Source organism: Pseudomonadota bacterium (assembly GCA_038533575.1).
Lineage (GTDB): Bacteria > Pseudomonadota > Alphaproteobacteria > Rhodobacterales > Rhodobacteraceae > Shimia_B.
The window spans coordinates 1,331,613-1,386,544 of the sequence record JBCAYL010000001.1 but is presented as its reverse complement, the minus strand read 5'-3'; the positions used below and the strand labels follow the sequence as shown (position 1 = coordinate 1,386,544).

The 54,932-nt window shown below is 67.5% G+C and carries 61 protein-coding genes (2 of these 61 cut by a window edge); 42 read left to right on the top strand and 19 right to left on the bottom strand.

Features of this window, described 5'->3' with window-relative positions:
- Window positions 1–363, top strand: partial view of a L,D-transpeptidase gene (locus tag AAFM92_07085; GenBank protein MEL7300132.1) — the 3' portion only. 333 nt of this gene lie to the left of the window's left edge; 363 of the gene's 696 nt are visible here — the last part of the coding sequence; its start codon lies beyond the left edge, outside the window; it ends in the stop codon at window positions 361–363.
- A gap of 37 nt (window positions 364–400) precedes the next feature.
- On the opposite strand, the gene AAFM92_07080 is transcribed toward AAFM92_07085, so the two are convergent.
- The 5 genes from AAFM92_07080 to AAFM92_07060 all read right to left on the bottom strand — a co-directional run bounded on the left by AAFM92_07080 (window position 401) and on the right by AAFM92_07060 (window position 5,293).
- Complete coding sequence (locus AAFM92_07080; protein ID MEL7300131.1) at window positions 401–706, bottom strand: hypothetical protein; 306 nt, start codon at window positions 704–706, stop codon at window positions 401–403.
- 121 nt (window positions 707–827) lie between these two features.
- The gene (locus AAFM92_07075; protein MEL7300130.1) at window positions 828–1,808 is read right to left on the bottom strand and encodes an ABC transporter permease; all 981 of its coding nucleotides are present in this window, start codon (window positions 1,806–1,808) and stop codon (window positions 828–830) included.
- The gene (locus AAFM92_07070) at window positions 1,801–2,808 is read right to left on the bottom strand and encodes an ABC transporter permease (protein MEL7300129.1); all 1,008 of its coding nucleotides are present in this window, start codon (window positions 2,806–2,808) and stop codon (window positions 1,801–1,803) included. The genes AAFM92_07075 and AAFM92_07070 overlap by 8 nt, the downstream gene beginning before the upstream one ends.
- 36 nt (window positions 2,809–2,844) lie before the next feature.
- Window positions 2,845–3,453 (bottom strand): LysE family translocator, encoded by a 609-nt coding sequence (locus AAFM92_07065; protein ID MEL7300128.1) that lies wholly within the window; start codon window positions 3,451–3,453, stop codon window positions 2,845–2,847.
- 121 nt (window positions 3,454–3,574) lie between these two features.
- The gene (locus AAFM92_07060) at window positions 3,575–5,293 is read right to left on the bottom strand and encodes a peptide ABC transporter substrate-binding protein (GenBank protein MEL7300127.1); all 1,719 of its coding nucleotides are present in this window, start codon (window positions 5,291–5,293) and stop codon (window positions 3,575–3,577) included.
- 275 nt (window positions 5,294–5,568) lie between these two features.
- On the opposite strand from AAFM92_07060, the gene AAFM92_07055 reads away from it, so the two are divergent.
- From AAFM92_07055 to AAFM92_07040, 4 genes are all read left to right on the top strand, one after another.
- Window positions 5,569–7,416 (top strand): ABC transporter ATP-binding protein, encoded by a 1,848-nt coding sequence (locus AAFM92_07055; GenBank protein MEL7300126.1) that lies wholly within the window; start codon window positions 5,569–5,571, stop codon window positions 7,414–7,416.
- A gap of 93 nt (window positions 7,417–7,509) precedes the next feature.
- Entirely contained in the window at window positions 7,510–8,667 is a 1,158-nt protein-coding gene (argE, locus tag AAFM92_07050; GenBank protein MEL7300125.1) for an acetylornithine deacetylase, read from the top strand.
- On the top strand, window positions 8,664–9,302 hold the full coding sequence (locus AAFM92_07045; GenBank protein MEL7300124.1) for a hypothetical protein: 639 nt from the start codon (window positions 8,664–8,666) through the stop codon (window positions 9,300–9,302). Before argE ends, AAFM92_07045 begins: the two co-directional genes overlap by 4 nt.
- 8 nt (window positions 9,303–9,310) lie before the next feature.
- Complete coding sequence (locus AAFM92_07040; protein ID MEL7300123.1) at window positions 9,311–10,474, top strand: M20 aminoacylase family protein; 1,164 nt, start codon at window positions 9,311–9,313, stop codon at window positions 10,472–10,474.
- Here the strand turns inward: AAFM92_07040 and AAFM92_07035 are convergent.
- Together AAFM92_07035 and moaA are read right to left on the bottom strand one after the other, a co-directional pair.
- A complete protein-coding gene (locus AAFM92_07035; protein MEL7300122.1) occupies window positions 10,471–11,706 on the bottom strand; it encodes a 3-deoxy-D-manno-octulosonic acid transferase in 1,236 nt (411 codons plus the stop codon). The genes AAFM92_07040 and AAFM92_07035 overlap by 4 nt on opposite strands.
- Window positions 11,707–11,709: 3 nt before the next feature.
- On the bottom strand, window positions 11,710–12,720 hold the full coding sequence (gene moaA, locus AAFM92_07030; protein MEL7300121.1) for a GTP 3',8-cyclase MoaA: 1,011 nt from the start codon (window positions 12,718–12,720) through the stop codon (window positions 11,710–11,712).
- A 96-nt stretch (window positions 12,721–12,816) separates the two neighbouring features.
- Between moaA and AAFM92_07025 the strand changes: the two genes are divergently transcribed.
- Window positions 12,817–13,194 (top strand): hypothetical protein, encoded by a 378-nt coding sequence (locus AAFM92_07025; GenBank protein ID MEL7300120.1) that lies wholly within the window; start codon window positions 12,817–12,819, stop codon window positions 13,192–13,194.
- A gap of 3 nt (window positions 13,195–13,197) precedes the next feature.
- On the opposite strand, the gene glmS is transcribed toward AAFM92_07025, so the two are convergent.
- Together glmS and glmU are read right to left on the bottom strand one after the other, a co-directional pair.
- On the bottom strand, window positions 13,198–15,003 hold the full coding sequence (gene glmS, locus AAFM92_07020) for a glutamine--fructose-6-phosphate transaminase (isomerizing) (GenBank protein ID MEL7300119.1): 1,806 nt from the start codon (window positions 15,001–15,003) through the stop codon (window positions 13,198–13,200).
- Window positions 15,004–16,350, bottom strand: a complete 1,347-nt coding sequence (gene glmU / locus AAFM92_07015) for a bifunctional UDP-N-acetylglucosamine diphosphorylase/glucosamine-1-phosphate N-acetyltransferase GlmU (protein ID MEL7300118.1) — start codon at window positions 16,348–16,350, stop codon at window positions 15,004–15,006.
- A gap of 109 nt (window positions 16,351–16,459) precedes the next feature.
- Here glmU and AAFM92_07010 point away from each other — a divergent pair, with 109 nt between their 5' ends.
- The 29 genes from AAFM92_07010 (at window position 16,460) to AAFM92_06870 (ending at window position 39,494) form a co-directional block, all read left to right on the top strand.
- Entirely contained in the window at window positions 16,460–17,119 is a 660-nt protein-coding gene (locus AAFM92_07010; protein ID MEL7300117.1) for an HAD-IA family hydrolase, read from the top strand.
- A gap of 32 nt (window positions 17,120–17,151) precedes the next feature.
- On the top strand, window positions 17,152–18,342 hold the full coding sequence (locus AAFM92_07005) for a DegT/DnrJ/EryC1/StrS family aminotransferase (GenBank protein ID MEL7300116.1): 1,191 nt from the start codon (window positions 17,152–17,154) through the stop codon (window positions 18,340–18,342).
- A 64-nt stretch (window positions 18,343–18,406) separates the two neighbouring features.
- Window positions 18,407–19,570 carry an isovaleryl-CoA dehydrogenase gene (locus AAFM92_07000; protein MEL7300115.1) on the top strand — a complete coding sequence of 388 codons (1,164 nt, stop codon included), beginning with the start codon at window positions 18,407–18,409 and terminating at the stop codon, window positions 19,568–19,570.
- Window positions 19,567–20,058 carry a hypothetical protein gene (locus AAFM92_06995; protein MEL7300114.1) on the top strand — a complete coding sequence of 164 codons (492 nt, stop codon included), beginning with the start codon at window positions 19,567–19,569 and terminating at the stop codon, window positions 20,056–20,058. Before AAFM92_07000 ends, AAFM92_06995 begins: the two co-directional genes overlap by 4 nt.
- Complete coding sequence (locus AAFM92_06990; GenBank protein MEL7300113.1) at window positions 20,058–20,384, top strand: hypothetical protein; 327 nt, start codon at window positions 20,058–20,060, stop codon at window positions 20,382–20,384. The genes AAFM92_06995 and AAFM92_06990 overlap by 1 nt, the downstream gene beginning before the upstream one ends.
- Entirely contained in the window at window positions 20,381–21,109 is a 729-nt protein-coding gene (locus AAFM92_06985; protein MEL7300112.1) for an NAD(P)H-dependent oxidoreductase, read from the top strand. The genes AAFM92_06990 and AAFM92_06985 overlap by 4 nt, the downstream gene beginning before the upstream one ends.
- A complete protein-coding gene (locus AAFM92_06980; GenBank protein ID MEL7300111.1) occupies window positions 21,106–21,597 on the top strand; it encodes a lysozyme inhibitor LprI family protein in 492 nt (163 codons plus the stop codon). Before AAFM92_06985 ends, AAFM92_06980 begins: the two co-directional genes overlap by 4 nt.
- Window positions 21,594–23,159 (top strand): carboxyl transferase domain-containing protein, encoded by a 1,566-nt coding sequence (locus AAFM92_06975; protein MEL7300110.1) that lies wholly within the window; start codon window positions 21,594–21,596, stop codon window positions 23,157–23,159. Before AAFM92_06980 ends, AAFM92_06975 begins: the two co-directional genes overlap by 4 nt.
- Window positions 23,156–23,569 carry an ASCH domain-containing protein gene (locus AAFM92_06970; protein MEL7300109.1) on the top strand — a complete coding sequence of 138 codons (414 nt, stop codon included), beginning with the start codon at window positions 23,156–23,158 and terminating at the stop codon, window positions 23,567–23,569. Before AAFM92_06975 ends, AAFM92_06970 begins: the two co-directional genes overlap by 4 nt.
- Window positions 23,566–24,048 (top strand): hypothetical protein, encoded by a 483-nt coding sequence (locus AAFM92_06965; GenBank protein ID MEL7300108.1) that lies wholly within the window; start codon window positions 23,566–23,568, stop codon window positions 24,046–24,048. Before AAFM92_06970 ends, AAFM92_06965 begins: the two co-directional genes overlap by 4 nt.
- Window positions 24,045–25,967 carry a biotin carboxylase N-terminal domain-containing protein gene (locus AAFM92_06960; GenBank protein ID MEL7300107.1) on the top strand — a complete coding sequence of 641 codons (1,923 nt, stop codon included), beginning with the start codon at window positions 24,045–24,047 and terminating at the stop codon, window positions 25,965–25,967. The genes AAFM92_06965 and AAFM92_06960 overlap by 4 nt, the downstream gene beginning before the upstream one ends.
- Window positions 25,964–26,605 carry a glutathione S-transferase family protein gene (locus tag AAFM92_06955; GenBank protein ID MEL7300106.1) on the top strand — a complete coding sequence of 214 codons (642 nt, stop codon included), beginning with the start codon at window positions 25,964–25,966 and terminating at the stop codon, window positions 26,603–26,605. The genes AAFM92_06960 and AAFM92_06955 overlap by 4 nt, the downstream gene beginning before the upstream one ends.
- On the top strand, window positions 26,593–27,480 hold the full coding sequence (locus AAFM92_06950; protein MEL7300105.1) for a hydroxymethylglutaryl-CoA lyase: 888 nt from the start codon (window positions 26,593–26,595) through the stop codon (window positions 27,478–27,480). The genes AAFM92_06955 and AAFM92_06950 overlap by 13 nt, the downstream gene beginning before the upstream one ends.
- On the top strand, window positions 27,470–28,240 hold the full coding sequence (locus tag AAFM92_06945; protein ID MEL7300104.1) for an enoyl-CoA hydratase-related protein: 771 nt from the start codon (window positions 27,470–27,472) through the stop codon (window positions 28,238–28,240). Before AAFM92_06950 ends, AAFM92_06945 begins: the two co-directional genes overlap by 11 nt.
- A 59-nt stretch (window positions 28,241–28,299) precedes the next feature.
- Window positions 28,300–29,193, top strand: a complete 894-nt coding sequence (locus AAFM92_06940; protein MEL7300103.1) for a sulfotransferase family protein — start codon at window positions 28,300–28,302, stop codon at window positions 29,191–29,193.
- A 1-nt stretch (window position 29,194) separates the two neighbouring features.
- Complete coding sequence (locus tag AAFM92_06935) at window positions 29,195–29,374, top strand: hypothetical protein (GenBank protein MEL7300102.1); 180 nt, start codon at window positions 29,195–29,197, stop codon at window positions 29,372–29,374.
- Window positions 29,371–29,751, top strand: coding sequence for a hypothetical protein (locus tag AAFM92_06930; GenBank protein ID MEL7300101.1), 381 nt, complete (start codon window positions 29,371–29,373; stop codon window positions 29,749–29,751). The genes AAFM92_06935 and AAFM92_06930 overlap by 4 nt, the downstream gene beginning before the upstream one ends.
- Before the next feature lie 139 nt (window positions 29,752–29,890).
- Entirely contained in the window at window positions 29,891–30,538 is a 648-nt protein-coding gene (locus tag AAFM92_06925) for an NADH:ubiquinone oxidoreductase (GenBank protein ID MEL7300100.1), read from the top strand.
- A 78-nt stretch (window positions 30,539–30,616) separates the two neighbouring features.
- The gene (locus AAFM92_06920; GenBank protein ID MEL7300099.1) at window positions 30,617–30,838 is read left to right on the top strand and encodes a DUF5337 domain-containing protein; all 222 of its coding nucleotides are present in this window, start codon (window positions 30,617–30,619) and stop codon (window positions 30,836–30,838) included.
- Between the two features lie 99 nt (window positions 30,839–30,937).
- Window positions 30,938–31,342 carry a DUF5333 family protein gene (locus AAFM92_06915; GenBank protein ID MEL7300098.1) on the top strand — a complete coding sequence of 135 codons (405 nt, stop codon included), beginning with the start codon at window positions 30,938–30,940 and terminating at the stop codon, window positions 31,340–31,342.
- A 1-nt stretch (window position 31,343) separates the two neighbouring features.
- Window positions 31,344–31,748, top strand: coding sequence for a DUF5333 domain-containing protein (locus AAFM92_06910; protein MEL7300097.1), 405 nt, complete (start codon window positions 31,344–31,346; stop codon window positions 31,746–31,748).
- Entirely contained in the window at window positions 31,738–32,133 is a 396-nt protein-coding gene (locus tag AAFM92_06905; GenBank protein ID MEL7300096.1) for a hypothetical protein, read from the top strand. Before AAFM92_06910 ends, AAFM92_06905 begins: the two co-directional genes overlap by 11 nt.
- Window positions 32,134–32,217: 84 nt before the next feature.
- Entirely contained in the window at window positions 32,218–32,589 is a 372-nt protein-coding gene (locus AAFM92_06900) for a carboxymuconolactone decarboxylase family protein (GenBank protein MEL7300095.1), read from the top strand.
- Window positions 32,590–32,621: 32 nt separating this feature from the next.
- Window positions 32,622–34,460: a hypothetical protein gene (locus tag AAFM92_06895; GenBank protein ID MEL7300094.1), complete on the top strand. Its 1,839-nt coding sequence runs from the start codon at window positions 32,622–32,624 to the stop codon at window positions 34,458–34,460.
- Window positions 34,461–34,472: 12 nt separating this feature from the next.
- Window positions 34,473–35,960 (top strand): NADH-quinone oxidoreductase subunit M, encoded by a 1,488-nt coding sequence (locus AAFM92_06890; protein MEL7300093.1) that lies wholly within the window; start codon window positions 34,473–34,475, stop codon window positions 35,958–35,960.
- Window positions 35,960–36,664 (top strand): biotin--[acetyl-CoA-carboxylase] ligase, encoded by a 705-nt coding sequence (locus AAFM92_06885; GenBank protein MEL7300092.1) that lies wholly within the window; start codon window positions 35,960–35,962, stop codon window positions 36,662–36,664. The genes AAFM92_06890 and AAFM92_06885 overlap by 1 nt, the downstream gene beginning before the upstream one ends.
- A 9-nt stretch (window positions 36,665–36,673) precedes the next feature.
- Window positions 36,674–37,447, top strand: coding sequence for a type III pantothenate kinase (locus AAFM92_06880; GenBank protein ID MEL7300091.1), 774 nt, complete (start codon window positions 36,674–36,676; stop codon window positions 37,445–37,447).
- Window positions 37,448–37,494: 47 nt separating this feature from the next.
- On the top strand, window positions 37,495–39,105 hold the full coding sequence (locus AAFM92_06875) for a ribonuclease J (protein MEL7300090.1): 1,611 nt from the start codon (window positions 37,495–37,497) through the stop codon (window positions 39,103–39,105).
- Window positions 39,102–39,494, top strand: a complete 393-nt coding sequence (locus AAFM92_06870) for a hypothetical protein (GenBank protein ID MEL7300089.1) — start codon at window positions 39,102–39,104, stop codon at window positions 39,492–39,494. Before AAFM92_06875 ends, AAFM92_06870 begins: the two co-directional genes overlap by 4 nt.
- On the opposite strand, the gene AAFM92_06865 is transcribed toward AAFM92_06870, so the two are convergent.
- The 3 genes from AAFM92_06865 to AAFM92_06855 form a co-directional block, all read right to left on the bottom strand.
- Window positions 39,491–40,927: a DEAD/DEAH box helicase gene (locus AAFM92_06865; protein MEL7300088.1), complete on the bottom strand. Its 1,437-nt coding sequence runs from the start codon at window positions 40,925–40,927 to the stop codon at window positions 39,491–39,493. The genes AAFM92_06870 and AAFM92_06865 overlap by 4 nt on opposite strands.
- A 129-nt stretch (window positions 40,928–41,056) precedes the next feature.
- On the bottom strand, window positions 41,057–41,521 hold the full coding sequence (locus AAFM92_06860; protein ID MEL7300087.1) for a hypothetical protein: 465 nt from the start codon (window positions 41,519–41,521) through the stop codon (window positions 41,057–41,059).
- A gap of 76 nt (window positions 41,522–41,597) precedes the next feature.
- Window positions 41,598–43,196 carry a peptide chain release factor 3 gene (locus tag AAFM92_06855; GenBank protein ID MEL7300086.1) on the bottom strand — a complete coding sequence of 533 codons (1,599 nt, stop codon included), beginning with the start codon at window positions 43,194–43,196 and terminating at the stop codon, window positions 41,598–41,600.
- A 126-nt stretch (window positions 43,197–43,322) separates the two neighbouring features.
- Here AAFM92_06855 and AAFM92_06850 point away from each other — a divergent pair, with 126 nt between their 5' ends.
- Window positions 43,323–44,156: a universal stress protein gene (locus tag AAFM92_06850; GenBank protein ID MEL7300085.1), complete on the top strand. Its 834-nt coding sequence runs from the start codon at window positions 43,323–43,325 to the stop codon at window positions 44,154–44,156.
- Between the two features lie 2 nt (window positions 44,157–44,158).
- Here the strand turns inward: AAFM92_06850 and AAFM92_06845 are convergent, their stop codons facing one another.
- Window positions 44,159–45,172: a Hint domain-containing protein gene (locus tag AAFM92_06845; GenBank protein ID MEL7300084.1), complete on the bottom strand. Its 1,014-nt coding sequence runs from the start codon at window positions 45,170–45,172 to the stop codon at window positions 44,159–44,161.
- Between the two features lie 158 nt (window positions 45,173–45,330).
- On the opposite strand from AAFM92_06845, the gene AAFM92_06840 reads away from it, so the two are divergent.
- Both AAFM92_06840 and AAFM92_06835 read left to right on the top strand, forming a co-directional pair.
- Window positions 45,331–46,107, top strand: a complete 777-nt coding sequence (locus AAFM92_06840) for an SDR family oxidoreductase (protein ID MEL7300083.1) — start codon at window positions 45,331–45,333, stop codon at window positions 46,105–46,107.
- 10 nt (window positions 46,108–46,117) lie between these two features.
- Entirely contained in the window at window positions 46,118–47,212 is a 1,095-nt protein-coding gene (locus AAFM92_06835) for an ABC transporter ATP-binding protein (protein ID MEL7300082.1), read from the top strand.
- Here AAFM92_06835 and AAFM92_06830 read toward each other — a convergent pair.
- Window positions 47,164–47,853: a YafY family protein gene (locus AAFM92_06830; protein ID MEL7300081.1), complete on the bottom strand. Its 690-nt coding sequence runs from the start codon at window positions 47,851–47,853 to the stop codon at window positions 47,164–47,166. The two genes, AAFM92_06835 and AAFM92_06830, sit on opposite strands and share 49 nt — an antisense overlap.
- A gap of 167 nt (window positions 47,854–48,020) precedes the next feature.
- On the opposite strand from AAFM92_06830, the gene tatA reads away from it, so the two are divergent.
- The 4 genes from tatA to AAFM92_06810 are packed head-to-tail and all read left to right on the top strand — an operon-like array spanning window position 48,021 to window position 50,489.
- A complete protein-coding gene (gene tatA / locus AAFM92_06825) occupies window positions 48,021–48,254 on the top strand; it encodes a twin-arginine translocase TatA/TatE family subunit (protein MEL7300080.1) in 234 nt (77 codons plus the stop codon).
- 20 nt (window positions 48,255–48,274) lie between these two features.
- Window positions 48,275–48,769 (top strand): Sec-independent protein translocase protein TatB, encoded by a 495-nt coding sequence (tatB, locus tag AAFM92_06820; protein ID MEL7300079.1) that lies wholly within the window; start codon window positions 48,275–48,277, stop codon window positions 48,767–48,769.
- Window positions 48,766–49,650, top strand: coding sequence for a twin-arginine translocase subunit TatC (gene tatC, locus AAFM92_06815; protein ID MEL7300078.1), 885 nt, complete (start codon window positions 48,766–48,768; stop codon window positions 49,648–49,650). The genes tatB and tatC overlap by 4 nt, the downstream gene beginning before the upstream one ends.
- Window positions 49,647–50,489 (top strand): ATP-binding protein, encoded by an 843-nt coding sequence (locus AAFM92_06810; GenBank protein ID MEL7300077.1) that lies wholly within the window; start codon window positions 49,647–49,649, stop codon window positions 50,487–50,489. The genes tatC and AAFM92_06810 overlap by 4 nt, the downstream gene beginning before the upstream one ends.
- Window positions 50,490–50,492: 3 nt before the next feature.
- Here the strand turns inward: AAFM92_06810 and AAFM92_06805 are convergent, their stop codons facing one another.
- The 5 genes in view from AAFM92_06805 to AAFM92_06785 are tightly spaced (at most 54 nt apart) and all read right to left on the bottom strand, a layout consistent with a single transcriptional unit that may run on beyond the window.
- Window positions 50,493–51,614 (bottom strand): peptidoglycan DD-metalloendopeptidase family protein, encoded by a 1,122-nt coding sequence (locus AAFM92_06805; protein ID MEL7300076.1) that lies wholly within the window; start codon window positions 51,612–51,614, stop codon window positions 50,493–50,495.
- A 54-nt stretch (window positions 51,615–51,668) separates the two neighbouring features.
- On the bottom strand, window positions 51,669–52,313 hold the full coding sequence (locus AAFM92_06800) for a protein-L-isoaspartate(D-aspartate) O-methyltransferase (GenBank protein MEL7300075.1): 645 nt from the start codon (window positions 52,311–52,313) through the stop codon (window positions 51,669–51,671).
- A 1-nt stretch (window position 52,314) separates the two neighbouring features.
- Complete coding sequence (surE, locus tag AAFM92_06795) at window positions 52,315–53,094, bottom strand: 5'/3'-nucleotidase SurE (GenBank protein MEL7300074.1); 780 nt, start codon at window positions 53,092–53,094, stop codon at window positions 52,315–52,317.
- Window positions 53,095–53,135: 41 nt separating this feature from the next.
- Entirely contained in the window at window positions 53,136–53,720 is a 585-nt protein-coding gene (locus AAFM92_06790) for a DUF1638 domain-containing protein (GenBank protein MEL7300073.1), read from the bottom strand.
- 32 nt (window positions 53,721–53,752) lie between these two features.
- A protein-coding gene (locus tag AAFM92_06785) for a hypothetical protein (protein ID MEL7300072.1) crosses the window boundary here: on the bottom strand, window positions 53,753–54,932 show its 3' portion. It continues 335 nt past the right edge of the window; the window shows 1,180 of its 1,515 coding nt (coding positions 336–1,515); its start codon lies beyond the right edge, outside the window; the stop codon is at window positions 53,753–53,755.

Below are 54,932 nucleotides of genomic sequence, written 5' to 3'. Positions count from 1 at the left end.
CGCTACGGCGTCGCCATCGCGCGGGGCAATCTCTACGAGCCCGGCGTCTTCCGCATCGGTGCAAAGCGCAAATGGCCCACCTGGCGTCCCACCGACGCGATGATCGAGCGCGAGCCCGAGGTCTACAAGCAGCACGAGGACGGGATGGATGGCGGTCCCTCCAACCCGCTCGGCGCGCGCGCTCTCTATCTCTTCGAGGGGAGCCGAGACACCTACCTGCGCATCCACGGCACTCCTCTGCCACGCTCCATCGGGGGCCGTGCCTCCTCCGGCTGCGTGCGCATGGTCATGGCGCATATCATCGGGCTTTACGAAGAGGTCCAGACGGGCTCCACGGCCCATCTCTACCCCGCGGAAGCCTGATCCGGCGCGTCGCGCGCGCCGGCATTCTGGCTCAGGATCAGGTGCCGGCGGCAGCAGCCGCCGCGGCCTGCCGTGCCTCCCGCTCCTCGCGGGACAGGGCGCAGATCGGGCGGCCGCCCGGGGTGCGCAGCGGCAGGAACGTCGTCTCCACCACATTGGAATGCTCGTACCAGTAGCAGCCGTCATCGAGGAGCCGCGCTGTGCCCACGAAGCGGGGATCGGCCGCGGCGATGACTTCCTCGGGCAGGTTCGACACCGGGCCACCGCCCGTGCTGCCGCCGGGAACGGGCTCGCAGGCCGCCACGGCCATCAGGGCCACCATGATAAATGCTGAGCGAACCATTCCACATCTCTCCTCGCTGGCTTGGTTCGTTGGTACGGGCTTCGCGCGGGGGCTTGCAAGGCCTCTCGAGCCAGCGACTGCCCCAGCGACGTCCGTGGGCTGGTGGGGGCTGGTCGCGGGATCAGCGCCCGCGGATGCGAGGATCGAGCGCGTCGCGCAGACCGTCACCCAGGTAATTCACGCAGAGCACCGTCAGCGAGATCATCAGGCCGGGCCAGAGCACGCGCTCGGGATAGAGCACCATGCGGTCCACGCTGTCATTCAGGAGACGCCCCCAGGTGGGGAAATCCGGCGGGAACCCGAAGCCGAGGAAAGAGAGCGCGCTTTCGGTGATGATGGCCGTGGCGATCCCCAACGTGGCCGAGACCATGATGGGCGAAAGCACGTTGGGCAGCACGTGCCGTAGGATGAGCTTGCCCGGCTTCGTGCCGACGGAGCGGGCCGCGAGCACGAATTCGCGCTCCTTCAGCGCCAGCACGTCGCCCCGCACGATCCGCGCGGTCTGCATCCAGCTCGTGATGCCGATGAGCGAGACGATGAGGACGAACGTGCCCCCCTCGATGCCGAAGACGCCCGCCAGTGGCTCCCGGAAGAGGAGCGAGCCCACGAGGATGAGCGGGAGGAGCGGCAGCGCCAGAAAGAGATCCGTCAGGCGCATGAGCGGCGCGTCAAGGCGGCGGAAATAGCCCGCCGTCACGCCGATGAACGCGCCGAGCACGATGGAAAGCGCCATGGCCAAGAGGCCCACCGCGATGGAGACGCGGCCGCCATACATGAGCCGGGCGAGGTTATCGCGGGCGAGGTTGTCGGTGCCGAGCGGATTTTCCCACTGGATCTTCGCGCCACTGTCCCAGAGCGCCACGTAGACGGGCCGCGCGTCGCGCTGCTGGATCATCTCGAGCGTGGACGGGATCGCCTGCGGATCGGCGCGCCAGACGAGGGGGCCGAGGAAGGTCCCGAAGACGATGATGGCGAGGATCGCCAGCGACACCATGGCGCCGCGGTGCCGCCGGAACTGGCTCCAGACCTCGGCCCACTGGCTCTTCGGGGCCGTCGTGGGGACAGGGTCGGCGAGCGGCGTGTTGTGCGAGGCGTCAGTCATAGCGGATCCTCGGATCGAGCAGGCCGTAAAGGACGTCTGCGATGAGATTGAAGAGCACGATCAGCACCGCGAAGATGAAGGTCAGCGTCTGCACCATGGGCAGATCGTTGGCCTCGATGGCGGTGATGAGGAGCTGGCCGATCCCGTTCACCTTGAAGACCTGCTCGGTGATGATCGCCCCGCCGAAGATCTGCGGCACGCTGAGCGCCATGACGGTGACGACGGGGATCATGGAATTGCGCAAGACGTGCGTCATGACGACGGAGCGTTCACGCAGCCCCTTGGCGCGGGCCGTGCGCACGTAGTCCTGATTGAGATTGTCGAGCATGGAGGAGCGCATGAAGCGGCTCGTCTGGCTCGTGATCTGGAGCGCCAGCACCATGACCGGCAGGAACATCTGGTTGAGCTGGCGCACGAATGTCTCCCACGAATTCACCACGAGCGTGGTGTCGTAAATCGATGGGAACCAGCCCAGCTGCACCGAGAAGATCACGATGACGAGCACCCCCGAAAAGAACGGCGGCACGGAAAAGCCCACCATCGTGACGAAGGTGCCCAGATTGTCGAAGAGCGAGTACTGGCGGTAGGCGGAATAGATGCCCACCGGGATCGCGATCGCGAAGCCCACGATATAGGCGACGCCCACGACCCAGAGCGTCTGCGGCAGGCGCTGGACGACGATGTCCATCACCGGGGAGCGCGTCTGCCAGGAGATCGCGCGGAACTGCCCCTCGCTGAACGAGGTGCCGAAATAGTAGTCGATCATCACCTGCGGCTCGACGACGAAGAACTGGTAGAGCCATTTCGGGAAGCTGATCCAGATGGGCTGTCCCACGCCGAGGGCTTCGCGCATCTGCTCCTTTACTTCCGCGGGCACGGTCAGCGGCACCTGCGCCATGGGATCGCCCGGCGCGAGCTCGAGCAGCCCGAAGATGACGAGCGAGATGAAGAAGAGCGTGGGAACGGCGAGGACGAGGCGTCTGATCGTGTAGGTCAGCATGGCAGGGCCTTCAGCGTTGGTGTCTCGGGGCTTCGGTCATTGACGGACGGCGATCGTGGCAGCGGCGCCGGTGAGCCCGAGGGCCGAGGCGCGATTGAGGAGGCGGAGGCCGGCGGGCCCGGTCGCGAGGCGGCGGGCTTGTGCGGCCAAGAGGGCGTAGGCGGCAAGGACGGCCCACCAGACCAGGACGACGATGGCCACGAGCGCACCGATCGTGGGCCAGCTCAGCGTGCCGGCGTCGAAGACGGAGGGCAGGATGGCGACGTAAAACCCGATGGCCTTGGGATTTCCGAGGGGCAGAAGCGCGCCCACCCAGAAGCCGCCCTCGGCGCCCGCGGCGGCGCTTGCATCGGCGGTCCCCGGCGCCGCGCGCCAGAGCTGCCAGGCCATGTAGAGAAGGTAGGCTACGCCGGCCCACTTGATGACGGCGAAGGCCGGGCCCATGGCCTGTGCCAGCGCCGCAAGGCCCGCCAGCGCCATGAAGAGCAGCACGAGATCGCCCACGACGAGCCCGGTGACGAAAGGCAGCGTCCGCTCCACGCCGCGCGCCGCAGCCCGCGCCATCACCGCCGCCACGGCCGGGCCAGGCGACACGCTGTCGAGCGTGAATACGATGAGGAATGCGAGGACGAGCTCGGTTTGCATGGGCCTGCGTGATGTGTCTCGTGGAAGAAATCCACGCCCCGGGCTTGACCCGGGGCCTCTACCAGCGTTCTGGCGGAGGCCCCGGATCGGGGTCCGGGGCGTGAGGTGCGTGCGGCGGGCGTTACCCGTCGATGCGGTGCCAGTCGGCCACGTTCCAGAGCTCGCTGTCCCAGACGTTGAGGACAACGCCGCCCAGCGTGTTGGCATGGGCCGACAGGCGACCACGGTGGACGAGCGGGATCATCTTGCCGTTCGTCACCGCCAGGTCATTGAGCTCACGGCCGATGCGCGCACGCTCTTCGAGGCCCGCAGTGGCCTGAAGCTCGGCGTGGAGTGCGTCGTATTCCGGCAGGCAGAAGCGCGTGATGTTCTCACCTTGCCACTGCGTCTCGGGCCGCGGGGCCTTGTCGCAGAGCGCGTTGCCCAGATAGGCCTGCGGGTCGGTGCCGTTGAACGTGTTGGCGTACATCTCCACGTCGGCATAGAACTTCTGGAAGGTGTCGGGCGAGCCCGGGTCACCGCCGAAGAAGACGGAGGCGTTCACGTTGCGCAGCTCGGTCTCGATGCCGATCTGGCTCCACCATTCCTTGATGAGCGCCTGGAAGTCCTGGCGGACGGCGTTCGTGGAGGTCTGGTAGAGGATGGTCATCGGCACGCCGTCGGGCGTCTCGCGGATGCCGTCGCCGTCGGTGTCCATGTAGCCCGCTTCATCGAGCATGGCGTTGGCGCCCTCGATGTCCTGCACATCGCAGGTCAGCGCGTCGGAGTTGAACGCGGCGGGGGCGGGGACCCAGTTGCAGGTCACCTTGCCGGCCTGGCCATAGCCGATCTCCACGAGGAGGGGCCGGTCGATGGCCATGGACATGGCGTTGTAGACCGCCGGATCGCCGAGGAACGGATGCTCGGAGGGGCCGGTGGGGTCGTCCTTTACGGAGCGCAGCTCGCCGCGCGCGGGATCGGGATTGGCGTTGTTGAGCATGATGCGCTCCACGAGGGGGCCGAAGCCCGCCACGGGCGTGCCCATGCCGCCTTCTTCCATCTGCGCGATCACGTCGGGCGCGAGCTGGAGATTCCAGGCATAGTCGAACTCGCCTGTTTCCATCACGGCGCGGCCCGCGGCCGTCGCGTCGCCGCCGCCCTTGAACGTGACGCGGGCGAAGGCGGGCTTCGCGGGATCGCGGTAGTTCGGGTTGGCTTCCATCGTGATCACGTCATTGGGTTTGAAGTCCGTGACGACGAAGGGACCGGTGCCGATGGGGTTGAAGTTCTGCTCGGTGCAGGTCGAGGCCGCAGCTCCCACGCAATCGGCGAACTGCGCCGCCTGCAGGATCGGGCTCTCACCGCCCACGAAGGGGCCGTAGGGGTTCGGCGTGGGGCCGGAGAAGTTCACGACGACGGTGAGGTCATCGGGGGTCTCCACGCTCTCGACGCCTTCGAACTTCGTCACCTGCGCGCAGCCGCCCTCGGGGTCGGTGCAGTAGCGATAGGTGAATTCCACGTCCGCGGAGGTGAAGGGCGTGCCATCAGACCAGGTGAGGCCCGGCGTGATGTTCCAGGTGATCGAGGTCAGGTCTTCGCTCACGCCGCCATTGTCGACGGTGGGCACCTCGGTGACCAGCCAGGGGACGAGTTCGCCCCGCTCGTTGTAGCGGGCGAGCGGCTCGATGATCATGGAGGCGGATTCCACGTCCTTCGTGCCGCCCGAAAGGAACGGATTGAGGATCGAAGGCGCCTGCCAGTAGATGATGCGCACTTCGCCGTCCGAACCGCGTTCGGCGAAGGCTGCGGGCGCGAACGCAACGGCGGCGGCCGCACCCAAAAGGGCGGATTTCAAGGTCATTTCTAACTCCCGGTTGGTTGTCGTGCCGCGCGGGCCCCGCTCGTGTTGCCACCACAAAGCGCTGCATCGAAAGATGCGCCCGTGGTCGCGATGGCAGGGTCCCCCATGACACTCATGACGTCATGACGCCCCGCTTTTCCTGCGATTGCAAGCATTGCCTCGGGACAAGCGGCTGATTTTTCACCTTTTGCCTGATTTGCGCGCGGAAGCGCCGGGGAGCTGTTTGACAGCCGGGCAAAGCGCCGCCACGCTCACACAACGCTTGGGGAGGGACCATGCTCGATCAGACATCCGACCAGACACCGGTCGCCGACATCCGCAACCTTCGAGTGGAATTCCAGACAAAGGACGGCCCCGTGGTGGGGGTCAAGGACGTCAGCTTCACGATCAATCCGGGCGAGACGGTCTGCGTGGTGGGCGAGTCTGGCTCGGGCAAATCGGTCTCCTCGCTCTCGCTCATGCGGCTCGTGGAATTCGGCGGTGGCGATATCACCAACGGCCAGCTCCTCTTCGATCGCGGCAAGGGCCCCGAGGACATGGCGAAGCGCTCGCTGATGTCCATGCGCGGGCTGCGGGGCAACGAGATCGGGATGATCTTCCAGGAGCCCATGACCTCGCTCAACCCGGTCTTCACGGTGGAGCGGCAGCTCACCGAGGGGCTCATCGTCCACAAGGGGCTCTCGAAGGAGGCCGCGAAGGCGCGCGCGCTCGAGCTCCTCAAGCAGGTGCGCATTCCAGAGCCCGAACGGCGCCTCGCGCAGTATCCCCACGAGCTTTCGGGCGGCATGCGGCAGCGCGTCGTGATCGCCATGGCGCTGGCCTGCGAGCCCAAGCTCTTGATCGCCGACGAGCCCACCACCGCGCTCGACGTCACGATCCAGGCGGAGATCCTCGCGCTCATCGACCGGCTCAAGCGGGAGACAGGGACGGCGGTGATGTTCATCACCCATGACATGAGCGTCGTGGCGCAGATGGCCGACCGCGTTGTCGTGATGTTCCGCGGGGAGAAGGTGGAGGAGGGGCCGGTGGCCGAAATCTTCGCCAAGCCCCAGCACCCCTACACGCAGGCGCTCCTCGCGGCCGTGCCGCGGCTCGGCGAGATGACGGGCAAGGACCTGCCCGAGCCCATGAAGCTCCTCGGCAAGGGAGAGACCGAGGTCCTGCCGATCCCGGGGCAGGAGAATGTACTGCTCGACGTGCGCAACCTGGTCACGCGGTTCCCGGTGAAGGGCGGCTTCTTTCGGCGGACGGTGGCCAATGTGCACGCGGTCGAAGACGTAAGCTTTTCGATCAAGAAGGGGCAGACGCTCTCGCTCGTGGGCGAGTCGGGCTGCGGAAAGTCCTCCTGCGGGCGCGCGCTCCTGCGGCTCGTGGAGCCGCTTTCAGGCGAAGTGCGGCTCGACGGCGTCGATGTCATCGCGCTTTCGGAGGAGGAGCTGCGGCAGGCGCGCAAGGACATGCAGATGATCTTTCAGGATCCCTTCGCGTCGCTCAATCCGCAGATGCAGCTCGCCGACCAAGTGGCTGAACCGATTGACAATTACGGGATGCTGAGCGGGCAGGCCAAGGCCGACCGCGTGGCCGAGCTCTTCGACCGGGTGGAGCTGCCGCGGAGCTTCATGCGCCGCTTCCCCCACGAGCTCTCGGGCGGCCAGCGGCAGCGCGTGGCCATCGCCCGCGCGCTCGCCGTGAACCCCAAGCTCATCGTCGCTGACGAGGCCGTGAGCGCGCTCGATGTGAGCGTGCAGGCGCAGGTTCTCAACCTGCTCATGGAGCTGCAGGCGGAGCTCGGTATCTCCATGCTTTTCATCAGCCATGACATGGCCGTGGTGGAGCGGGTGAGCCACATCGTGGGGGTGATGTATCTGGGCCGCATCGTGGAGATCGGTCCCCGCCGCGCCGTCTTCGAGAACCCGCAGCACCAGTACACGCAGAGCCTGCTCAAGGCCGTGCCCGTGGCAGACCCGACCCGAAGAAAGAGCGAGCGGGATCTGAATTTCCGCCCGATCCCGTCGCCGATCCATCCCATCGATTACGAGCCCGCGCCCTCGGAATATGACGAGGTCTCGCCCGGCCACCTCGTGCTCCAGGGGGAATGGGCCGGGTACGCACGTGCCACGTGATCACCACGCCCCGGGCCTAACCCGGGGCCTCCCGCGTCGAGGGCGGATGCTCGGGACGGCGCTTTTCTTGAACTCACAGCGGATGCTGCCACCATGCCAGCCATGACCTTGACCGCCCGCGCCATGCTCGACCGTCTCGTCGCGTTCCCCACGGTGAGCCGCGACACGAATCTCCCGCTCATCGATTTCGTGGAGGACTACCTCGACGGCCACGGCATCTCCTGCCACCGCGACTACGACGAGACGGGTGAGAAAGCCTCGCTTTTCGCCCATATCGGGCCGGAGGAGCCCGGCGGCGTCGTGCTCTCGGGCCATACCGACGTGGTGCCAGTGGACGGGCAGGACTGGGTGACCGATCCCTGGACCGTGACCGAGAAGGACGGGAAGCTCTACGGGCGCGGCACGACGGACATGAAGGGCTTCGTGGCGCTCGCGCTCGCCGCTGTCCCGCAGATGAAGGCGCTCAGGCGGCCCATACAGCTGGCCTTCAGCTATGACGAGGAGGTGGGCCTCCTCGGCGCGCGGCCGCTGGTGGCGGCGATGAAGGAGAAGCTGCCCCCGGCGGAGGCGGTCATCGTGGGCGAGCCCACGGGCATGCGCGTCGTCAGCGGTCACAAGAGCTGTGACGCCTGCTTCGTCGACGTGCGCGGCTACGAGGTCCATTCCTCGAAGATGCATGAGGGCGTGAGCGCCACCATGGTGGCCGCGCGCCTCGTGGAGTGGCTGCGCCAGCGCTCCGAGGAGAACCGCGCCAAGCCCGTCCACCCGGACGACGCGCTCTTCGATCCGCCCTACACCACGCTCCATGTGGGCATGCTCAATGGCGGCACGGCGCACAACATCACTGCGCGGGACTGCTCCTTCAGCGTGGATGTGCGCAACGTCCCCTCCGAGATGGACGGGCGACACTTCAAGGGTTTCAAGGCGTTCTGCGACGAGGTGGATGCGGAGGTGAGGGCCGTGCATCCGACCGCGGGCGTCACCTGCCGGATGCTCGCCCCCGGGCCGGGCGTGAGCCCCGAGCCGAACGGGCCCGCCGAAGAGCTCGTGCGCCGCATCACCGGCGACAATGGCGAGCAGGTCGTCGCCTACGGGACGGATGGCGGCTGGTTCCAGGCGGGCGGTTTCAGCACTGTTATTTGTGGTCCGGGCGACATCGCGCTAGCTCATCAGCCGAACGAGTACATCACCGTGGCGCAGTTCGAGGCGGGCGAGGCCTTCCTCCAGAAGCTCATCGCGCAGTGTCAGTGACGGGGCCAGTGACGGGCGCGGGCAAAGAGGTCATCTACGGGTTCGATCCACTCTGCGGCTGGTGTTTCGGCCTCATTCCCGCCTGGCACGCTGCGCGCGCCGCCCATCCCGACCTCGCCGTGGAGGTCTTGCCTGGCGGGCTCATCACAGGGCCGCGCGTGGGCCCCTACAAGGATGCCGCGCCCTACATTCGCGGCGCCGCGCCCCGCATGGCCGCTGCGACCGGGCAGCATGTCTCCGACGCCTTCTTAGCGCTCATCGAAGCCGAGGACAGCCCCGTCAGTGCCTCCGCCCCGCCGTCCCACGCGCTGCTGCAAGCCCCGGCCGAGGCGCGCCTCGATTTCGCCCACGCCCTGCAAGAGGCCCATTTTCGTGACGGGCAGGACATCACCTCCGCCCCGGTCCTCGCGGCGGTTGCCGCGGCGCAGGGCCTGACGATTGACGCCCACGCCGCCGCGCGCGTCTCTGAGGACACGGAGCCCGTCCGCGCGGCCTTTCAACGCAGCGCCGCGCTGGCCATCACGACATTTCCCACCACATTGATCCTGAGAGACGGGGTCGAGACCGCGCGCATCGACGGCATCTACGACCCCGAAGAGTTCACAGCCACGCTGAGCCGCGCGCTCGAGGAGTAAGAGAGACCATGCCCATCAAAAACCGCTTCGCCGAACTCCTGCCCGACATCACCGCCTGGCGCCGCGATCTCCACGAGCATCCCGAGATTCTCTTCGAGACGCATCGCACGAGCGGGATCGTGGCCGAGAAGCTGCGCGCCTTCGGCTGTGACGAGGTCGTAGAGGGGATCGGGCGCACCGGCGTCGTGGGCCTCATCAAGGGCAAGGGCAGCTCGGGGCGCACCATCGGGCTCCGCGCCGATATGGACGCGCTCCCCATCCTCGAGGCCACGGGGCTCGATTACGCGTCGAAGACGCCGGGCGCGATGCATGCCTGCGGCCATGACGGGCATACGGCGATGCTCCTCGGCGCGGCGCAATACCTGTGTGAAACCCGGCAGTTCGACGGCGATGTTCTCGTGATCTTCCAGCCCGCCGAAGAGGGCGGCGGCGGCGGCAAGGAAATGGTCGATGACGGCATGCTCGACCGCTGGAACGTGGAAGAGGTCTACGGCATGCACAACTGGCCGGGCCTCGAGGCGGGCAAGTTCGCCATCCGCCCGGGTGCCTTCTTCGCCGCCGCGGACCAGTTCACCATCACCGTGACGGGCAAGGGCGGCCACGCCGCCAAACCCCAGGAGGCCGTGGATACCACCGTGATGGCCTCCCACATCGTGATCGCGCTGCAAAGCATCGTGAGCCGCAACGTGGACCCGGTGAAACAGGCCGTGCTCTCGGTCACCTCGTTCCAGACCTCCTCGAACGCTCACAACGTGATCCCGCAGACGGTGACCCTTCGTGGCACCGTGCGCACCCTCGACGCCGACATTCAGGACCTCGTCGAGGCGCGGCTTTCCGCCGTAGCCGAAACGACCGCCGCGGCCTATGGCGGAGAGGCCCTCGTCGATTACCAGCGCGGCTACCCGGTCATGGTCAACAGCGACGAACAGACGGATTTCGCCGCGGACATGGCCCGCAAGGTGGCCGGGGAATGCGCGGATGCCCCCCTGGTCATGGGCGGCGAGGACTTCGCCTTCATGCTCAACGCGCGGCCCGGCGCCTATATCCTCATGGGCAACGGGGACACCGCCAGCGTCCATCACCCGGAATACAACTTCAACGATGACGCGATCCCCGCGGGCTGCAGCTGGTGGACGGAGATCGTCGAACAGCGGCTGCCCCTCGCGAGCTAGAGCCCCAGCGCCTCAACGATCTGGGCCTCGATCCGGTCGAGGCCCTCGGCCTGCCGCCCGGCCACGTCCCGCACGGCCTCGCGGCGGGCATGGAGGAGCGGCGGGTGCGTGAGCATGTTGGCCACGGTGCTCGCCAGCGCCTGCACGCTCGTCACCTGCTGCACGGCCTTGCGGGTGTCGAACTCCGCGAAGGCATCGGTGAAATTCTGGATATGGGGCCCGGTGATGATTGCCGCGCCGTGCTGCGCGGGCTCGTAGGGGTTGTGCCCGCCCACCTTCGTCAGTGATCCGCCGAGGAAGACGATGGGTGCGGCCGCGTAAAGACTGCCGAGTTCGCCCAGCGTATCGATGAGCCAGACGGGCCCGCCTGGGCCCTCTCCCGCGCTCCGGCGCGGCGCAGGCCAGCCGCGGTTGACGATGAGGCGCGCCACCGCCTCGCCCCGTTCGGGGTGCCGCGGGGCGAGAAGGAGCGTGGCGTCCGGATGCTGCTCGAGCACAATGGCCTGGGCGTTGAGAATGAGCTCTTCCTCGCCCGGATGGGTCGAGGCCGCGACCCAGGACTTGTGCGGGACCTCCGCCATGAGCCCCGCGTCGGTGGGGAGCGGCGCGGCCATGCTTTTCAGATTGCGCGCCTTCTCCGCCCGCGGCGCGCCGAGATGGGCGAGCGCATGGGCAAGCGTATCCGTCTGCGTCAGCACGAGCGCGAAGCCCGAGAGGAGCGCGCGCGCCGTGGCCGGGCGCTTCTGCCAGCGTTTCAGGGATGTCTCTGACATGCGCGCATTCACCAGCGCCCGGGGCAGGCCGCGCGCCTCGAGCGCCTGGATCATATGCGGCCAAAGCTCGCTCTCGATGAAGAGCGCCGCGTCCGGGCGCCAATGGTCGAGAAAGCGCGCCACGGCTGCGCTGGCATCGAGCGGCGCAAAACGATGAAACGCCCCCTCCGGGAGCCGCGCCGCCATGAGCTTGGCGGAGGTGGGCGTGCCCGTCGTGACAAGGATCCGTGCCCGCTTGGTCAGTCGCGTGATGAGGTTGAGCGCGGAGAGGCTCTCGCCCACGGAGGCCGCATGGACCCATAGGAGCCGTCCCTCCGGGCGGGGGCTGTCGCCATGGCCAAGTTTCTCGGGCAGCCGGTCTTCCATGCCCGCCGCCGCGAGCTTCTTTCGTTCGCTGCGCATCGCGAGGGGCAGCAAGGCCCGCGTCGCGAGGCCATAGATGCGCAGGAGGGCGGTCACGGCCTAACCGCCGGTATGGGACATGTGCCGGCTCATCTGCCCGTCGGCCACCCCGCGGGCATAGTCGAAATCATGCCCGCGAGGCTTGAGACCGATGGCCGCGCGGATCGCCTCTTCGAGCGGGGCATCTTCGGGGGAGGCGCGGAGCGGCGCGCGCAGGTCGGATTTTCCCTCCTGCCCGAGGCAGGTGAAGATCTCGCCGGTGCAGGTGACGCGCACGCGGTTGCAGCTTTCGCAGAAATTGTGCGTGAGCGGCGTGATGAAGCCCACCTGCTGCCCCGTCTCATTGATCCGCACATAGCGCGCGGGCCCGCCCGTGCGGTGGCTGAGCTCGGTGAGCGTGTAGCGCGCGGCGAGGCGCGCGCGCAGGTCCGACAGGGGCCAATACTGATCGAGCCGGTCTTCATTGCCGAGATCGCCCATGGGCATGACCTCGATGAAGGTGATGTCCATCCCGCGCGTTTCGCAGAAGGCGAGGAGGTCGAAGAGCTCCTCCTCGTTGAAGCCCTTGAGCGCGACGGTATTGAGCTTCACGCGGAGCCCGGCGGCCTGCGCGGCATCGAGCCCGTCGAGCACCTGCGCGAGCCGCCCCCAGCGCGTGACCTCCTTGAATTTCACGGCGTCGAGCGTGTCGAGCGAGACATTGATCCGCCGAACGCCAGTCCGGGCGAGATCATCGGCAAAGCGGGCAAGCTGGGAGCCGTTCGTCGTCACGGTGAGCTCCTTGAGCGCACCGGTCTCGAGGTGGCGGCCCATGGCCTCGAAGAACTGCATGATATCACGCCGGACGAGGGGCTCGCCGCCGGTGATGCGCAGCTTTTCCACGCCCAGCCGGATGAAGGCCGAGGCCAGCCGGTCGAGCTCTTCCAGCGACAAAAGCTCCGCCTTGGGCAGGAAGGTCATCTTCTCTGACATGCAATAGAGGCAGCGGAAATCGCAGCGATCCGTCACCGAGAGGCGGAGGTAGGTGATCGCGCGCTGGAACGGATCGATGAGGGCGGGGGCGTTGGCCATGGCAAAGGTCTATGCGCGGTCCGTTGCCGTGTGAAGCCCCCCGCCTGTTGCGCGCATCCCTTGAGGGCGGTAGCGGTAGGTATGCGCGTGATTGTGATGGCTTTTCTGGCGTTCTGTGCAGGATGCGCGGAGTTCGCCGTTCCGGTCGGCCCTCAGCCGGTCGACGAGGCGGCACTGGTGCCCGAGCCCGACGAGGCGGCGCCCGAAGCGCCGCCCGCCACCGCCGCGGCCCCGGCAGAGACCCTCGCGACCTTGGGCAACGCCGCCGAGCCCGGGCTTTGGCTCAGGACACCGCTTGTCGACAGGCAAGGGCCGGGGCGCATCACGGCGGTGGAGACAGGCACCTCGCTCGACGTGACCCTTATCCCCATCGACGGGGCGCGCACGGCGGGAAGCCGGGCGTCGCTGGCGGCGCTGCAAGGGCTCGGCGTGCCGCTGACCGCGGTGGTGCCGATCCGCGTGACACCGCTCTGAGCATCACTCCACGGTGACGGATTTCGCGAGGTTGCGCGGCTGGTCCACGTCCGTCCCCTTGGCCACGGCGGTGTAGTAGGCGAGCATCTGCGCGGGCACCGCATAGAGGATGGGGGCGAAGAGCGGGTCGATCTCGGGCAAGAGGATCGTCTCCCACGCGCCGTCGCCGGCCATCTTCGCCCCGGCGCTGTCGGTGATGAGCACGACGCGCCCGCCGCGCGCCATCACCTCCTGCATGTTGGAGACGGTCTTGTCGAAGAGGGCGTCACGCGGGGCCATGACGACCACGGGCACGCTGTCGTCGATAAGGGCGATGGGGCCGTGTTTCAGCTCACCTGACGCATAACCTTCGGCGTGTATGTAGCTGATTTCCTTTAGCTTCAGCGCACCTTCCATCGCCAGGGGATAGAGCGCGCCGCGGCCGAGAAAGATGATGTCGCGCGCCTCTGCCAGCGAACGCGAGACGTCGGTGGACCGCTGGGCGAGTGTGAGTGCGTGCTGCACGAGGCCCGGCACGAGGCGCAGGTTTTCGAGGGCGTCCTCGGGCAAGGGCTGTCCCTTGGCGAGAGCGGCCTTCAGCGCGAGGAGCGCCAGCACCGTGAGCTGGCAGGTGAAGGCCTTCGTGGAGGCCACGCCGATCTCCGTACCCGCGTGGATGGGGAAGACGAGGTCGCTCTCCCGCGCGATGGTCGAGGTCGTGACGTTGACGACGGCGGCGATCTTGGCCGCCTTGCCTTCCATGTAGCGGAGCGCGGCCAGCGTATCTGCCGTCTCGCCGGATTGGCTCACAAAAATCGCGAGCGTGTTCGGGCTTACCGGTGGCTCGCGGTAGCGGAATTCGGAGGCGATATCGATCTCCACGGGGAGCCGCGCCAGCTGCTCGAACCAGTACTTGGCCACCATGCAGGCGTAAAAGGCCGTGCCGCAGGCCACGAGCGTGACACGCTCGATCCCCTCGAAATCGAACCCGTCGGGCAGCGTGATCGTGTCCCCGTCAAGATAGGCCGCAAGGCAGCGGTCAATAACGGCGGGCTGCTCGGCGATTTCCTTGGCCATGAAGTGCTTGTGGCCGCCCTTGTCCGTGGCGCCCTGGTCGATCTGGACGGTATGGACCGCGCGGTTGGCCCGGCGCCCGTGCCTGTCCTCGATGTCGATGCTCTGGCGGGTGAGGACGGCGAAATCGCCCTCTTCGAGATAGGTGATGCGATCCGTGAGCGGCGCGAGCGCGATGGCGTCGGAGCCGAGGAAGACCTCGCCTTCGCCGTGCCCGATGGCGAGGGGGGAGCCCTTCCGCGCGGCGACCATAAGGTCAGGCAGCCCGTCGAAGAGAAAGGCCAGAGCAAAGGCACCCTCGAGCCGGGCCACGGTGCTCCGCGCGGCGTCCACGGGCGATTGCCCGCCATCCATGAAATGCTGGCAGAGGAGGGCGACCGTCTCGGTATCGGTCTGCGTGACGAACTCGATCCCGTGCGTCTTCAGCTCGTCGCGCAGCTCCCGGTAATTCTCCACGATCCCGTTATGGACGACGGCGACCTTGGCGGCGCGGTGGGGATGGGCGTTGAGCTCGGTGGGCGCGCCGTGGGTGGCCCAGCGGGTATGCCCGATCCCGGATTTGCCCGCGAGCGGCTGATGCACGAGGAGATCGCTCAGATTGACGAGCTTGCCCACCGCGCGGCGGCGGTCGAGCGCGCCATCGTTGACGGTGGCGATGCCCGCGCTGTCATAGCCGCGATATTCGAGCCGCCGGAGCCCCTCGACGAGCATGGGCGCGACTTCGTGCCTTCCGAGAATTCCTACGATTCCGCACATTTACTTGCCTTTCTTCGCCTTGATGTCGCGCAGTTTGGCCATCAGCCTCCGCGCGAGGCCGGGCTTGTTCTCCTGCCGCGCGCGGGCCACGGCGAGGTCGCCCTCGGCGACGTCCTTCGTGATGACGGAGCCGGAGCCCGTCATGGCCTCGTCGCCCACCGTCACCGGCGCCACGAGCATCGTGTTCGAGCCGATGAAGGCGTTTTTCCCGATCTCCGTGCGGTGCTTCATGACGCCGTCGTAGTTGCACGTGATGGTGCCTGCGCCCACATTCGTGCCCGCGCCGATGGCCGCGTCGCCGATATAGGAGAGGTGATTGATCTTGGCGCCTTCGCCGATCTCGGCGGCCTTCACCTCCACGAAGTTGCCCACGCGCACGTCCTCGGCGAGCTCCGCGCCGGGGCGGAGGCGGGCATAGGGGCCCACGACGGCCCCGCGGGCGACATGGCACCCCTCGAGATGGGAGAACGCACGGATGCGGGCCCCGGTCTCCACGGTCACGCCAGGGCCGAAGACGACATTGGGCTCCACCGTGCAATCCCGGCCGAGCACCGTGTCGAAGGCGAAAAAGACAGTGTCGGGCGCGTCGAGTTGCGCACCGTCCTCCAGCGCCTCGCGCCGGGCCCGTGCCTGGAACGCGGCCGTGGCGGCGGCGAGGTCTGCCCGGGAATTGATCCCCAGCGTCTCTTCCTCCGGGCAGGTGACGACGCGGGTGACGAGCCCGCGCTGGCCGGCGAGCCCCGGCAGGTCGGTCAGGTAGTACTCGCCCGCCGCGTTGGTGTTCGTCACCTCGCCGAGAAGCTCGAAAAGGAGCGTGGCATCGGCGGCGACAAGCCCGCTGTTGCAGAGCGTGATCGCGCGTTCCTGCGCGGAGGCGTCCTTCCATTCCACGATCCGGAGGAGCCGGTCGCCCTCCGTCACGAGCCGCCCGTATTGCCCGGGATCGGCGGCCTCGAAGCCGAGCACAACGACGCTGGCCTCCTCGAGCGCCTCCGCCATGGCCCGCAGCGTCTCGGGGCGCACGAAGGGCGTGTCGCCGTAGAGCACGAAGGCGGGGCCCTCGTGGCCCGCGAGGGCCTCCTTTGCCTGAAGCACGGCATGCCCGGTGCCGAGCTGCTCTGTCTGGCGGACACACGTCAGGGTCTCGTCATGGGCCATCGCCGCGGCCTCCACCGCCTCGGCGCCGGATCCGGTGACGACGATCTTCTGCTCGGCCTCCAGCTCCCGGGCGCTGTCGAGCGCATGGACAAGAAGCGGCGCGCCCGCGATCTCGTGGAGCACCTTGGGCAGGTCCGATTGCATCCGCGTGCCGCGCCCGGCGGCCAGGACGATGAGTGCAGTGGGCATACTCGGGCCTCGGTTTTGTTTTCTTTTTGATAACCATCAAATGCGGCCTTGCCGCAAGGCATTTGGCCGTCACTTTGCGTGTCGATGTGAAACGGGGTTCGGCGGAATGATGCGCAGTGTGATTTTTGATCTCGATGGCACGCTCGCCGATACGAGCGGTGATCTCCTGGCGGCGGCGAATGCCTGCTTCGAGGGGCTGGGGCTGGGCAGGCTCCTGGACGCGGGCGATGCGGGCACGGCGCTCCGGGGCGGTAAGGCCATGCTGGCGCTCGGCTTTTCGCGGGTCGAGGGCCATGGCGCGGAGGCGGTGGAGGCGGAATATCCCAAGCTCCTGCGGCACTACGCGGCGGCGCTCGATCATCACACGGTGCTCTATCCCGGGGCGCTCGAGGCCGTGGAGCGCCTTCGCGCGGAGGGCTTCAGCGTGGCGATCTGCACCAACAAGCCCGAGGGCCTCGCGGAGGCGCTCATGACCTCCCTCGGAGTGCGGGACCGCTTCGGCGCGCTCGTCGGGGCTGACACGCTCCCCGTGCGCAAGCCCGACCCCGCGCCCTTCTTCGAGGCGGTGGCGCGCGTGGGCGGGGACCCGAAGCGCGCGCTCCTCGTGGGAGACAGCATGACCGACGAACGCACAGCGCGGGCCGCGGGGGTGCCATCGGTCTCGGTCTCCTTCAGCCCCGATGCAGAGAGCCGCGCGGAGATGTCGCCCGATGCGTGGCTCGATGATTACGCCGCGCTTCCCGCCCTGGCCGCGCGGCTCCTCCCTTGACGTTGCCCGCGCGCGCCGCCTAGCTCCCTGCCATGGAGACCTTCACCGGCAGCTTCACGCAGCAGGAACCGATCCCCGAGGAGGGGATCGTGGCGGCGCTCGACGTGCTGCGCCACGGGCGGCTGCACCGCTACAACGAGGCAGAGGGGGAGGTGGCCGAGACCGCGCGCCTCGAGGAAGAGTTCGCCGCGCAGATGGACGCGAAATACTGCCTCGCCGTGGCCTCGGGGGGATACGCGCTGTCCTGTGCGCTCCGCGCCGCGGGCGTGAAGCCCGGCGACCCGGTGCTCTCCAATGCGTTCACGCTTGCGCCCGTGCCCGGCGCCATCGCCAGCGTGGGCGCGCATCCGGTCTTCGTGGGAGTCACGGAGGGGCTCACGATCGACCTTGCCGATCTCGCCGCCAAGGCGGGCGCGGCGCGGGTGCTGATGCTCTCTCACATGCGCGGCCATATCTGCGACATGGACGCGGTGATGAAGCTCGCGGCCCGCGAGGGGCTCATCGTGATCGAGGATTGCGCGCATACCATGGGCGCGCAGTGGAACGGCGTCTGGAGCGGGCGCCACGGCCATGTGGGCTGCTATTCCACGCAGACCTACAAGCACGTCAATTCCGGCGAGGGCGGCTTCATCGTCAGCGATGACGCGGAGATCATGGCGCGCGCTGTCATGCTCTCGGGCAGCTACATGCTCTATCGCAAGCATCGCGCCGCACCGCCGCCCGAGGCCTTCGAGGGCATCAAGTACGACATGCCCAATATCTCGGGCCGCATGGATAATCTCCGTGCCGCGATCCTGCGCCCGCAGCTCAAGCGGCTCGAGGCGCAATGCGCGCGCTGGAACGAGCGATACGCCGCCGTCGATGACGGCCTCGCCGAGTGCCCCGGCCTCACGCGGATCCGGCGCGAGAAGCGGGAGGCCTTCGTGGCCTCGTCCTACCAATTCCTGCTCCTCGACTGGGCCGACGAGGCGATCCGTGCCGTCGTGTCGCGCTGTGCCGCGCGGGGGGTCGAGCTCAAGTGGTTCGGCGCGCCGGAGCCCGTGGCCTTCACGTCCACCTACCAGAGCTGGCGCTACGCGGACCCCGAGCCCATGCCAGCCACGGACCGCATCTTGCGGGCCGTGATGGATATGCGCCTGCCGCTCACCTTCAGCCTCGAGGATTGCGCCCTCATCGCGCGCATCATTCGCCAAGAGGTCAGCGCCGTGCACCAGAGCCGCTAACGCTGGACAGGGGCGGGGCCGCGGGCTACTTTTCTGAACGAGTGTTCAATTATTCGAGGAAGCGATGTTTCATCATTCCATGAGGTTCGATTTCGATGAGGACGCCGAGGCGATCCGCGACGTGGCCCACCGTTGGGCGCAGGAGCGGGTGAAGCCCCTGGCCGCCGAAATCGACAGGACGAACGACTTCCCCAAGGAACTCTGGAAGGAGATGGGCGATCTCGGCCTCCTCGGCATCACCGTTGGCGAGGATTACGGCGGCGCGGCCATGGGATATCTCGACCATACGCTCGTCATCGAGGAGATCGCGCGGGCCTCGGCCTCGGTCTCGCTTTCCTACGGCGCCCATTCGAACCTCTGCGTGAACCAGATCAAGCTGAACGGCACTGACGAGCAGAAGGCGAAATACCTGCCCAAGCTCGTCTCCGGCGAACATGTCGGCGCGCTCGCGATGTCCGAGGCCGGGGCGGGCTCCGACGTCGTCTCCATGAAGCTCGCCGCCGAGAAGCGGAACGACCATTACCGCCTGAACGGCACCAAATACTGGATCACCAACGGGCCGGACGCCGACACCCTCGTCGTCTACGCCAAGACGGATCCCGATGGCGGCTCCAAGGGCATCACCGCCTTCCTCATCGAGAAAGAGATGACGGGCTTCTCCACCTCGCCCCATTTCGACAAGCTTGGCATGCGCGGCTCGAATACGGGCGAGCTCATCTTCGATGACGTGGAAGTCCCCTTCGAGAACGTCTTGGGCGAGGAAGGGAAGGGCGTGCAGGTCCTCATGTCCGGCCTCGATTACGAGCGCGTCGTGCTCGCGGGGATCGGGCTCGGCATCATGGCCGCCTGCCTCGACGAGGTCATGCCGTACGTCTCCGAGCGCAAGCAGTTCGGCCAGCCCATCGGAAACTTCCAGCTCATGCAGGGCAAGATCGCGGATATGTACACCGCCATGAATTCCGCCCGGGCCTACGTCTACGAGGTCGCCAAGGCTTGCGACCGGGGGGAGGTGACGCGGCAGGACGCCGCCGCCTGCTGCCTTTACGCCTCCGAGGAGGCGATGAAACAGGCCCATCAGGCGATCCAGGCCATGGGCGGCGCGGGCTTTCTCAATGACGCGCCCGTCGCGCGCATCTTCCGCGACGCCAAGCTGATGGAGATCGGCGCGGGTACGTCCGAGATCCGCCGGATGCTCGTGGGCCGTGAGCTCGTGGGAGCCATGGCGTGATCCGAGGGGCCGTCCTCTGCCTCGTCCTCTGGGCCGGCACGGCCATGGCGGGCGTGGCGAAATACGAGGCGTGCCTCGGGGACGGCTACGAGGCGCGCGTCATGGCGACGTTCTCGGAGCGCTTCCCGCACGAGCGCTGCACCGGCCCCGATTGTGACCCGCGGCTCATGAAAACAGCCACGGCGCTGACGCGGGCCGCGTGCCGGGACGCAGCGCTCGCGGATTGCGCGAGCACGAAATGCCGCGACGGTCTCAGTGGCCGGTGGTCCTCGGAGGCCGCGACCGTGCGCGCCGACATCGAGCGCGCGCTGCGCCGGGTGGACATCGACGCGCTCCCTGCACTTCAGGCGCGCCGCCTGTCCACGCCCGCCCGCTGGCTCAGCCCCCATAGCTGCACAGGCGATGCCGCCGCCTGCGCCGCGGACGCGGCCGGGCAGGCGCTGGGCGATCTCGAGCGGCTCTATGACGAAGTGTCGAGCCTCCGGTGATGCCGCGCTGGCTCTACTTCGCGCCGGTGTTCGTGCTCATCCTCATCGTGGGCTATACCGGCCTCAAGCTCCGCATCGAGCGCGATGCCGTCACCGAGAGCGCGGTCATCGAATACTACGCGGGCGAATACATCACCGACCATGACACGCTCATCGGGCCCGGCGCCGCCGTGACGGATTGCGTGGGCGTGCCCGGCGAACAGGGCCGCGTCTGGGTCGAGGTCCGTTGCGAACCGCCGGGGGGCGGCGCTGCATTTCTCTACGGCGTCAACCGGGGCGGGGGGCTGGAATACGCCGCCCGCGAAGGCGAGGTGCCCGAAGCATGACAGGGGAGGCGGGCATGCGCTTTGAGGGGCTCAAGGCACTCTTCATCAACACGTCGCTGCAGAAGCGCGCCGAGGACAGCCATACGCGGCTGCTGCTCGAGGCCTCTGCCGCGATCATGGAAAAGCACGGCGTGGCCGTGGAGCATGTCCACATGCTTGCCCATGACGTCCCGCCCGGGGTCTATCCTGATATGACGGATCACGGCTGGGAAAAGGACGACTGGCCCGAGATCTGGGAAACGGTGAAGGCCGCCAACATCCTCGTCGTGGGCACGCCGCTCTGGCTCGGCGAGGAAAGCTCGGTCTGCCGTGTCCTCATCGAGCGGCTCTACGCCATGTCCGGCATGCTCAACGAGAAGAACCAGTCGATCTACTATGGCAAGACGGGCGGCTGCCTCATCACGGGCAACGAGGACGGCATCAAGCACGCGGCGATGACCATCGGTTACGCGCTCTCGCATCTGGGCTACACGATACCGCCGCAGGCCGATGCCGGCTGGATCGGCGAGGCGGGGCCGGGGCCCTCCTACGGTGACGATGACGGGCAGGGCGGTCGCGTGGGCTTCGACAACGATTTCACCCAGCGCAACACCACCATCATGACGTGGAACCTGATGCACCTCGCCAAGATGCTGAAGGACGGCATCCCAAACGAGGGCAATGATCGCGAAGCCTGGAAGGCGGGCGCGCGATTTGACTTCGAGAACCCGGAATACCGCGCGTGAAGTGGAGTGTGCTCCTCCTGCTCGCCGCCCCGGTGATGGCCGAGGACCTCGTGTTCGATATCGACGCGACCACCGCCTGCCTCGCGGCGCAGGAGAGCGAGCACGCAAAGCTCCTCTGCGTGGGCCGCGCGGCCGCGGCCTGCATGGATATGACCGAGGGCGGGACGACCACGGTGGGCATGGGCGGGTGCCTCGCCGCCGAATGGGCATGGTGGGATGCGGAGCTCAACACGGCCTACCAGGCGCTGCTCGCGGAGGCCGGGGAGATCGAGGCGGATGCCGAGGAGTTCGGCCTGCGGACGCCGCCCATGGTCGCGCCCATCCGCGAGATGCAGCGCGCCTGGATCGGCTATCGCGACGGCCTCTGCGCCTTTGAGCGGGCGAAATGGGGCGGCGGAACGGGCGGCGGCCCGGCCTCGGCCGCCTGCATGATGCAGGAGACCGCGCGGCAGACGCTTGTCCTCCAGCGCGGGACGGGCCTCGAATGACCCGCGCGGCGCACGAGGCGGCGCTCGCCCAAGTGGCCGAGGCAGCCATGGCGGCTGCGGCCGGCGGCGGCGAAAAAGCGCGCGAGCGGCACGTGGCGCGGGGCAAGATGCTGCCGCGGGATCGCGTGGCCGCCGTGCTCGACCCTGGCGCGGCCTTCCTCGAGGTGGGAGCCACGGCGGCGCACGGGATGTATGACGGTGCGGCACCCTGCGCGGGCGTCGTGGCGGGGATTGGTGCGGTCCACGGGCGGCTCTGCATGATCGTGGCCAACGACGCCACGGTGAAGGGCGGCACCTACTACCCGATGACAGTGAAAAAGCACCTCCGTGCCCAGGAGATCGCCGAAGAGAACCGGCTGCCCTGCATCTACCTTGTGGATTCGGGTGGCGCGAACCTCCCCAACCAGGACGAGGTCTTTCCGGACCGTGACCACTTCGGGCGCATCTTTTACAATCAGGCGAGGATGAGCGCGGCGAGCATCCCGCAGATCGCGGCGGTGCTCGGCTCCTGCACCGCGGGCGGAGCTTACGTGCCCGCCATGGCCGACGTCTCCATCATCGTGCGCGAGCAGGGGACGATCTTCCTCGCCGGGCCGCCCCTCGTGAAGGCCGCGACTGGCGAGATCGTGAGCGCCGAGGATCTGGGCGGCGGGGAGGTCCACGCGAAGGTCTCGGGCGTCGTCGACACGCTGGCCGAGGACGACACCCACGCCCTTGCGCTTGTGCGGGAGGCGGTGCGCAACCTCGGGGATCACGGTGTACAAAACGCGATGCCAGTCTCCGCGGATTGCACAAAACCGCACAAAACCATGGATGACCTCTTTGACGTCATCCCCGCCGACCTACGCACGCCCTACGACATCCGCGAGGTGATCGACCGCATCGTGGACGGTGACGGCTTCGATGAATTCAAGGCGCGGTTCGGCGAGACGCTGGTCTGCGGCTTCGCGCGGATCGAGGGCATGCCCTGCGGGATCCTGGCCAACAATGGCGTGCTCTTTTCCGAGGCCGCGCAGAAGGGCGCGCATTTCATCGAGCTCTGCTCGCAGCGGCGTATCCCCCTGATTTTCCTGCAGAATATCACCGGCTTCATGGTCGGCCGGAAATACGAGAACGAGGGCATCGCGCGCCACGGCGCCAAGATGGTGACCGCCGTGGCCTGCACCTCGGTCCCGAAGATCACGCTCATCGTCGGCGGCTCGTTCGGGGCGGGGAATTACGGCATGGCGGGCCGGGCCTACTCGCCCCGCTTCCTCTGGAGCTGGCCCACCTCCCGCACCGCCGTCATGGGCGGACCGCAAGCGGCAGGCGTCCTCGCGACCGTGCGCCGCGATGCGATCGAGCGTGGCGGCGGGACGTGGTCGGAGGAGGAAGAAACCGCTTATAAACAACCGGTTATTGATCAATTTGAAGAGCAGTCCCACCCGCTTTACGCCTCCGCCCGGCTCTGGGACGACGGCGTCATCGACCCGCGCAAGAGCCGCGAGGTGCTTGCGCTTTCGCTGCGGGCGGCGCTGAACGCACCCATCGAGGAGACACGCTTCGGCGTGTTCCGCATGTGACAGATCTCGCCGCCCTCAAGGCCCGCTATCCGGGCGCGATCACGTTCAAGTTCGGCGACAGTGCCGAGATGAGCGCGGAGATCCTGCCCCTCGTCATTTCGGGAAAGAAAACAGCCACTTGCGCGGCGTTGCGCGAATACGAAGCGGAGCCCGCGTCGATGCCTGCCATCGGGCGTCGCGACATCGCGCTCGCCTGGGACGACACGCCCGTGGCCGTCATCGAAACCACGGATGTCACCCAGTGCAAGTTTGACGATGTGGGAGAGGACTTCGCCCTCGCCGAGGGGGAATTCCCGGATTACGCGTCATGGCGGGAGGCGCACCGCATCTTCTTCGACCGCCACGGCGGCTGGTCGCCGGACATGATGCTCGTCTGCGAGCGCTTCCGGCTCATCGAGGTGATCGAATGAAGAAAGACAGTGTCCTGACAGAGCCCGATGCCATGGGGCGTCACTGGGTTTATGTCACGCCCACGGAGGCCTTCGGGCATCCGCGCGGACGGCCGGGCGTGATCGAATACGGGATCGCCGTCTGGTTCGCGGGGGTGAGCTCCTTCGAGGCCGCGCTCAATATCAGCTTCGGCAGCTTCGGGATCGTGCCCATCGTCTTCACGCTGCTCATGCTGGTCTGCGCGGCGGGCCTGATCTTTCGCGCGCCGTGGTCCTATGTCCTCGCGATCCTGCTCGCGGTGCGGGAGATGTTCGGCTTCATCCAGCTCATCGGTGGGGGGGCGTTCGAGGTCCCGCCGGCGCTTGCGGCCTATGGCGTGATCAACGCGATCCTCGGCGCGGGCGTGATCTTCTACCTGCTCGAAGCCGACCGGCCGAACCTCATCTACCGGCACCGCTATCGGTCCTACCGGGCCGAAGCGCAGGAGCGGGAAGAGTGATCCGCAGGCTTCTCATCGCCAACCGCGGCGAGATCGCGGTGCGCATCGCGCGCACGGCGCAGGCCATGGGCGTGGATACGGTGGCCGTCTTCTCCGATATAGATGCGGGCGCGGCCCATGTGGCGGCCTGCGACGTGGCCGTCCCGCTCGGCGGGCAGACCCCTGCGGAGAGCTATCTGCGCCAGGATGCGATCCTCGAGGCCGCCCGGTCTACCGGAGCGGACGCGATCCATCCGGGCTACGGATTCCTCTCCGAGAACCCTGATTTCGTTGCGAAAGTCGAGGCCGCGGGGCTCGTCTTCGTGGGCCCCTCCGCGGAGGCTATCCGGGCGATGGGGCTCAAGGATGCGGCCAAGGCGCGGATGGAGGCGGCGGGCGTGCCGGTCGTGCCCGGCTACCACGGGGCCGATCAGGCGGATGAGTCCCTGCGCCAGGCGGCCGAGGAGGTGGGCTACCCCGTCCTCATCAAGGCCGTGGCCGGTGGCGGCGGAAAGGGCATGCGCATCGTGGAGGCCGCGAAGGACTTCGACGCGGCGCTCGCCTCGGCACGCTCGGAAGCCAAGGGCGCCTTCGACAACGCCGACGTCCTCATCGAGAAATACGTGGCGAGCCCGCGCCACATCGAGGTGCAGGTCTTCGGCGATGGGGCTCGGGCCGTCCACCTCTTCGAGCGGGATTGCTCGCTTCAGCGGCGGCACCAGAAGGTGATCGAGGAAGCGCCAGCGCCCGGCATGACGCCCGAGATGCGGGAGGCCATGGGCGCCGCCGCCGTGCGCGCGGCAGAGGCCATCGGCTATGCCGGGGCGGGCACCGTGGAGTTCATCGTGGACGCCTCCGACGGGCTCAGGCCGGACCGGTTCTATTTCATGGAGATGAACACCCGCCTGCAGGTGGAGCACCCGGTGACGGAGGCGATCACGGGCATCGACCTCGTGGAATGGCAACTGCGCGTTGCCTCTGGCGCGCCGCTCCCAGCCGCGCAGGAAGAGATCACGCTCACCGGGCACGCCGTGGAGGCGCGGCTCTATGCCGAGGACGTGGCTGCGGGCTTCCTCCCGGCCACGGGGCGGCTCACGCGGCTCGCATTCCCGGAAGGGGCGCGGGTGGATAGCGGCGTCCGGGAGGGGGACGCCATCAGCCCGTTCTATGATCCGATGATCGCGAAGGTCATCTGCCAGGGTGCGGACAGGACGGCGGCGCTCGCCGCGCTCGACCGTGCCCTCGCGGAGACCCAGATCGCGGGCCTGACCTGCAATCTCGCCTTCCTGCGGCGTCTCATCCGCGTGCCGGATTTCGTCGCGGGGACCTTTGACACGGGTCTCATCGCGGGCGAAGGCAGCGCGCTCACCGAAGACGCACGGCCCTGTTCGAAGACGCAGGCACTCGCGGCCCTCGGCGCGCTCGGCCTCCACGGGCCGCGGAGTTTCCTCAGCGGCTTTTCCCTCTGGGCGCCGCTCACGCGGACTGCGCGCCTCAGCTTCGGCGGCGAGATAATCGATATCGCCGTGGAAACCCATGCCGAGAGCTTCCGCGCCGGGGCGTATGACGTGGCCCTGCGCGACGGCACCTGGTGGATCGACGGCGCGCCGGTGCGCGCCTCCATCCACCGCGACGCCCACGGGGTGACGGTGTTTTACGGATCGCCTTATGTCTTCGAGGTGCCGGATCTGCGCGTGGCCGTGGACGAGAGCGCGGGCGCGGACCTCTTGGAGGCGCCCATGCCCGGGCTTCTCAAGGCCGTCATGGCCGAGGTGGGGCAGGCCGTGCAGGCGGGGGACCCGCTCGCCGTTTTCGAGGCGATGAAGATGGAGCACACGCTGCGCGCGCCGCGCGACGGGATCATCGCCGAGGTCGTGGGCCGGGCCGGGGCGCAGACGCAGGCGGGCGCGCCCATCATCCGGCTGGAGACAGCGGAGTGATCCGGCTCCACCACTGCCCGCAGACGCGCTCCATGCGGGTGCTCTGGCTGCTCCACGAGCTCGGCGTGGACTTCGAGCTCCGCGAATGGCCATTCGACAAGACGCTGCGAAGCCCGGACTTTCTCGCGCTCAACCCGGCCGGACGCGTGCCCGCGCTGGAGCTCGATGGCGCGGTGCTTTTCGAGTCCGGGGCGATCATGGAGGTGCTCTGCGAGCGCTTTCCGGAGGCCGGGCTCGGCCGCGCACCGGGCGATCCAGAGCGCGCGACGTGGCTGGGCTGGCTGCATTTCGCGGAGACCATCAGCCAGCATAGCGCGGCGCTCACACAGCAGCACGTGGTGCTCTACGAGGATCACATGCGCTCGCCCATCGTCATGCAGATCGAGGCCAAGCGCATCGAAAAGTGCTATGCTGCGCTGGAAGGCGGCCTCGGGGAGTACCTGCTCGGGAGCTTCTCTGCCGCCGACATCGCCGTGGGGCAGGCCGTCTATATGGCGCGGCATTTCACGCCGCTCGATGGCTTTCCAAAGCTCGCGGCCTGGTACGCGCGGATCACCGCGCGGCAGGCCTTCGAGGCGTCACTGCCCGGCGCGCAGAAGCTCTACAGCCAGGAGTTTTATCCGGCATGGGCGAGTTAGGCGCCGTCGAGATCATCGAAGTGGGCCCGCGCGACGGGCTCCAGAACGAGCGCGCGGAGATCTCCGTCGCCGAGAAGGCCGCGTTCATCCGCGCCTGCGCCGCCGCGGGGCTCCGTCAGATCGAGGTCGGTTCGTTCGTGAACCCGTCCCGCGTGCCGCAAATGGCGGCGACGGGGGAGGTCCTGCGCGCCGTGGGGCCGCTCGAGGGTGTGCGGGGCATGGTGCTCATTCCCAATGCGCGCCGGCTCGCGCAATATCTTGAGGTGCGCGGGGAGACGGCCTTCGACATCTCCCGCATCGCTGTTTTCGTGTCGGCGACCGAAGCTTTCAGCGAGGCCAATCTCGGCTGCTCGGTGGCCGAAAGCCTCGGTCGCGTGCGCGAGATCATGGCGGAAAAGCCTGCTGACGTGAGGGTGCGCGGCTATATCAGCTGCGTCACAGATTGCCCCTTCGAGGGCTACGTGGCGCCTGCCGCTGTGGGTGCGCTTTCGGAAGAGCTCTTGGCGCTCGGCTGCAACTCGCTCGCGCTCGCCGACACGGTGGGGAAGGGGACGCCCGAGCGCGTGGCGGCGATGTTCGAGACCGCGCTGCCCCCCTGGAACCCCGCGCAGGTGGCGGCGCATTTCCATGACACGCAGGGCCTCGCCCTCGCCAATGTGGACGTGGCGCTCGCGGCAGGGATTCGCCGCTTCGACAGCTCCGTTGCAGGCCTGGGCGGCTGTCCCTACGCGCCCGGAGCCCCCGGTAATGTCGCCACGGAGGCCGTGGTCGGGCATGTGGAGGCGTTGGGCTACGAGACGGGCATCGATGTTCGAGAACTGAAAGCGCTGGGCGATTTCGCCCGGAAATTGGTGGGGCGCGTGCATGACAATTGAAACCCACCTCGACGCGCGTGGCGTGCTGACGCTGACGCTGGCGCGCCCGGCTGTGCACAACGCCATGAACGCGGAGATGTTGGATGCGATCACGACGGCCGTCCGCGCGATCACACCTGGCGGGGTGCGCGTGCTGGTGCTGGCGGCCTCGGGAAAGAGCTTTTGCGCCGGTGGCGATCTCGGCTGGATGCGGGCGCAATTCGAGGCCTCCGACGCGGGCCGCCGGGCGGAGGCACAGCGGCTGGCGGACATGTTTCATGCGCTCCATCTCACCGATGTGCCGGTCATCGCGCGGATCCACGGCAACGCCTTTGGCGGCGGGGTAGGGCTCGCCTGTCTCGCTGACGTGGCCATCGGCGTGGAAGGTGCGCTCCTCGGGCTCACGGAGACGCGTCTCGGGCTCATCCCGGCGACGATCGGGCCCTACGTGGCCGCGAAGATGGGGCCACGCCTGACGGAGGTCTTCATGTCATCGCGGCGCTTCGGAGCCGAGGAGGCCGTGCGCCTCGGCATTCTCGCCCGCGTGGTGCCCGCGGATGGGCTCGACGCCGCGATCGACGCTGAGGTCGCGCCCTACCTGTCCTGCGCGCCGGGCGCCGTGGCAGAGACGAAGGCGCTCGCCCGCGCGCTCCGGCCGCCCATCGACGCGGCGTTGATCGCGCACACGATGGACGCGCTCATCGCGCGCTGGCGATCCGAGGAGGCGGCGGAAGGGATCGGGGCCTTCTTCGAGAAACGCACGCCGCCCTGGGTTTCCTGATCCGTTGACGGCCCCAGGCGCGCTCGCCAGACTGCGCGGCGAAGCGTATCGAGGGCGACGTGAGCGGACCCATTCTCCTCATTGGCATCGGAGCGACTAAGGCCGGGACGTCCTGGCTCTATCGCACCCTCGCGGACCGCGAGGATTGCGCCCTGCCAGCGGTGAAGGAGCTCCATTACTGGGATACGTTCTCGCCCCCCATCCGCGCGAAACAGCTCGACGCCTTCCGCGCGCAGCTGCGCCGCTTTGAGACCACCCGCGAAGAGGCCGAGGCCGCAGGGCGCGGCTGGCAGGTCCGCAACATGGAGCGGCGGATCGCCGACATGGCGGGCCTCATTGCGATGCTTGATGCCCCGCGCAAGGGGCATGGCGCCTATCTCGAATACGTGCTCAACCGGGCAGGAGAGGCCCGGCTCGCTGCTGATATCTGCCCCGCCTACGGGCTGCTGAGCAAAGCCAAGCTCAAGGACATGGCCGCGCTCAGCGCCGATGTGCGGCTGCTTTACCTCGTGCGCGATCCTCTCGCGCGGCTTTGGTCTGCGGTGCGGATGCAGGCCGAGCGGCAGCTCATGGAAGGCCAGACCGTACCGAAGAAATCCAACGCCACGCTCTGGCGCATCCTTCACAAAGGCCATGAGACGCACCTGACGGAGCGCGGCGACTATGCCGCCACCATCGCGCGCCTCGGCGCGGCCCTGCCGCCGGAGCGCTTCCGCGTCATGGTGATGGAAGAGCTCATGAGCGATGCGGGCTACGGGGCGCTCTGCGCGTGGCTCGGTCTGCCGCCGGCGCCCGCGCCGCTCGAGCGCAAGGTGCATCCCGGGCAGGACGTGGTCATGCGCGATGATCTCCGGCAGCCCGCCCTTGATTTCCTCGCCCCTCAATACGAGGCCGTCGCCGGGCATCTCGGCCGCGTGCCCGAAGCCTGGGCGACCAACATGGAGGCTCTCTGACATGCTGCTTTGGTACGCGGTCTACTGCGTTCTCGTGATCGTCCCGTTCTGGATCCTGCTGCCGCGCTACGGCATCCCGGCCTATGCGGCGCTCGTCGCCGCGTTTCCTATCCTCGCGGTGCTCCTCCTCTGGCTCATGGCCTTCGGAGACAAGATCGGCTTTGGCGGGGACCGGAAGTGACCCTCGCCGGGGCGATCTTCGCCTTTGTCTCGGTGGTGACGTTGTCGGTCACGGGCTTCATCGCCGCGATCATGGTCCAGGATCCGGCGCGATCGCTGGCCAAGCTCGATCACGCGCCGGAGGCTCTGCCCGAGGTGATGGCCGGGCGCTATCTCACATTTCTCGCGCTGACGGTCATGGCCGTGCTATACCGTGACTTCGCGGTGATGGCGGGGCTGCAGGCCGCGTTCATCCTCGCCTCCATGGTCGATGTCATCATCTATGCGCGGCGCGGCGGGCGCGTGGCACCCCATGCCATGGCGGCCTTCGCCTCCTTCGTGGCCTTTGCGCTCTGTCTCTACGTGGTGGTCACGCAGGGCGCGCGGCCCTGGGGCTAGCGCGGGCCGGGGCGCGGGCGCGGTGCGTCTTTTGCCCGGAAGGACATGATTTCGGGGCAAATGTGGCCTTCCGTGACGCCGAGGAGCGTGCCAAAGTGCCGAAAAGAATAACGTCGACGGAAAAGGGAGTTCCTCGATCATGACCCAAAAATCCGGCTCCACGAGCTGCACCATCAGTTCCTTTGCGATGGCCGCGTTCATCGGTGCGCTGGCCACCATCGTGTTCCGCATCTTCGCGGGCTACCTGTGGACGCAGAGCATCTTCCTGGGCGGTCTCGTCATCGTGGCGCTCGGCGTCGTGTTTGCCTACATCTTCTGCCGGGAACTGCCTGCGCTTCAGGACGTGCAAGCCCCCGGCGCCGACAGAAAGCCCGTGCCGCAGCCCGGTGAAGCGCCCGCGCCCGGCGTGGACAAGGCCGTGGAGGCGGAGCCTGTGAAGGTGCCCGAGCCCGCGCGCGCAGCAGCGCCGGACCCGGGCGAGGTCGCGGCGGCGGGAGAGGGCACCCGCCCCGAAGCGCTGAGCGCGGCGCGCGACGGCAAGGCCGACAATCTCAAGGAGATCAAAGGCATCGGGCCCAAGCTGGAGAAGCTCTGCAATACGCTGGGCTTTTACCACTTCGACCAGATCGCATCCTGGTCTGCCGACGAGGTGGCCTGGGTCGATCAGAACCTCGAGGGCTTCAAGGGCCGCGTGACGCGCGATGAATGGGTCGCGCAGGCCAAGGTCCTCGCCGCCGGCGGCGAGACGGAGTTTTCCAAGAAGGTCGATGACGGCAAGGTTTACTGAGCCGCATGAATGAGCGCGGGCGCGCCAGGCCATGGCGCGCCCGTTTCTGTTTTCGCAAGAGACGGGAGACCGCCCCCGGTGTCCAAGCAGCCCAGCCAAGAAGATGTCCGGCGCGCGAAGACGTCGCGCCTCGTCTCCATCGTGCTTGTCCTTGCCATGGCGCTCTGGCTCGGCGTGCAGTGGCTCGGGCCGCGGATGGGGCTGCCGGGCGAATACGCGATCCTCGCCGATCTCTTCGCGCTTGCTGCCTTCACATGGTCGATGATCGTGGCGCTCAGGCTCTGGCGGAGCCGCTCCTGACGTGGCGGAATCCTGCGAATGCGGCCGCGTTATTGCATAACCGTTTGTGTCGCGGCCATCTCGGGCCCATCAGCCGGCGCAGATACGGGACGTGAAACCATGACGAGATACACAGCATTGACGGGCGCGGTGGCGATCTGCGTGGCGGGGAGCGCGGCGGCGGAAACGGTCGCCCCCGACTATTACCTCGACGCGCTCTTTGCCGTAAGCACCGCCGAGCGCCTCGCGCAATTCTGCCCCGATGTGGATGTGAGCCTCGAGGCGGCGAATTCGGCGTCGGAGCTCTTGCTGTCCCGCCTCGCCACCGACGGCATCGTGGGCGACGCGCTCACGGAGCTCTCCGGCGTCGAGGCAGGCGTCGGCACCCGGCAGGCCGCTTTCATGGAGCGCCACGCGCTCGCTGCCCCGAGCACCAACGACATCTGCGCGGCAGCCTTCAGCGAGATCGACGAAGGCAGCGCCTTGGGCCAGCTTCTCGTGGCCAGCGAAGCGGGAGGGCAGTGACATGGTGATGCGCCCCCTCGCGATCATGCTTCTCCTCCTCACGCCGTTCGCCGCGCCGCTCGAGGCGCGGAGCCCCAATGATGTCGCCGAGGTGCGCAACGGGCTCCTGGCCGTCGCCGTGGGGGACGCGATCCAGAAGAACTGCGAGAGCATCACGCCGCGCCTGCTGCGGGTCTACAACCTGCGCAATCAGCTCTTCTCGGCGGCGCGGGCTGCGGGCTTTTCCAGCGAGGAGATCGATGCCTTCGTCGATGATCCGATCGCCCGCGCCAATCTACGCGCCGAGGCCGAGGCCTACCTGTCGGCCCGCGGACTAGAGGGGGAGAGCCCCGCCGGATATTGCGCCGTGGGCGTGGCCGAGATCGACCAGGAAACCGCAGTGGGCCGTCTCCTCCGTGAACGCTAGGAGCATCGCAATCGCAGCGCTTTTCCTCTGCGCGGGGTGCGAGGCCCCAGGCCCCGCGCCGCAGGAGGCGCCTTTCGCGCCGCGCTACCTGCCGGTGGAAACAACGCTCCTCGCCGATGACCTGGTGAGTTTTGCCGTCGTCATGGAAGGCGCGCGCGGGCCGGGGGACCTGCGCGACTTCACCGATTGCGCCGCCGCGCAATATGCGCTCATCCGTGGCGTGAATTTCCTGCGCCACGTACGCACCAACGTCTCCGAGGCAGGCCGGGTCTGGACGGCCGATGCGGCCTACACCATCTCGCGCGAAATGCCCCGCGGGGACCAGACGCTCAACGCCACGGCCACCGTCGCCGCCTGCCGCGAGGCCGGGATCCCGACCGTCTAGGCCGGTGATGCGCGCGCTTTCAGTCGACGCCGGCCCCCGGTTGGCCTAAGTTCAGCCGACGGAAGACTGCGAGGCGGATCGCCCATGGACAAATCCCTCATCGAAGCAATGCAAAAGGCGTCGGAGGAGTGGTCGAAAGCCGCGAGTTCCTGGATCGGGGCCATGCCGCCAACGATGCCCCAGGACATGCTCGAGATGTTCTTCGGCAAGACCTTCAATCCCAACGGTCTCGACGCCAAGACGCGGCTCTTGCTGACCCTCGGCGCGCTCACCGTGCTTGGCGCGCAGGCCGATGAGCAGATCAAGACCACCGTGCGCCACGCAAAGGAAGCGGGCGCCACGGATCAAGAAATCGTGGAAACCATCGTTCAGATGTCGCTCTTTGCCGGTCCACCTGCCATGACACGGGCCATGACCCTGGCGCGCGACGCGATGTCGAAAGATGGAGACGACTAGGTGAAATCCACGGCAACGGGGGAGAGCGCTCCATGGGCGTGATCCTGATAGGTCTGCTGCTTCTGGGGGCGGGCGTGGCATGGCTCGCGCGGAGCGCGATGTCGGAGATCGCTCTCTCTTGGCTCTGCGCGGTGCTTTATGGCTTCGCGGCGTTCCTCGCCTGGATTGCCTATGGCGGCGGGGCGCTGGCGCAGGCGGTGTTGTTGAGCCCTTGGATCGAGAGCGGCAGTCTTTCGACGGAGATTGTTCTTGAGCCGGGCGCCACGGGTCTCCTCTTTATCGCACTCACACTCACGCTGGGCGCGCTGTCCCAGGTGATGGTGCACGATCTGCCGGTTCTGGCGCAGAAGCCCAAAGTGCGCGCGGACGGGAAGGCCCGGCTCAGCGTGATCCACGGGCTCTTCCTTGCTGCGGCGCTGCTCTTTTTTGCCGCGACGGACACCGTGCAGATGCTGGGCGGCCTTTTGCTCATGGCCTGGTTCGGATCGCAGCTCGCGGGCTTCGACTACCGCAGCCAGGCGGCGGGTCGGGCCGCGCAGCGCGTGCTGGTGCCCCTTCTTCTCGCTGTGCTTGTTCTGGCCCTCGCTGCGGCGGCGCTCTTTGCAGGGCGGGACGGCGCGGGCTTCGAAATTCTCTTTGCCGAGCCCCTCACGGGCGAGACATCCGCCTTCGGCCGTGCGGCCCTGCTCGGCAGTGTTGCGAGCCTCGCCATCCTCCTTTCAGCCGCCATCCTCCTTGGCCTCCTCTTCGCACATGTCTGGCTGGCCGAGACCGCGTTGACGCCGACCCCGGCCATGCCGCTGCTGCCCATCGTGTGCGCGCTGGCGGCGTATTGGCTGATCGATACCCACGGCACTGTCCTCACGGACGCGCACCGTGCGCTTCTGGCGGCCCTCGGCACGATCAGCGCGGTGGTGCTCGCAGCGCTCGCCATCCTTCAGCAGGAGATCCGGCGATCCGTCGCGCTCCTCGCGGGATCGGTCGGCGGGATCGTCGCTCTGATGCTCGCGCTGGGCTTCGCCGATATTGCGCTGGCGCACCTGCTCGCGCAGGCGAGCTGTCTCGCGCTCCTCCTTTGGGGGGTGAGTTCCATCGCCACGCGGGGCGACGAATGCGATCTCTGGCAGCTTGGCGGGCGCAAGGCGGCCTTCCGCACGCATTACGGCGCGATGCTCGTGGGCGCCGCGGGCCTGAGCGGGCTGGGGCTGCCCTTTCCCTATGACGGGGCGGTGCTCGGCCTTGGCGGCTTTGCAAGCACCGGCGTGCTTCTCTCGGCCCTCCACGGGACAGGCTACTTCACGCCCGTCATCGCGGCGCTGGTGCTGACGAGCTTCGCGATCTGGCGCGTGATCGTGATGACGTTCGAGGGCAATCCGAGGAGCACGCTGCCCGAGGACATCGCGGAGCCCTCGGTCACGCGCGGCGTGCTCATCGCTGCGGGCTTTCTCGTCGTCCTCACGACCCTCTGGGTGCCGGATCCCGCCAGCATCGCCGCCCCGACATGGGTGAGCGCCGTGCCGCTCATCTGCTTTGCTGCCGGGCTCACGCTCGCCGCGTTTTTCTTCGTTCTGCGGCTTGGCTGGGCCAAGGCGCTCTCGCGCAGGCTGCCCGCTCCGGGCGGAGCCTTGGCTGCGGAGACGCTGGTCGGGGCCCTGATCAAGCGCCCGGCCGGCTGGGCCGGGGAGACCCTCGGACACAAGCTCGACGCCTCCGGGCTCGATGCGCTCATGCTGCGGCTCGCGCGGTCGCTCCACCCGTCGCTCACGCAGCTCTGGGCCCGTTTCAACGCGGGGCGCACAGCACCCTACGCGATCACGGCACTGGTCGGTCTCGTGCTCCTGTCCACGATCCTCGCCATGGTCGGCGCGTGAGGGAGGGCTGACATGGAAAACCTGCTCTCGATCCTGACCTTCACCCCGCTCCTTGCGGCGCTGATCCTCGCGATCTTCCTCAGTGGCGACGATCAGGCCGCGCGGCAGAATGCCAAGTGGCTGGCGCTGACGGCGTCGGGGGCCACGTTCTTCGTGGCCGCGGCGCTCTTCTTCGGTTTTGACGGGGCCAATCGCGGCTTCCAGTTTCAGGAGAGCCGGAGCATCCTCGGCCTGACCTACCGGATGGGGGTGGACGGGGTCTCTCTGCCCTTTGTCGTGCTCATCACGGCGATCACGCCCATCGCCGTCGCGATGAGCTGGATGCTGACGGAGCGGGTCAAGCACTACGTGATCTGGATGCTTACGCTGGAGACGGCCCTGCTCGGCGCGGTGCTTTCGCTCGATCTCATCTTCTTCATCGCCTTCTTCGAGCTGGCGATCCTGCCCGCGCTCATCCTCGCGGGCAGCTGGGGGCGCAAGGCCTGCGGGGTCTCGGCGCTCAAGGCTTGGCTCTACACCGTGCCGGGCTCCATCCTGCTCATCATCGCGGCCACGGGTCTCGCGCGAGAAGCGCAGACGACCGATATCTCGGAGCTCGTGCTCCACAACTTTTCCACGGGAGACGGCGCGCTGCCGGGCGGGGCGCAGGGCGTGCTCTGGCTCCTCGCTGCTGCGAGCGTGGCGGTGAAGGCCGCGCTTTGGCCGTTTCACACCTGGCTTCCCGGGCTGGCCTATCGCGCGCCGCTCCATGTCGGCATGCTTCTTTGCGTGCTCGTGACGGCGCTCGGCCTCTACGGATTGCTGCGCATTCACGTGGGCATGCTGCCCGTGGCGACGCAGGGCTTCGCCCCCCTGCTGATGACGCTTGCGGGGCTCGGGCTGGTGCTCGGCATCCTCTCGGCCCTGACGGAGGAGGATCTCGGTCGGCTCCTGTCCTACGTGGCGGTGGCGCAGACCGGCGCGCTCGTCCTCCTCGTGGCGGGCGGCACGGTGCAGAGCTTCGATGCCATCGTCCTCGCCATTCTCGCCCATGGGTGCACGCTGGCCGCGCTCTTTGCGCTGGCGGTGATGCTGGAGGCGCGCGGCAACGCGCGGGAGATCGCGGCCTTCGGCGCGCTCAAGGCGCGGTTGCCGATCCTGTCGGGCTTCTTCCTCTTCTTCGTTCTCGCGCTGCTTTGCGTGCCCGGCACGGCGGGCTTCGCCGCGCTCATCCTCGCGCTCTTCGGGCTGATGCCCGTGAGCCTGACCGCGGCGCTCCTCACGGCGCTCGGCGCGCTCCTCTTCGGCGCCTTGGCGCTCGTGCTTTACCGTCAGCTCATGCTGGGCGCGCGGGTCAAGGAACATTTCAAGCTGGTGGCCGATCTCGACGGGCGCGAGCGGCTGACGCTCTCGCTCCTTGTCGCGGCCCTCGTCCTCTTCGGCCTCTGGCCCGGCCTCCTCCTTGATCGCACGGCGCCCGCCTTCGCCGAGATGGCCGCCCAATTCGCCGCGCTCCGCTGATGGAGGTCGCGCAGCGCCGCGTCCATGCCGAGCTCGACAGCACCATGGCCGAGGCCGAGCGCGTGTCGGCAGAGCTCGCGGCCCCCACATGGATCCTCGCGCTGCGTCAGACGGCGGCCCGCGGGCGGCGCGGCCGCAGCTGGCAGCACCCGGACGGGAACTTCGCCGCCACGCTCGTGATGCCGTCGCCACCGCCAGCCGAGGCGGCCCTGCGCTCCTTCGTGGCGGCTTTGGCGCTGCGCGACACGCTCGAGGCTCTGGCCGTCGCCGACCTCGCGCTCAAATGGCCCAATGACGTCCTCGTGGGCGGCGCCAAGGTCGCGGGGATCCTGCTTGAGACGTTGCCGGGTGCGAAGCTCGCCGTGGGCATCGGGATCAACCTGCGCCACGCGCCCGATCCGGGCCTCCTGGAGCCGCACGCGCTGCCGCCGCGGGCGCTCGATTTGGAGGCCGCGCCCGAGGAGGTGCTCGATCATCTCGCCCCCACTTTCGCGCATTGGGAGGCGCGCCTCGTGCGGGAAGGCTTCGGCCCGGTGCGTGAAGCCTGGCTGGAACGGGCCGCGAGGCTGGGCGAGCCCATCCGCGCGCGCACGGCACAGACGGAGCGTCAGGGCATCTTCGAGACCATCGACATCTCAGGCCAGCTTATACTATCCACGCCCGAAGGCCGCCTGAGCCTGCCTGCGGCGGACGTCTATTTCTGAAGGGTTTCCATGCTTCTGTGCATCGATTGCGGGAACACCAACACCGTCTTTTCCCTCTGGGATGGCACCAGCTTCCTCGCCACCTGGCGCGCCTCGACGGAGCACCAGCGCACCGCGGACCAGTACTACGTCTGGCTGAAAACGCTCATGAACCTCCACGGGATCGACCCCGAGATCGACGAGGTCATCGTAAGCTCCACCGTGCCGCGGGTGGTCTTCAACCTGAGGGTCTTCTCGGATCGCTATTTCGGCACGCGGCCCTGGGTGGTTGGCAAGCCGGACTGCCTCTTGCCGGTGGATCCGCGCGTGGACGAGGGCACGATCGTGGGCCCGGACCGGCTCGTGAACACCGCCGGTGCCTTCGATCTTCACGGCGGGGATCTCATCGTCGTCGATTTTGGGACGGCCACGACATTCGACGTGGTCGATCATGACGGGGCATATGTGGGCGGGGTCATCTCTCCGGGCGTCAACCTGAGCCTCGAGGCGCTCCACATGGCCGCCGCCGCGCTGCCCCACGTGGATATCACGAAGCCGCAGCGCGTCGTCGGCACGAATACGGTCGCCTGCATGCAATCGGGCATCTTCTGGGGCTATGTGGGCCTCATCAAGGAGGTGACCGCGCGCATCACCGCCGAACGCGAGCGGCCCATGAAGATCGTGGCCACGGGCGGTCTCGCGCCGTTGTTCGAGCAGGCAGAAGAGCTATTTGACGTCTTCGAAGACGACCTGACGATGCACGGCCTGACCGTCATCCACCGACACAATAAGGAAAACATGTGAGCGAGCGACTGATTTACCTGCCCCTCGGTGGGGCAGGGGAAGTGGGCATGAATTGCTATGTCTACGGCTACGGCCCCGAGGATGCGGAGCGGCTCATCGTCGTCGACCTCGGCGTCACCTTCCCGGACATGGACGGCACGCCCGGCGTGGACCTGATCCTGCCGGATATCGCATGGCTCGAGGAGCGCCGCGCGATGATCGACGCCGTCTTCATCACCCACGCTCATGAGGACCATGTGGGCGCCGTGGGCCACACCTTCGAGCGGCTCGGCGCCCCCATCTTCGCGCGGACCTTCACCGCCAACATCGCCCGGCGCAAGCTCGAGGAATTCGGTATCGGGCCCGAGGCGGTCACGACCGTCTCGCGCTACCCGGAGGTCGTGGAGGCGGGGCCGTTCAAGGTCAGCTTCGTGCCGGTCTCGCATTCGATCCCGGAATCCTCCGGCCTCCTCATCGAGACACCGGCGGGCCGTGTCTTCCATTCGGGTGATTTCAAGCTCGATGCCACGCCCGGCGTGGGCGAGGCCTTTGACGCGGACATGTTCGAGGAGATCGCGAAGGGCGGGGTGAAAGCGCTCGTCTGCGATAGCACCAACGTCTTCTCGAACACGCCGGGCCGTTCGGAGGCCGTCGTGGGCCCGGAGATCGAGCGCCTCGTCTCCGAGGCGGAGGGCATGGTGGTAGCCACCACCTTTGCCTCCAACATCGCGCGGGTGAAGACGCTCGCGGAGGCGGGGGAGCGGGCGGGCCGCTCCATCTGTCTTCTGGGCCGTGCAATGCGGCGCATGATCGAGGCCGGCGTCGAGACGGGCGTGCTCAGCGATTTCCCGAAGACCGTGACTGCCGAGGATGCGCTCGACATCCCGCGGGGTAACCTGATGCTCCTCGTGACCGGATCCCAGGGCGAGCGCCGCGCGGCCTCCGCGCAGCTCGCCAACGGGAAGTATCGCGGGCTTTCGATGAAAGAGGGCGACACCTTCCTCTTTTCCTCGAAGACCATCCCGGGCAACGAGCGCGGCGTGATCCGCATCATCAACCAGTTCAGCGAGATGGGCGTCGATGTCGTCGATGACAGCTCGGGGCTCTACCACGTCTCGGGCCATGCCAACCGGCCGGATCTCGAGCGCATGCACGCGCTCATCGATCCGGCCTTCGTGGTGCCCATGCATGGCGAGCACCGGCACCTGCGCGAACACGTGAAACTCGCTGAGCAGGGCGGGCGCGCCTCCGTCATCGCTGTCAACGGCACGATGCTCGATCTCGCCGGCAATGCGCCGCGCGTGGTGGGCTACGTGGAAACGGGCCGGACCTATCTCGACGGCTCGGTGCAGGTGGGGGCGCTTGACGGCGTGATCCGCGATAGGATGCGGATGGCGCTCAACGGGCATGTCATGGTGAGCGTGATCCTCGAGGATGACGAGCCCGTGGGCGAGCCATGGTGCGATCTCATGGGCCTCGCCGAAACGGGCACATCGAACGCCGCGCTCTCGGATGTGCTCGAGGAGGACCTCGGTCAGTTTCTCATGCGCGCTTCGGCCAAGACACTTAAAGACGACGAGAAACTCGAGTACGAGCTCCGCCGCATCACGCGCGCGACGGCCATGTCCGAGATCGGCAAGAAGCCCGAAGTGACCGTCGTCCTCTCGAGGCTCGGCTGATGGGCGCGGGCGGCAGCGACGGCGGGACGGGGCAGTTCCTCATCGGGCTCGCGATGATGGTCGCCGGGGGCTACCTGCTCCTCAACGGGATCATCATCCGCCCGCAATTTGGCTTCGGCACGGGGCTCTTCCGCGTGGGGGGCGTTCCGGTGACGACGGGGATGGTGCTCATCCCCTTCATCTTCGGGGTGGTGATCATCTTCTACAACTCGAAGAACTGGATCGGCTGGGGGCTCGCGGCCGGGGCGCTCATCGCCATGGTGGCGGGGGTCATCGCCTCGATCCAGCTCACCTTCGCGCGGATGAGCGTCTTTGATCTCGTGGTGATCCTCGTGCTCTTCTTCGGCGGGCTCGGGCTTTTCCTGCGGTCCTTGCGCTCCAGCCGCTAGGCCGCGTCTTCCTCGAGACGCTGGGCAAAGCTCTTGGCGATGAAGCCCGGCATGTGATCGCCCATGCCCACGGGCGTGGGCCCGCTCTCGCCACGGTCGCGGCCCCGGCCACGCCCGCCGCGCGTGCGCTTCGGTTGCGGCTCGCGCGGGGTGTCCTCGGCGGCGGCGGCCACCTCTTCGACCTCGGGCTTCGGCTCGTCTTTCTTGCGGGAGCGCGACCGGGAGCGAGAGCGCTTCGGCTTCTCGTCGCTCTCATCGCTGGCCGTGGGCTCCGGTGCGCCGCCCTTCAGCGGGCTTTCGAGCCGGGGGATCGTGTCCTCCACGAGCCGCTCGATATCCTCGAGGTTCTTTTCGTCACGCGGCACGCAGATCATCATCGCCGTTCCGCTGCGACCGGCGCGGCCCGTGCGGCCGATCCGGTGCACGTAATCCTCGGCATGGCTGGGCACGTCAAAGTTGAAGACATGGCTCACATTCGGGATGTCGAGCCCGCGCGCGGCCACGTCGGAGGCCACGAGGAGCTTGAGCGTCCCGTCACGGAAACCGTCCAGCGTTTTGGTGCGGAAGGATTGATCGAGGTCGCCGTGGATCGCCGCGGCGTCATAGCCGTGCTTTTTGAGCGACTTCGCGGTGATGTCGACGTCCGTCTTGCGGTTGCAGAAGATGATGGCGTTCGTGAGCTTCTCGCCCTCGGCATCGATCAGCGCGCGCAGCAGGTTGCGCTTTTCGCTCGCCTCGCGGTCCCGGCGGGAGGATTTGAACATGACCACGCCTTGCGTGATGTTCTTGTTGGTGGTGGCGGCGCGGGCCACCTCCACCTTGGCCGGGTTGCTCAGGAACGTGTTGGTGATGCGCTCGATCTCGGGGGCCATGGTGGCCGAGAAGAAGAGCGTCTGGCGCGTGAAGGGGGTCAGCGAAAAGATCCGCTCGATATCCGGAATGAAGCCCATGTCGAGCATCCGGTCGGCCTCGTCGACCACCATGATCTGGACGCCCGTGAGGAGGAGCTTGCCCCGCTCGAAATGGTCGAGCAGGCGCCCGGGCGTGGCGATCAGGACGTCGACGCCCCGGTCGATCAGCGCGTCTTGCTCCTTAAAGCTCACGCCCCCGATGAGGAGCGCCTTGGTCAGCTTCGTGTACTTTGTGTAGGTGTCGAAGTTCTCCGCCACCTGCGCCGCGAGCTCTCGCGTCGGTGCCAAGACGAGGGAGCGGGGCATCCGCGCCCGGGCTCGGCCGCGCTTCAGGAGCGTGATCATGGGGAGCGTGAAGCTTGCGGTCTTGCCCGTGCCCGTCTGCGCGATCCCGAGGACATCCTGGCCCTCGAGGGCGGGGGGAATGGCGCCCGCCTGGATCGGCGTGGGCTCTTCGTAGCCAGCATCGACTACGGCCTTGAGGACCTTGGGGTCCAAGTTCAGATCAGTAAATTTTGTCATCAGCGTCCAAAGTTAGGGGCAGGGCCCCGTGGCATTGGGCGCTTGTCACAGTCGCGCCCGGCGTCGTGCACGCCGCTGCGTGCTGCGCTGCAGATAATCGATCCACAGCCCGAGGTCAAATCGCGCGGGTCAACTCACAGGCGCGGCGTTCACGAGTACAAACATCTGGAATGTTTGAGGATCATCGATGAGCTCGAGCTCGCCCTGCACGCGGATGCGGGAGAACTCCTCCACCGAGGGGATCGGCTCCCCGAGGATGACCTCGAGAACCGGCGCGTAGCCCGAGCCCGTGCCGCAGAAGGGGCAGTTCTCGGGGTCCTGGACCAGAATGAAGCTCGAGATCTTGGGCTCCGCGAGGATCGGCACGACGTAGCCCTCGATGAGGAAGTCGTCGGCGGCGGCGCGCAGCTCCTCGGGGAACTCCTTCACCGCAAACCACGTGTCGTCGACCACGGCCTCCGAGACGCTGGCAAGGTTGAGCAGGTTCCACGCAGCATCGCTGTCCCAGAGTTCCGCTGCCGCGGCCGTGGCCAGCCCCGCGGCGAGGGCTGCGGGCAAGAGCCTGACGGGGAGCTTTGCGAGGGATGCGATCATGGAGCGCTGCCTGTTTTTCCGGATGGTCTCAAAGTCCTGCGCGCGGCGCAAGTCGGGCCGGCGGGGCGCCGCCGGATCAGACCATCATCTCCTTGGTTGAGGACAGCCGAAGATCGGGATGGTCCCGTTCAACACGGTCGATATCCCATTGCAGGCGCGTGAGGAAAACATCGTCGCCGTCATTGTCGGTGGCCATGTGCTGTTTGTTCGACTGCGCAAAGGCGTCGACCTTGTCCTTGGGCCCGTGGACCCAGCGCGCTGAGGTGAATTGCGAGGCCTCGAAACGCACGGGCAGGCCGTATTCCTGCTCGATCCGGCTCGCCAGCACCTCGAACTGGAGCTGGCCCACGACGCCCACGACGAAGCCCGATCCGATCATCGGCTTGAAGACCTTGGCGGCGCCTTCCTCGGCGAACTGCATGAGCGCCTTTTCGAGGTGCTTCGTCTTCATCGGATCGCCCGAGCGCACGCCCTGCAGGAGCTCCGGCGCAAAGGAGGGGATCCCCGTCACCTTGAGCGCCTCTCCCTCGGTGAGGGTGTCGCCGATGCGGAGCTGCCCGTGGTTGGGGATGCCGATGATGTCGCCAGCCCAGGCCTCCTCTGCGAGTTCGCGGTCGGATGCGAGAAAGAGCACGGGGTTCGAGACGGCCATCGGCTTTTTCGTGCGAACATGGGTAAGCTTCATGCCGCGCGTGAAGTGCCCCGAGGCCATGCGCACGAAGGCCACGCGATCCCGGTGCTTTGGGTCCATGTTCGCCTGCACCTTGAAGACAAAGCCCGAAACCTTGCCCTCTTCCGGCGCGATCTGGCGGGGCTCGGCGCTCTGGGGCTGCGGCTCGGGGCCGTAGGTGCCAATCCCGTCCATCAGCTCCTTCACGCCGAAGGAATTGATCGCGGAGCCGAACCAGATGGGCGTGAGTGTCCCTTCAAGGAGGGCCTTCGGGTCAAGCGGGGGCAGGAGCTCCCGGGCCATCTCTACCTCCTCGAGGAAGGTATCGAGCAGTGCGGCGGGAACATGCTCGGCGAGCTTCGGGTCATCGAGCCCCTCGATCTTCACGCTCTCGGCCACCTTGTTGCGGTCCGCGCGGTCCATGAGTTCGAGCCTGTCGCGCAGGAGATCATAGCAGCCGATGAACTCCCGCCCGCGCCCGATGGGCCAGGCGGCCGGCGTGACGTCAATGGCGAGGTTTTCTTGGATTTCGTCAATAATCTCGAACGTATCGCGGCTTTCCCGGTCCATTTTGTTGCAAAAGGTCAAGATGGGCAGGTCGCGCAAGCGGCAGACTTCGAAGAGTTTCTGGGTCTGGCTCTCCACGCCTTTGGCGCCGTCGATGACCATGACCGCCGCGTCCACGGCCGTGAGCGTGCGATAGGTGTCTTCGGAAAAGTCCGAGTGCCCGGGCGTGTCCACGAGGTTAAAGCGGTAATCGCCATAGTCGAAGGCCATGGCCGAGGCGCTCACGGAGATCCCGCGGTCCTTCTCCATCTGCATGAAGTCCGAGCGCGTGCGCCGGGCCTCGCCCTTGGCACGCACCTGGCCGGCCTGCTGGATCGCGCCGCCATAGAGCAGGAACTTTTCGGTCAGCGTCGTCTTGCCCGCATCGGGGTGCGAGATGATGGCGAAGGTCCGGCGGCGGGCGACTTCCGGGGGAAGGCTGGGGCGATTGTCGAGCATGGGTGGGGTTTATCGCCAAACCCGGGGGAGGCAAGGGGCGCATGCGCGCGCGGCAATTCTTGCGCTGGATCAAGGCCCGCCGCGCGGGCGGGTGCTAGGCCTCTGACCAAAGCGGAGGAGATGCCCATGGCCATCGAAACGATCACAGTCGCCACCGACCTCTCGGAGCGGTCGGAGAAGGCGGTGCAACGCGCCGCCGCGCTGGCGCGGCAGCACGACGCCGCGCTCACCGTGCTGTCCGTCATCGATGAGGACCTGCCCGACGACCTCGAGGACCTGCTGATCGAAAAGACGCGCGCGGCGATCACGGCGCTGCTCGAGACGCTGGAGGCCCCGCGCAATGTCACCATCGATGTCCGGGCGGGTGACCCGGTGGAGGAGATGATCGCCGCCACCCACGCCATGGTGGACCTCTTCGTCGTGGGCACCCATCGGCGGCGCGCCTTTCTGGACGTGATGTGGGAGACCACCGCGCAGAAGACGGTGCGCCATGCCCCGTGCCCGGTGCTCCTCGTCCGGGAGGATGCATCACGCCCCTACGCGGCCGCCATCGTCGCCACGGATTTCTCGCAGGCCTCGACAAAGGCGGCGCGGCAAGCCGCGTCTCTCGCGCCGGGCATCGCGCTCCACCCGGTCAATGCGCTCCATGTGCCCTATGAAGGGCGGCTGGCGCGGGCCCCCGGTGCCGCGGCGCCGCTCGAGGCGGCATTTCTCAATGATGCCACGGCCTCCGCCGAAGCGTGGCAGGCAAGCCTGACGCTGGAGGAGGCCTCCTGCGGGCCGGTGACGATCGAAAAGGGTGGGGCCGGTGCGGTCATCGCGCGGGCCGTGGAGGAGCAGGGCGTCCCGCTTCTGGCCATCGGTGCCCATGGACGCGCCGGTGCCTTGCCCGCCATCCTCGGCTCCGTGGCCAACGATCTCCTGCGGGAGCCGCCCTGCGACGTGTTGATCGTGCGCTAGGCCTAGCGCGTGGACGCGCGGCGCAGCATCTCGGCGGCGTTCCGGCTGAGGAGTGTCTCGCTGACCTCGTAATTCAGGTGGTGGCGGTCCTCGTGGCCGGGGAGCGCCTTGGCCAGCGCTGCGTCCACATCCGCCGGGAGCGCGGCCCGGGTGCGGGGATCCACGAGGAGGCTCTCTGCTGCGATGCCCTCGGCATAGATGATCTGGTGACTGTCGAAGAGGAGCTGGAAGTAGTCCACGAAGCCGCCCTCGAGCCGCACGACGGTGTCGCCATTGATCAGGTGGCGCACCTTCACGAGGACCTCGGCCCGGCCCGCACCGATCTCGTCATCGCGCTGGTAGATGAAGAGCCGGTGATCCGGACTCACGATAAGGTCGTTCTCGTTGTTGAGCGTGCCTTTGCGGATGAGGACCGGGGCAAAATCCCCCACGGCGCGGCGCGTGTTCTGCCCGATCCAGCGGATCTCTTGCGGGCCTTCGTCCCGCGTGAGGACGCGATCGCCGACGCGGAGTTCCTCGATGGGCACCTGCGCGCCGGAGGCCATGGTGATGTGGGTGCCACGGGTGAAGGCGACACAGGCGGCCTCCGCGAAGCGCCGCCGCGCATCGGACGTATCGATGCCCACGAGCGTGTAATCCGTGCGCGGCGCGAGATGCGCGAGCGGCAGAAGGAAGATGTCGACGGCCTCGCCGCCATCGACCTCCACGAGGATAAGCCCCTCGATCGTCGCGCCGAGGGGCGACATGAGCGTGATGGTCGAGTCGATGATGATGTGTCCGCCGGGGGAGCCCACGGCACTGTCCGGCGCGATGCGAAGCGCATCCGCGTCGTTGCCGACGCTGAGCGCGCTGGGCGCGGCGGCGGCGTCGAGCTCGTAGACGTCATCCAGCACCAGCTCGCTGGCAAAGCTCAGGGCCTCCCCCGCATTCACGCCCGCGAGCACGAAAAACGCCTCGGCCCGGAAAACCGGCAAGGTCTGCGTCGCGCGGAGGCTCGAGCGGAAAGAGGAGGCCATGTCACTCATCGTAGTCAGATTCCAATGGTTGCACAAACGTACCACCGCAAGTCTTAAGGCATGATTGCGGCGCATCTTGGGAGCCCGGTCGGCATTGAAGGGGCATCCGCGCGCTGCTAGGTCCGCGGGAACGCCGGGACTGCAGCGGGAGGTCTGAGATGGAATTGGGTATTCGGGGAAAGCGGGCGTTGGTCTGCGCATCGTCCAAGGGCCTCGGAAAGGGCTGCGCCATGGCGCTGGCCGCCGAGGGCGTGGACCTCGTGATCAATGCGCGTTCCGTCGCGCCGCTCGAGGCCACGGCTGACGAACTCCGCGCGCACGGGGTCTCCGTGACCGTGGTCGCCGCCGATGTCACAACGCCCGATGGGCAGGCCGCGGTGCTCGAGGCCGCCGGTGATCTCGACATCCTCGTCACCAATGCAGGCGGCCCGCCTCCGGGGCTTTGGAGCGACTGGGACCGCGACGATTTCATCGCCGCGCTCGATGCCAACATGCTCACGCCCATCGCGCTCATGAAAGCCACGCTGCCCGGGATGATGGCACGGGGATGGGGCCGGGTGGTCAACATCACGAGCCAGTCCGTGAAGGCGCCGATCCCGCAGCTCGGCCTTTCGAACGCCGCCCGCACCGGGCTCACGGGCTACGTGGCCGGGACGGCCCGGCAGGTGGCGGAGAAGGGGGTAACGATCAACAATCTCCTCCCCGGAATCCACGCCACGGCACGCGCAGAGGCGCTCGACACCGGGGTCGTCAACGCGCAAGGCATCACTATGGACGAGGCCCGCAAGCAGCGGGAAGCCACCATCCCGGCGCGCCGCTACGGGACGATCGAGGAATTCGGCGCCGCCTGCGCGTTCCTCTGCTCGCAGCATGCCGGGTTCATCGTCGGCCAGAACATCCTGCTCGACGGCGGCGGCACCAACGCGACCATCTGAGCTGCGGTCCGTGTACCAGACGAGCGATCCCGTGCCGCGGCTCGAGCTGCGCGCCCTGACCTGCCGGTTCGGCGCGAAGACGGCGGTGGATGAGGTCTCGCTCACCGTGGCCGCGGGGGAGGTGACCTGCCTTCTCGGCAATTCGGGCTGCGGGAAGTCGACCACGCTGCGCGCCGTGGCCGGGGTCGAGGCCGCCGCCAGCGGGCAGATCCTCCTCGATGGCGCGGACATCACGGGGACGCCACCCGAGGCCCGCGGCATCGGTCTGATGTTTCAGGATTTCGCTCTCTTTCCGCATCTGAGTGTCGCCGATAACGTGGCCTACGGGATCAAGGACCGTCGCGCCGGGCGGGAGAGGGTGGCGACGCTTCTCGCGCGGGTGGGACTCTCGCATTATGCGGGGGCCTATCCCCATGAGCTTTCCGGCGGCGAGCAACAGCGCGTGGCGCTGGCCCGGGCGCTCGCGCCCCAGCCCCGGGTGATGCTCATGGACGAGCCTTTTTCGGGGCTCGACGAACGGCTCCGCGACGCGGTGCGCGACGAGACGCTGCAGGTCCTGCGCGAGGCCGGGACGGCGGTGTTGCTCGTGACCCATGATCCGCAGGAGGCCATGCGCATGGCCGACCAGATCGCGCTCATGCGGGCCGGGCGCATCGTCCAGAGTGGCGCGCCCTACACGGTCTACAACGAGCCGGTGGATCTCGCCGCGGCGCAATTTTTTAGCGATATCAACATAATCGAGGGCGAAGTTCACAGCGCGCTGGTGGACACGGCCTTCGGCCCGTTCCTCGCGCCGGGCCATCCCGACGGCACGCCGGTGGACATCGTGATCCGGCCCCAGCATGTGGGGATCGATTTCAACCGGTCCCGCCAGCTTCCGCATCGGACCGCGAGCGACGGTCAGCCCGTGCGGGCGGAGGTCGCGCGGGCGCGCTTCCTCGGGCAGCTCTCCGTCATCGAATTCACGCTCGCCGACGGGACGGCGTTGGCGGCCACCGTGCCGGGCCTCTTTCAGCCACCGGTGGGGACGACACTCCTCGTACGCGCCCCCCGGCGTCACTGCCGGATCTTCCCGCGCTCCTCTCGCGCGAGGAAGTCCTCGTAGCGCTTGCCTTCCTCCTCGACGAAGATGGCGGGGAGGATGGTCAAGCTCCCGATCTTGTCCACGCGGAGGGTCCGGAAGTCACCGGCGCGTTCGCACCACCCGGTCACCGTCCAGACGCGGCCCCAATAATCCAGTTGCAGCGGGCGCATGACGCGGCTCCGCTCGCCGTCGGTCTCCTCAGTGCTGATGCGCACCTTCTGGCGCGAACGGATGGCCGCCCGCAGGGGTGGCATGTGTTTGAAGCCATGGGCCACGTCCGCGAACGGGTAGACTGCGAAGCCGAAGCCCCGCGGGGCGCCCTGCCGCTCCTCCGGCAGGGCCGCGTCGATCTTGGCAGAGAGGCCGCGGGCGGCCTCTCTCAGTTCCTCATCCCCGCCTTCGCCAACCGCCGAGAGCCCGAGATGGAGCGCCTCGAGCTCCACGGTCGTGAGATTGAGCGGCGGCAGCGTGACGGCGGCCGTGATCTCGTAGCCGAGGCCCCGCGTCCCCTCCACGGGGATGCCGGAGGCAGCGAGCACGTCCATGTCCCGGTAGACCGTGCGCAGCGAGACGCCGAGCCGCTCCGCGAGGTCCTCGGCGCGGTAGCGGCGACCATCGCGCAGGATGGTGATGAGCTGGATGAGGCGGTCACTGCGTTTCAAGGGTCTCTCGCGGCGCGGTCGAGCCGCTCCTGACAGGATTATGACATGAAAAGCGACAATGTGCGCGGCGGAACGCGCGTTCAAGCCTTTTCCGTGGGCCCGGCGCGCCGTAGATAGCAGCTCGGATGATACACGGGACACGCGCGTTTGCGTGAAAGGAGACACCGATGACCCCGATGTTTGTAACCAATATTCCCCCGGTGGGCTGGCTGCTCATCGCTGTGGTCGTGCTCGTGCTTTTCGGGCGCGGCAAGATCAGCTCGCTCATGGGCGAGGTGGGCAAGGGCATCACGTCCTTCAAGAAAGGCGTGAAAGAGGGCACCGAAGAGCTCGAGAAGGCCGATGCCGAGGCGGCGCGTGACGTCACGCCCGAGGACGAAAAAGACAAGGACAAGGTCTAGACCCTCGAGGAGAGCCGCCCATGGGCTGGAGTGAGCTGATCCTCATCGGCGTTGTCGCGCTGATCGTGGTGGGCCCCAAAGATCTGCCGGTGATGTTTCAGGCGCTGGGCAAGATGACGGCCAAGGTGCGCCGCATGGGCCGGGAATTCTCGAACGCGATGAACGAGGCCGCGGATGCGTCCGGCGCCAAGGACATCGCCAAGGATCTCAAGGGCATGTCCAACCCGCGCAATTTCGGGATGGACGCCCTGAAGGACGCCGCTGACCAGTTCGACAAGTGGGAGCCCGGCCAGCCGCAGAAGGCCATGGGGCCCGAGACCGCCAAGCTGAAGCAGGAGCGCGCCGAAGCCGCCCGCAAGATCCACGAGGCGACGAAGAAGCGCGAGGCCGAGAAGGCCGCCGCGGCAGCCGCCGAGGCGGAGGCCGAAGCGTCTGACGAGCCCGAGCCCGCGTCTGAGACCGCCGCGGACATCTCCGAGGCGTCCGCGCCGAAAGACGAGCAGAAAGCCACATGAGCTCCACCGACAATGATCAGATCGAAGACAGCGCCGCACCGCTGATCGAGCACCTCGCCGAGCTGCGGACGCGGCTCATTCGCGCGGCCATCGCCTTCGTGATCGGCATCTTCATCTGCTTTGCCGTTTGGAACCCGATCTTCAACTACCTGACGACACCGGTCTGCCAGGCGCTCGCCGAGCGCGGGCAGGAATGCGGGCTCATCCTGATCCGGCTGCAGGAGGGCTTCTTCGTGGCCATCCGCATCTCGATCCTCGGTGGCTTCGCGCTCGCATTCCCGGTGATTTCCTACCAGCTCTGGCGCTTCGTGGCGCCGGGGCTTTACCGCTCCGAGAAGTCGGCGTTCCTGCCGTTCCTCGTGGCCTCGCCTTTCATGTTCTTTCTCGGCGCGGCCTTCGCCTTCTACATCGTGATCCCGCTGGCCTTCGATTTCTTCCTGAACTTCCAGCAGATCGCCCCGGAGACCGGGGAGGCCGTGGGCGCAGAGGTCGAAGGGGGGACCGCGGGGATCAGCTTCCAGGGCTCGGTGGCCGAGTATCTCTCGCTCACGATCACATTTGTCATGGCCTTCGGGCTCTGCTTCCAGCTGCCGGTGCTCCTGACCCTCCTGGGCAAGGCGGGCCTCGTGAGCGCCCAGGGCCTCGCGGCAGTGCGCAAGTATGCCGTCGTGGCCATCCTCGTGCTCGCGGGGATCGTGACGCCGCCTGACATCATCACGCAGGTGATCCTCTTCGTGGCCGTCTACGGGCTCTACGAGGTGTCGATCCAGCTGGTGCGGCGCATCGAGCGCAAGCGCGAGGCGGAGCTCAAGGCGCAGGGCCTGTGGGACGAGGATATCCACGGCGAAGGGGCCTTTGCCGAGGAAGACGAGCAGAAGTGAACGACGACGCGCTAGGTCGGATCGCTGAGGCGCTGGAGCGCATGTCTCCACCGCCGGCGGAGGCGCCGGATTGGAGCGCGGCGCAGGCCTTCCTCTGGCATGCCGATCCCGATGGCGTGGAGCCGGTGGAGACGGTGGCCCGCATCGACCTCGCGCTCCTTCTCGGGATCGACCGCGCCCGTGACACGCTTCTCGCCAATACACGCCAGTTCGCGGCTGGGTTTGCCGCCAACAACGCGCTTCTCTGGGGCGCGCGAGGCATGGGAAAATCCTCGCTTGTGAAGGCCGTGCACGGCGCGGTGGCGCAGGAGGGACACCCGCTCAAGCTCGTGGAGATCCAGCGCGAGGACCTGCCGAGCATCGGGCGTCTGCTCGGGCTTTTGCGCGGGGCGCCGTTCCGCTTCGTCCTCTTCTGCGATGACCTGTCGTTTTCCGATGACGACGCGCATTACAAGAGCCTGAAAGCCGTCGTCGATGGCGGCATCGCGGGCAGGCCGGAGAACGTGGTCCTCTATGCCACGTCCAATCGCCGCCACCTGATGCCGCGCGACATGATCGAGAACGAGCGCTCGAGCGCCATCAACCCGTCGGAGGCGGTGGAGGAGAAGGTCTCGCTCTCGGACCGCTTCGGCCTCTGGCTCGGCTTCCATGCCTGCAGCCAGGATGACTACCTCGCCATGATCGAGGGCTATTGCGCGGCCCACGGCATCGAGATCGACCCAGAAGAGCTCCGCGCGGAGGCCATCGAGTGGCAGGCGACGCGGGGAAGCCGATCCGGCCGCGTGGCCTGGCAATTCTTCAGTGATCTGGCCGGTCGGCGGGGCGTCTCGCTCCGGTAGCGCCTAGAGGTCCAGATACGTCGCGGGATCGACGCTCTCGAGACCGTCGCGCACCTCGAAATGCAGGAAGCTCGGATCGCCCGCGCGGACGGAGGCGATGCGCTGCCCGCGGCGGACCGTATCCCCCTTCTCGATGCGCAGATCGTCCACCTGGGTGTAGACGGTGAGCAGGTTGTTCTCGTGGCGGATGACGATAATGGCGACGTCGTTGGTATCGCGCGTGATGGCGGCGACGGTGCCGTCTGCGGCGGCGTTCACCGCAGCGCCCGGTGCCGTGCCGAAATCGACACCCTCGTTGCGCCCGCGCGCGTAGCCGCGGATGACGGTGCCCGTGACCGGCGTGAGAAACTCCGCGCGATCGGCGGGCGTGGCCACCTCGGGCGATGCCGGGGCGGGGGCGGCAGCGACCTGCGCCTCTGGCGTCTCGTCTTCCGCTGGAAGCTGTGTTGTGGAACTCGGTGGCGTGGGCGTCGCGCTGCCAGCGCCGGGGGCGGGGACGGGCGCGGCCACAGCGCTCGATTGCCGGGGGCTGGCCGCCGTGGGGATCAGGAGAAACTGGCCGGTGCGCACCGTGAGGTCCGCATCGAGCGCATTCCATTCCGCGAGGCTCCGCACCGGGACGTTGTAGAGCCGCGCGATGGTGAAGGCCGTCTCGCCGCGCTCGACCTGGTGGCGCACGGGCTCGGGGCCGACGGGGAGCTCGGCTGTTTCCACCGCCGCGGGCGCGCGCGCCGCGTCCTCCGGAGACGCTTCGATGGCAGCGCCGGCAAGGCCCGCGATATCGACGGTCTCGCCCGGCACGCGTTCGGGCAGCGCGAGAATTTCGCCGGGACGCAAGCCCACCGTCTCGCCGATCCCGTTGAACCGGGCGAGGGCGGTGGCATCCGTGCCCACCCGTGCCGCGATGGTCGCGACCGTGTCGCCGCGCCGGGCCACGGCGACCTGGTACCCGGGATAGGAGATCACGCCGCGGGCGTCCGGCTCCGGTCGCGGCGCGGTCGCGCCAAGCGCGGCGTTCGAGGTGTCGAAGCCTCCGACGTTGTCGCGCAGATCGAAATCATCGCAGGCCGCCACGGCCAGAAGCCCCGCGCCCACAAGAAACACTCTCAGCGGATGTGCCACCATGCTCTCAACCTCGTTCGGGATCCGCCCCGGTTTGTCCGGGGTCGCCCACTTGCTTCACTCGCTCTCGCCGAGCCCCTCGAGGAGGGGCACGAACCGCACGGGCCTGAGTTCGTCATAGTCAAAACCCGTCTCCGTGCGTGTCACGCGGATCAGGCTTTGGACGGTGTCGGACTGGCCCACCGGCACCACCATGATACCGCCAATCTTGAGTTGCGCCAAGAGCGGCCCCGGCGGATCCTCGGCGGCGGCGGTCACGATAATGCGGTCAAACGGGGCCTGCTCGGCGACGCCGTGGCTGCCATCGGCCGTCATGGCGATGATGTTCGTCAGGCCAAGCTCCTCGAAGACCTTGCGCGCCGCATGGACGAGGGGGCGGTGACGGTCTGCCGTATAAACGCGCCGCGCCAGCACGGCGAGGATGGCGGCCTGGTAGCCGGAGCCCGTGCCCACTTCGAGGACCTTCGAGCGCGGCTCGACCTTGAGCGCCTGCGTCATGAGCCCCACCACGGAGGGCTGCGAGATCGTCTGGCCGCAGGCGATGGGCAGCGGTGTGTCCTCGTAGGCGCGTTCCGCGAAAAGCCCCGTGACGAAGGCGCCCCGGTCGATCTTCTCCATGGCCTCGAGCACGGCCTTGTCTGTCACGCCCTTCGAGCGGAGCTGGAACAGGAACTGCATCTTCCGCTCGGCGAGGGTATTCATCTCAGTCGAAGGCCTCCGCAACCCGTGCGAGGGCGTCATGGGCCGTGAGATCTGCCCGCATGGGCGTCACGGAAATGTAGCCCGCGAGGTTCACGCCCGCATCCGTCTCCGCGGCCACCGGCACATGCTGGTTGCCGCCCTTGATCCAGAGAAAGCGCCGCCCGTTGGGCGCGGTGGAGGCCTCTGCCGAGAAATGCACACCCTCCCGCGCGCCCTGGCGCACCACGCGGGTGCCGGCCACGTCGGCCGCAGGGATCGGGGGAAAATTGACGTTGTAGAAGAGGCCGTATTCGCCCTCGCTGTCAAAGCCCGTGGCGAGAAGCTTGCGGATCACATCCGCGCCGAAACGCGCGGCCGCCTCGAACGGGTCATCGGCGCCGGCATTGGCGGGGCCGTAATATTGCGAGAGGCCGATGGCGGGGATGCCCTGGAGCGCGCCCTCCAGCGCCGCGCCCAGCGTGCCGGAATACATCGCGTTCTCCGCCGAGTTGTTGCCGCGGTTGACCCCCGACAGGACGAGATCGGGCCGCCCGTCCATGGCCTCATGGATGCCCGCGATGACGCAATCCGCCGGTGAGCCCTCCACGGCAAACCGCCGCGGCTCGTATTCCGCCACCATCAGGGGGCGCGTGTAGCTGATGCAATGCGCGACGCCCGATTGCTCGAAGGCCGGTGCCACGACCCACACGTTCTCGGGCGATGTCAGCTCGGCGGCGATCGCCTCGAGCACCTTGAGCCCGGGGGCGTTGATGCCGTCATCATTTGTCAGGAGAATGCGCATGCCCCGTGCTAGCGCGGGGCGGGAAGGGGGGCAAGGCGCGCTCAGGCGCGCGCCAGCGCCGTGGCCAGATCGCCATAGCCGGTGAAGCGGCGCTCGAAGGAAAGCCCGAGCCGCGCCGCCGCATCCGCGGCCTTCCGGGTCAGCGCGGCATCGTCTGTCTGCGCCTGGTAGACGAGCTTCTCGTAATGCCCGAAATACATCGGCAGGAGCTCGGGGTGACGATCCAGCCCCATGGGCTTCCAGACGAAGGCATCGAACTGCTTCACGAGGAAATCTGTGAGGTAGAAGGTGGTCATCTCCTCTTCCGCCTTCGCGGCGAAGCCTTCGTTGCCCTCAAAGAAGCTGTAGCAATGGGGGCCCGCGATCATCTCCACGCCAAGGGCCTCGCACTTGGCCTCGAGGAGCCCGCCTGTCCCGCAATCGGCGTAGGCCACGAAGATGCGCGCGTAGTGCGCCCGGCGCGCCTCGACGGCCGCAGTCACGGCATCGGTGATCTTCTCCGGATGAAGATGGAGCTGCGCTGGCAGGCAATGCAGCTCCATGTGGTCCCAGCCATTGAGCTCCATCAGCGCGAGGATCTCCCGCGCCAGCGCCCCGCAGGCGAGGATGAGAACCTTTTCAGTCATGGTCGCAACCTAGGCTTTCGCGTGCCTCCCGCCTAGCCCAAGAGCGACAGGAAGGTGCCCGCCGTTGCAGGCGCAATGACCGCGACGAGGCTCTTGATCTGGGTTTTGAGAGTGTTCGCCGTGAGCGTGTGAAACGCCCCGCCGATATCGGCAGCCTTGATGATATAGAGCATCTTTTTCTCAGCGATCCCGACGCGGCGAGCGTGCTGAATGTCTTTGAAAGCGCTCCACGGCGCGGGTTTCCCGGCGGGCAGGATTTCGGTGGCGGTGAGATTGATGCCGCTCAAACCGGCAGAGCCCTTCACCTCCCATTCCTTCGCTGCTGGCTTTGGGGCAGCTTTCTTTTCAATAAGGCCTTCGGTTTCCACATAGGCAAAACGCATGAGGCGCAGGACGGGAAAGGCATAGGCCACCGCGAGCGTGCAGGAGGCCCCGAGCCCAACAAAGATGACCCACGCGTCGAGCGCGCCTTGCAGCGCCGTGGTATAGGCCTCGGGCGCGGAAACGGTGCTCACCAGCGCCGATCCCGCGAATGAAAGGACTGCGATCGCAAGGCATAGCGCAACGGCGAGCACGAGGCACAGATCATTGATAGTCTGTTGCGCGTCGCTCGGCATGAGTTCGGAATCGATGTTGAGACGTGGTTCATCGAGGACCGGAACCTTCGGTTTGATGGGGGAGGGCAGCTCAGCCATGATGGTGGCCTCGTCGCTCTCTTTCTCATCGTCGGGCTCTTCCGTGGGGCGGAGCGCGAGAGATACGACCTCGCTAAAGCTTGACGCGCCGATCTGGTGGCGCGCGTCGACCATGACTTGCGCGATTTCTTCGGATTTCCGGACGCCGGGATAGTTGGTTCCCACGACATGGGACGCGAAGAGCGTCACGAAGGCGAGGGTCATCGACACGATGGTGGCGAGGCCGACGGCGGCGAGGGCCATGGGCTCCACTGCGCTTTCGAGGGGCCCCGGAAGATCCATGAGGCTCTGCGCCAGATAGACCGCGCTCGCGATGATCAGACCGGCATAGACAAAGGCATGAATTGGCAGGTTCTTGGGCTTGTCATCCCCGTGCCCGACGCAGCCCCGCCAATAGCGGAGGCTGAGCTGCCATTGCGCGGGCAAGGCGGACCCGAGATAGAACGCAAGGACGATATAGGCGCCGATCAAGAGAAGGATGCCGCGATACGCAACCAGCGGTTCGTTGGCTTTCGCG

Excerpts from the sequence above, each read along its gene's own strand:
- AAFM92_07080 (MEL7300131.1), bottom strand. The coding sequence starts at position 706 with ATGGTTCGCTCAGCATTTATCATGGTGGCCCTGATGGCCGTGGCGGCC.
- AAFM92_07075 (MEL7300130.1), bottom strand. The coding sequence starts at position 1,808 with ATGACTGACGCCTCGCACAACACGCCGCTCGCCGACCCTGTCCCCACG.
- AAFM92_07070 (MEL7300129.1), bottom strand. The coding sequence starts at position 2,808 with ATGCTGACCTACACGATCAGACGCCTCGTCCTCGCCGTTCCCACGCTC.
- AAFM92_07065 (MEL7300128.1), bottom strand. The coding sequence starts at position 3,453 with ATGCAAACCGAGCTCGTCCTCGCATTCCTCATCGTATTCACGCTCGAC.
- AAFM92_07060 (MEL7300127.1), bottom strand. The coding sequence starts at position 5,293 with ATGACCTTGAAATCCGCCCTTTTGGGTGCGGCCGCCGCCGTTGCGTTC.
- AAFM92_07055 (MEL7300126.1), top strand. The coding sequence starts at position 5,569 with ATGCTCGATCAGACATCCGACCAGACACCGGTCGCCGACATCCGCAAC.
- argE (MEL7300125.1), top strand. The coding sequence starts at position 7,510 with ATGCCAGCCATGACCTTGACCGCCCGCGCCATGCTCGACCGTCTCGTC.
- AAFM92_07040 (MEL7300123.1), top strand. The coding sequence starts at position 9,311 with ATGCCCATCAAAAACCGCTTCGCCGAACTCCTGCCCGACATCACCGCC.
- moaA (MEL7300121.1), bottom strand. The coding sequence starts at position 12,720 with ATGGCCAACGCCCCCGCCCTCATCGATCCGTTCCAGCGCGCGATCACC.
- AAFM92_07025 (MEL7300120.1), top strand. The coding sequence starts at position 12,817 with ATGGCTTTTCTGGCGTTCTGTGCAGGATGCGCGGAGTTCGCCGTTCCG.
- glmS (MEL7300119.1), bottom strand. The coding sequence starts at position 15,003 with ATGTGCGGAATCGTAGGAATTCTCGGAAGGCACGAAGTCGCGCCCATG.
- glmU (MEL7300118.1), bottom strand. The coding sequence starts at position 16,350 with ATGCCCACTGCACTCATCGTCCTGGCCGCCGGGCGCGGCACGCGGATG.
- AAFM92_07010 (MEL7300117.1), top strand. The coding sequence starts at position 16,460 with ATGCGCAGTGTGATTTTTGATCTCGATGGCACGCTCGCCGATACGAGC.
- AAFM92_07005 (MEL7300116.1), top strand. The coding sequence starts at position 17,152 with ATGGAGACCTTCACCGGCAGCTTCACGCAGCAGGAACCGATCCCCGAG.
- AAFM92_07000 (MEL7300115.1), top strand. The coding sequence starts at position 18,407 with ATGTTTCATCATTCCATGAGGTTCGATTTCGATGAGGACGCCGAGGCG.
- AAFM92_06990 (MEL7300113.1), top strand. The coding sequence starts at position 20,058 with ATGCCGCGCTGGCTCTACTTCGCGCCGGTGTTCGTGCTCATCCTCATC.
- AAFM92_06985 (MEL7300112.1), top strand. The coding sequence starts at position 20,381 with ATGACAGGGGAGGCGGGCATGCGCTTTGAGGGGCTCAAGGCACTCTTC.
- AAFM92_06975 (MEL7300110.1), top strand. The coding sequence starts at position 21,594 with ATGACCCGCGCGGCGCACGAGGCGGCGCTCGCCCAAGTGGCCGAGGCA.
- AAFM92_06965 (MEL7300108.1), top strand. The coding sequence starts at position 23,566 with ATGAAGAAAGACAGTGTCCTGACAGAGCCCGATGCCATGGGGCGTCAC.
- AAFM92_06950 (MEL7300105.1), top strand. The coding sequence starts at position 26,593 with ATGGGCGAGTTAGGCGCCGTCGAGATCATCGAAGTGGGCCCGCGCGAC.
- AAFM92_06945 (MEL7300104.1), top strand. The coding sequence starts at position 27,470 with ATGACAATTGAAACCCACCTCGACGCGCGTGGCGTGCTGACGCTGACG.
- AAFM92_06935 (MEL7300102.1), top strand. The coding sequence starts at position 29,195 with ATGCTGCTTTGGTACGCGGTCTACTGCGTTCTCGTGATCGTCCCGTTC.
- AAFM92_06925 (MEL7300100.1), top strand. The coding sequence starts at position 29,891 with ATGACCCAAAAATCCGGCTCCACGAGCTGCACCATCAGTTCCTTTGCG.
- AAFM92_06915 (MEL7300098.1), top strand. The coding sequence starts at position 30,938 with ATGACGAGATACACAGCATTGACGGGCGCGGTGGCGATCTGCGTGGCG.
- AAFM92_06910 (MEL7300097.1), top strand. The coding sequence starts at position 31,344 with ATGGTGATGCGCCCCCTCGCGATCATGCTTCTCCTCCTCACGCCGTTC.
- AAFM92_06900 (MEL7300095.1), top strand. The coding sequence starts at position 32,218 with ATGGACAAATCCCTCATCGAAGCAATGCAAAAGGCGTCGGAGGAGTGG.
- AAFM92_06895 (MEL7300094.1), top strand. The coding sequence starts at position 32,622 with ATGGGCGTGATCCTGATAGGTCTGCTGCTTCTGGGGGCGGGCGTGGCA.
- AAFM92_06890 (MEL7300093.1), top strand. The coding sequence starts at position 34,473 with ATGGAAAACCTGCTCTCGATCCTGACCTTCACCCCGCTCCTTGCGGCG.
- AAFM92_06885 (MEL7300092.1), top strand. The coding sequence starts at position 35,960 with ATGGAGGTCGCGCAGCGCCGCGTCCATGCCGAGCTCGACAGCACCATG.
- AAFM92_06880 (MEL7300091.1), top strand. The coding sequence starts at position 36,674 with ATGCTTCTGTGCATCGATTGCGGGAACACCAACACCGTCTTTTCCCTC.
- AAFM92_06875 (MEL7300090.1), top strand. The coding sequence starts at position 37,495 with ATGAATTGCTATGTCTACGGCTACGGCCCCGAGGATGCGGAGCGGCTC.
- AAFM92_06865 (MEL7300088.1), bottom strand. The coding sequence starts at position 40,927 with ATGACAAAATTTACTGATCTGAACTTGGACCCCAAGGTCCTCAAGGCC.
- AAFM92_06860 (MEL7300087.1), bottom strand. The coding sequence starts at position 41,521 with ATGATCGCATCCCTCGCAAAGCTCCCCGTCAGGCTCTTGCCCGCAGCC.
- AAFM92_06855 (MEL7300086.1), bottom strand. The coding sequence starts at position 43,196 with ATGCTCGACAATCGCCCCAGCCTTCCCCCGGAAGTCGCCCGCCGCCGG.
- AAFM92_06850 (MEL7300085.1), top strand. The coding sequence starts at position 43,323 with ATGGCCATCGAAACGATCACAGTCGCCACCGACCTCTCGGAGCGGTCG.
- AAFM92_06845 (MEL7300084.1), bottom strand. The coding sequence starts at position 45,172 with ATGGCCTCCTCTTTCCGCTCGAGCCTCCGCGCGACGCAGACCTTGCCG.
- AAFM92_06840 (MEL7300083.1), top strand. The coding sequence starts at position 45,331 with ATGGAATTGGGTATTCGGGGAAAGCGGGCGTTGGTCTGCGCATCGTCC.
- tatA (MEL7300080.1), top strand. The coding sequence starts at position 48,021 with ATGACCCCGATGTTTGTAACCAATATTCCCCCGGTGGGCTGGCTGCTC.
- tatB (MEL7300079.1), top strand. The coding sequence starts at position 48,275 with ATGGGCTGGAGTGAGCTGATCCTCATCGGCGTTGTCGCGCTGATCGTG.
- tatC (MEL7300078.1), top strand. The coding sequence starts at position 48,766 with ATGAGCTCCACCGACAATGATCAGATCGAAGACAGCGCCGCACCGCTG.
- AAFM92_06805 (MEL7300076.1), bottom strand. The coding sequence starts at position 51,614 with ATGGTGGCACATCCGCTGAGAGTGTTTCTTGTGGGCGCGGGGCTTCTG.
- AAFM92_06800 (MEL7300075.1), bottom strand. The coding sequence starts at position 52,313 with ATGAATACCCTCGCCGAGCGGAAGATGCAGTTCCTGTTCCAGCTCCGC.
- surE (MEL7300074.1), bottom strand. The coding sequence starts at position 53,094 with ATGCGCATTCTCCTGACAAATGATGACGGCATCAACGCCCCCGGGCTC.
- AAFM92_06790 (MEL7300073.1), bottom strand. The coding sequence starts at position 53,720 with ATGACTGAAAAGGTTCTCATCCTCGCCTGCGGGGCGCTGGCGCGGGAG.